This window comes from Arthrobacter sp. 260 (genome assembly GCF_013116745.1).
GTDB lineage: Bacteria > Actinomycetota > Actinomycetes > Actinomycetales > Micrococcaceae > Arthrobacter_D.
In genome coordinates, this window is sequence record NZ_JABFOE010000004.1 from 115,344 (window position 1) to 171,138 (window position 55,795).

At 65.2% G+C, this 55,795-nt stretch carries 54 protein-coding genes and 1 riboswitch; of the genes, 33 read left to right on the forward strand and 21 right to left on the reverse strand.

Annotation, left to right across the window (positions count from 1 at the left end; all coding sequences use genetic code 11):
- Positions 1 to 40: 40 nt before the first annotated feature.
- The 6 genes from HMI57_RS06500 to HMI57_RS06525 all read left to right on the forward strand — a co-directional run bounded on the left by HMI57_RS06500 (position 41) and on the right by HMI57_RS06525 (position 5,251).
- Entirely contained in the window at positions 41 to 892 is an 852-nt protein-coding gene (locus HMI57_RS06500; protein ID WP_171585130.1) for a helix-turn-helix domain-containing protein, read from the forward strand.
- Positions 892 to 2,367, forward strand: a complete 1,476-nt coding sequence (gene sufB / locus HMI57_RS06505) for a Fe-S cluster assembly protein SufB (protein WP_171585131.1) — start codon at positions 892 to 894, stop codon at positions 2,365 to 2,367. Before HMI57_RS06500 ends, sufB begins: the two co-directional genes overlap by 1 nt.
- Before the next feature lie 3 nt (positions 2,368 to 2,370).
- Positions 2,371 to 3,636 carry a Fe-S cluster assembly protein SufD gene (gene sufD / locus HMI57_RS06510; RefSeq protein ID WP_171585132.1) on the forward strand — a complete coding sequence of 422 codons (1,266 nt, stop codon included), beginning with the start codon at positions 2,371 to 2,373 and terminating at the stop codon, positions 3,634 to 3,636.
- Positions 3,636 to 3,995, forward strand: coding sequence for a non-heme iron oxygenase ferredoxin subunit (locus HMI57_RS06515; RefSeq protein WP_171585133.1), 360 nt, complete (start codon positions 3,636 to 3,638; stop codon positions 3,993 to 3,995). Before sufD ends, HMI57_RS06515 begins: the two co-directional genes overlap by 1 nt.
- A gap of 91 nt (positions 3,996 to 4,086) precedes the next feature.
- Positions 4,087 to 4,875, forward strand: coding sequence for a Fe-S cluster assembly ATPase SufC (sufC, locus tag HMI57_RS06520; RefSeq protein WP_171585134.1), 789 nt, complete (start codon positions 4,087 to 4,089; stop codon positions 4,873 to 4,875).
- 46 nt (positions 4,876 to 4,921) lie between these two features.
- Positions 4,922 to 5,251 (forward strand): metal-sulfur cluster assembly factor, encoded by a 330-nt coding sequence (locus tag HMI57_RS06525; protein WP_171585135.1) that lies wholly within the window; start codon positions 4,922 to 4,924, stop codon positions 5,249 to 5,251.
- Positions 5,252 to 5,313: 62 nt separating this feature from the next.
- Here HMI57_RS06525 and HMI57_RS06530 read toward each other — a convergent pair whose 3' ends face one another.
- Genes HMI57_RS06530 through HMI57_RS06540 form a run of 3 tightly spaced genes read right to left on the reverse strand, consistent with a single transcriptional unit; the run spans position 5,314 to position 7,309 of the window.
- On the reverse strand, positions 5,314 to 5,967 hold the full coding sequence (locus HMI57_RS06530; protein WP_171585136.1) for an energy-coupling factor transporter transmembrane protein EcfT: 654 nt from the start codon (positions 5,965 to 5,967) through the stop codon (positions 5,314 to 5,316).
- Entirely contained in the window at positions 5,964 to 6,680 is a 717-nt protein-coding gene (locus tag HMI57_RS06535) for an ABC transporter ATP-binding protein (protein ID WP_171585137.1), read from the reverse strand. Before HMI57_RS06535 ends, HMI57_RS06530 begins: the two co-directional genes overlap by 4 nt.
- Entirely contained in the window at positions 6,677 to 7,309 is a 633-nt protein-coding gene (locus HMI57_RS06540) for a biotin transporter BioY (protein WP_171585138.1), read from the reverse strand. Before HMI57_RS06540 ends, HMI57_RS06535 begins: the two co-directional genes overlap by 4 nt.
- A gap of 153 nt (positions 7,310 to 7,462) precedes the next feature.
- On the opposite strand from HMI57_RS06540, the gene HMI57_RS06545 reads away from it, so the two are divergent.
- On the forward strand, positions 7,463 to 9,061 hold the full coding sequence (locus tag HMI57_RS06545) for an ABC-F family ATP-binding cassette domain-containing protein (protein ID WP_171585139.1): 1,599 nt from the start codon (positions 7,463 to 7,465) through the stop codon (positions 9,059 to 9,061).
- A gap of 10 nt (positions 9,062 to 9,071) precedes the next feature.
- Here HMI57_RS06545 and HMI57_RS06550 read toward each other — a convergent pair whose 3' ends face one another.
- The 3 genes from HMI57_RS06550 to HMI57_RS06560 are packed head-to-tail and all read right to left on the reverse strand — an operon-like array spanning position 9,072 to position 10,597.
- Positions 9,072 to 9,908 carry an SURF1 family protein gene (locus tag HMI57_RS06550; protein WP_171585140.1) on the reverse strand — a complete coding sequence of 279 codons (837 nt, stop codon included), beginning with the start codon at positions 9,906 to 9,908 and terminating at the stop codon, positions 9,072 to 9,074.
- Entirely contained in the window at positions 9,909 to 10,175 is a 267-nt protein-coding gene (locus tag HMI57_RS06555) for a hypothetical protein (RefSeq protein ID WP_171585141.1), read from the reverse strand. It lies immediately after the preceding gene.
- Entirely contained in the window at positions 10,172 to 10,597 is a 426-nt protein-coding gene (locus HMI57_RS06560) for a DUF3099 domain-containing protein (RefSeq protein WP_171585142.1), read from the reverse strand. The genes HMI57_RS06555 and HMI57_RS06560 overlap by 4 nt, the downstream gene beginning before the upstream one ends.
- A gap of 137 nt (positions 10,598 to 10,734) precedes the next feature.
- Between HMI57_RS06560 and HMI57_RS06565 the strand changes: the two genes are divergently transcribed.
- Positions 10,735 to 11,472, forward strand: coding sequence for a beta-ketoacyl-ACP reductase (locus HMI57_RS06565; protein ID WP_171585143.1), 738 nt, complete (start codon positions 10,735 to 10,737; stop codon positions 11,470 to 11,472).
- A gap of 61 nt (positions 11,473 to 11,533) precedes the next feature.
- Entirely contained in the window at positions 11,534 to 12,277 is a 744-nt protein-coding gene (locus HMI57_RS06570; protein ID WP_171585144.1) for an SDR family oxidoreductase, read from the forward strand.
- A gap of 63 nt (positions 12,278 to 12,340) precedes the next feature.
- Here HMI57_RS06570 and serB read toward each other — a convergent pair whose 3' ends face one another.
- A complete protein-coding gene (gene serB, locus HMI57_RS06575; RefSeq protein WP_171585145.1) occupies positions 12,341 to 13,225 on the reverse strand; it encodes a phosphoserine phosphatase SerB in 885 nt (294 codons plus the stop codon).
- A gap of 183 nt (positions 13,226 to 13,408) precedes the next feature.
- On the opposite strand from serB, the gene HMI57_RS06580 reads away from it, so the two are divergent.
- The 5 genes from HMI57_RS06580 to HMI57_RS06600 all read left to right on the forward strand — a co-directional run bounded on the left by HMI57_RS06580 (position 13,409) and on the right by HMI57_RS06600 (position 17,371).
- Entirely contained in the window at positions 13,409 to 14,200 is a 792-nt protein-coding gene (locus HMI57_RS06580) for an ABC transporter ATP-binding protein (protein WP_171585146.1), read from the forward strand.
- A gap of 19 nt (positions 14,201 to 14,219) precedes the next feature.
- Positions 14,220 to 14,999: a sulfite exporter TauE/SafE family protein gene (locus HMI57_RS06585; protein ID WP_171585147.1), complete on the forward strand. Its 780-nt coding sequence runs from the start codon at positions 14,220 to 14,222 to the stop codon at positions 14,997 to 14,999.
- On the forward strand, positions 14,996 to 15,802 hold the full coding sequence (locus HMI57_RS06590; RefSeq protein ID WP_171585148.1) for an RNA methyltransferase: 807 nt from the start codon (positions 14,996 to 14,998) through the stop codon (positions 15,800 to 15,802). The genes HMI57_RS06585 and HMI57_RS06590 overlap by 4 nt, the downstream gene beginning before the upstream one ends.
- Before the next feature lie 138 nt (positions 15,803 to 15,940).
- On the forward strand, positions 15,941 to 16,195 hold the full coding sequence (locus HMI57_RS06595; protein WP_171585149.1) for a type B 50S ribosomal protein L31: 255 nt from the start codon (positions 15,941 to 15,943) through the stop codon (positions 16,193 to 16,195).
- 99 nt (positions 16,196 to 16,294) lie between these two features.
- Positions 16,295 to 17,371 (forward strand): biotin/lipoate A/B protein ligase family protein, encoded by a 1,077-nt coding sequence (locus HMI57_RS06600; protein WP_171585150.1) that lies wholly within the window; start codon positions 16,295 to 16,297, stop codon positions 17,369 to 17,371.
- A 15-nt stretch (positions 17,372 to 17,386) separates the two neighbouring features.
- On the opposite strand, the gene pepN is transcribed toward HMI57_RS06600, so the two are convergent.
- Complete coding sequence (gene pepN, locus HMI57_RS06605; protein WP_216607209.1) at positions 17,387 to 20,005, reverse strand: aminopeptidase N; 2,619 nt, start codon at positions 20,003 to 20,005, stop codon at positions 17,387 to 17,389.
- A 40-nt stretch (positions 20,006 to 20,045) separates the two neighbouring features.
- On the reverse strand, positions 20,046 to 20,444 hold the full coding sequence (locus HMI57_RS06610; RefSeq protein ID WP_171585152.1) for a hypothetical protein: 399 nt from the start codon (positions 20,442 to 20,444) through the stop codon (positions 20,046 to 20,048).
- Between the two features lie 102 nt (positions 20,445 to 20,546).
- Here HMI57_RS06610 and HMI57_RS06615 point away from each other — a divergent pair, with 102 nt between their 5' ends.
- From HMI57_RS06615 to HMI57_RS06635, 5 genes are all read left to right on the forward strand, one after another.
- Positions 20,547 to 21,329 (forward strand): DinB family protein, encoded by a 783-nt coding sequence (locus tag HMI57_RS06615; RefSeq protein ID WP_171585153.1) that lies wholly within the window; start codon positions 20,547 to 20,549, stop codon positions 21,327 to 21,329.
- Between the two features lie 62 nt (positions 21,330 to 21,391).
- Entirely contained in the window at positions 21,392 to 23,017 is a 1,626-nt protein-coding gene (locus HMI57_RS06620; protein ID WP_171585154.1) for a circularly permuted type 2 ATP-grasp protein, read from the forward strand.
- On the forward strand, positions 23,010 to 23,936 hold the full coding sequence (locus tag HMI57_RS06625; RefSeq protein ID WP_171585155.1) for an alpha-E domain-containing protein: 927 nt from the start codon (positions 23,010 to 23,012) through the stop codon (positions 23,934 to 23,936). Before HMI57_RS06620 ends, HMI57_RS06625 begins: the two co-directional genes overlap by 8 nt.
- Entirely contained in the window at positions 23,933 to 24,784 is an 852-nt protein-coding gene (locus tag HMI57_RS06630) for a transglutaminase family protein (protein ID WP_171585156.1), read from the forward strand. The genes HMI57_RS06625 and HMI57_RS06630 overlap by 4 nt, the downstream gene beginning before the upstream one ends.
- Positions 24,785 to 25,131: 347 nt before the next feature.
- Positions 25,132 to 26,838, forward strand: a complete 1,707-nt coding sequence (locus HMI57_RS06635) for an HNH endonuclease signature motif containing protein (RefSeq protein WP_171585157.1) — start codon at positions 25,132 to 25,134, stop codon at positions 26,836 to 26,838.
- A gap of 111 nt (positions 26,839 to 26,949) precedes the next feature.
- Here HMI57_RS06635 and glgC read toward each other — a convergent pair whose 3' ends face one another.
- Positions 26,950 to 28,131, reverse strand: a complete 1,182-nt coding sequence (glgC, locus tag HMI57_RS06640; RefSeq protein ID WP_267313537.1) for a glucose-1-phosphate adenylyltransferase — start codon at positions 28,129 to 28,131, stop codon at positions 26,950 to 26,952.
- A 153-nt stretch (positions 28,132 to 28,284) separates the two neighbouring features.
- Here glgC and glgA point away from each other — a divergent pair, with 153 nt between their 5' ends.
- Both glgA and HMI57_RS06650 read left to right on the forward strand, forming a co-directional pair.
- Positions 28,285 to 29,481 (forward strand): glycogen synthase, encoded by a 1,197-nt coding sequence (glgA, locus tag HMI57_RS06645; protein ID WP_346655146.1) that lies wholly within the window; start codon positions 28,285 to 28,287, stop codon positions 29,479 to 29,481.
- A gap of 117 nt (positions 29,482 to 29,598) precedes the next feature.
- Entirely contained in the window at positions 29,599 to 29,829 is a 231-nt protein-coding gene (locus HMI57_RS06650; RefSeq protein WP_171585160.1) for a hypothetical protein, read from the forward strand.
- Positions 29,830 to 29,924: 95 nt separating this feature from the next.
- On the opposite strand, the gene HMI57_RS06655 is transcribed toward HMI57_RS06650, so the two are convergent.
- Together HMI57_RS06655 and HMI57_RS06660 are read right to left on the reverse strand one after the other, a co-directional pair.
- Entirely contained in the window at positions 29,925 to 32,021 is a 2,097-nt protein-coding gene (locus HMI57_RS06655; RefSeq protein WP_171585161.1) for an acyl-CoA dehydrogenase, read from the reverse strand.
- Entirely contained in the window at positions 32,018 to 32,758 is a 741-nt protein-coding gene (locus HMI57_RS06660) for a TetR/AcrR family transcriptional regulator (protein ID WP_346655147.1), read from the reverse strand. The genes HMI57_RS06655 and HMI57_RS06660 overlap by 4 nt, the downstream gene beginning before the upstream one ends.
- Before the next feature lie 65 nt (positions 32,759 to 32,823).
- Here HMI57_RS06660 and HMI57_RS06665 point away from each other — a divergent pair, with 65 nt between their 5' ends.
- The 4 genes from HMI57_RS06665 to HMI57_RS06680 are packed head-to-tail and all read left to right on the forward strand — an operon-like array spanning position 32,824 to position 37,651.
- Positions 32,824 to 34,155 (forward strand): acetyl-CoA C-acetyltransferase, encoded by a 1,332-nt coding sequence (locus tag HMI57_RS06665; RefSeq protein ID WP_171585162.1) that lies wholly within the window; start codon positions 32,824 to 32,826, stop codon positions 34,153 to 34,155.
- A complete protein-coding gene (locus HMI57_RS06670; protein ID WP_171585163.1) occupies positions 34,152 to 35,486 on the forward strand; it encodes a 3-oxoacyl-ACP reductase in 1,335 nt (444 codons plus the stop codon). Before HMI57_RS06665 ends, HMI57_RS06670 begins: the two co-directional genes overlap by 4 nt.
- Positions 35,483 to 36,409, forward strand: coding sequence for a MaoC/PaaZ C-terminal domain-containing protein (locus tag HMI57_RS06675; protein WP_171585164.1), 927 nt, complete (start codon positions 35,483 to 35,485; stop codon positions 36,407 to 36,409). Before HMI57_RS06670 ends, HMI57_RS06675 begins: the two co-directional genes overlap by 4 nt.
- A 9-nt stretch (positions 36,410 to 36,418) precedes the next feature.
- Positions 36,419 to 37,651: an aminotransferase class V-fold PLP-dependent enzyme gene (locus HMI57_RS06680; RefSeq protein WP_171585165.1), complete on the forward strand. Its 1,233-nt coding sequence runs from the start codon at positions 36,419 to 36,421 to the stop codon at positions 37,649 to 37,651.
- Between the two features lie 46 nt (positions 37,652 to 37,697).
- Here HMI57_RS06680 and HMI57_RS06685 read toward each other — a convergent pair whose 3' ends face one another.
- The 7 genes from HMI57_RS06685 to HMI57_RS06710 all read right to left on the reverse strand — a co-directional run bounded on the left by HMI57_RS06685 (position 37,698) and on the right by HMI57_RS06710 (position 46,456).
- Positions 37,698 to 38,861, reverse strand: coding sequence for an acyl-CoA dehydrogenase family protein (locus HMI57_RS06685; RefSeq protein WP_171585166.1), 1,164 nt, complete (start codon positions 38,859 to 38,861; stop codon positions 37,698 to 37,700).
- Positions 38,858 to 40,294 carry an LLM class flavin-dependent oxidoreductase gene (locus tag HMI57_RS06690; RefSeq protein ID WP_171585167.1) on the reverse strand — a complete coding sequence of 479 codons (1,437 nt, stop codon included), beginning with the start codon at positions 40,292 to 40,294 and terminating at the stop codon, positions 38,858 to 38,860. The genes HMI57_RS06685 and HMI57_RS06690 overlap by 4 nt, the downstream gene beginning before the upstream one ends.
- A complete protein-coding gene (locus tag HMI57_RS06695; RefSeq protein ID WP_216607186.1) occupies positions 40,291 to 42,036 on the reverse strand; it encodes an ABC transporter ATP-binding protein in 1,746 nt (581 codons plus the stop codon). The genes HMI57_RS06690 and HMI57_RS06695 overlap by 4 nt, the downstream gene beginning before the upstream one ends.
- Positions 42,033 to 42,953 (reverse strand): ABC transporter permease, encoded by a 921-nt coding sequence (locus tag HMI57_RS18825; RefSeq protein ID WP_216607188.1) that lies wholly within the window; start codon positions 42,951 to 42,953, stop codon positions 42,033 to 42,035. Before HMI57_RS18825 ends, HMI57_RS06695 begins: the two co-directional genes overlap by 4 nt.
- A complete protein-coding gene (locus tag HMI57_RS06700) occupies positions 42,950 to 43,882 on the reverse strand; it encodes an ABC transporter permease (protein WP_171585169.1) in 933 nt (310 codons plus the stop codon). Before HMI57_RS06700 ends, HMI57_RS18825 begins: the two co-directional genes overlap by 4 nt.
- A complete protein-coding gene (locus HMI57_RS06705; protein ID WP_171585170.1) occupies positions 43,883 to 45,547 on the reverse strand; it encodes an ABC transporter substrate-binding protein in 1,665 nt (554 codons plus the stop codon).
- Between the two features lie 146 nt (positions 45,548 to 45,693).
- A riboswitch (SAM riboswitch) is annotated at positions 45,694 to 45,823 on the reverse strand.
- A 138-nt stretch (positions 45,824 to 45,961) separates the two neighbouring features.
- Positions 45,962 to 46,456, reverse strand: a complete 495-nt coding sequence (locus HMI57_RS06710) for a VOC family protein (RefSeq protein ID WP_228720966.1) — start codon at positions 46,454 to 46,456, stop codon at positions 45,962 to 45,964.
- A 98-nt stretch (positions 46,457 to 46,554) separates the two neighbouring features.
- Between HMI57_RS06710 and HMI57_RS06715 the strand changes: the two genes are divergently transcribed.
- The 3 genes from HMI57_RS06715 to HMI57_RS06725 all read left to right on the forward strand — a co-directional run bounded on the left by HMI57_RS06715 (position 46,555) and on the right by HMI57_RS06725 (position 51,102).
- The gene (locus tag HMI57_RS06715) at positions 46,555 to 47,382 is read left to right on the forward strand and encodes an alpha/beta hydrolase (protein ID WP_171585171.1); all 828 of its coding nucleotides are present in this window, start codon (positions 46,555 to 46,557) and stop codon (positions 47,380 to 47,382) included.
- Positions 47,383 to 47,409: 27 nt separating this feature from the next.
- A complete protein-coding gene (locus tag HMI57_RS06720) occupies positions 47,410 to 48,243 on the forward strand; it encodes an alpha/beta hydrolase (RefSeq protein ID WP_171585172.1) in 834 nt (277 codons plus the stop codon).
- Between the two features lie 93 nt (positions 48,244 to 48,336).
- Entirely contained in the window at positions 48,337 to 51,102 is a 2,766-nt protein-coding gene (locus tag HMI57_RS06725) for a LuxR family transcriptional regulator (protein ID WP_171585173.1), read from the forward strand.
- A gap of 120 nt (positions 51,103 to 51,222) precedes the next feature.
- On the opposite strand, the gene HMI57_RS06730 is transcribed toward HMI57_RS06725, so the two are convergent.
- On the reverse strand, positions 51,223 to 51,525 hold the full coding sequence (locus HMI57_RS06730; protein WP_019482691.1) for a DUF4193 domain-containing protein: 303 nt from the start codon (positions 51,523 to 51,525) through the stop codon (positions 51,223 to 51,225).
- Positions 51,526 to 51,859: 334 nt separating this feature from the next.
- Between HMI57_RS06730 and HMI57_RS06735 the strand changes: the two genes are divergently transcribed.
- The 4 genes from HMI57_RS06735 to arfB are packed head-to-tail and all read left to right on the forward strand — an operon-like array spanning position 51,860 to position 54,382.
- Entirely contained in the window at positions 51,860 to 52,567 is a 708-nt protein-coding gene (locus tag HMI57_RS06735; RefSeq protein WP_171585174.1) for a histidine phosphatase family protein, read from the forward strand.
- A 10-nt stretch (positions 52,568 to 52,577) separates the two neighbouring features.
- Positions 52,578 to 53,135: a DUF3090 domain-containing protein gene (locus HMI57_RS06740; RefSeq protein WP_171585175.1), complete on the forward strand. Its 558-nt coding sequence runs from the start codon at positions 52,578 to 52,580 to the stop codon at positions 53,133 to 53,135.
- Positions 53,135 to 53,902 carry an SCO1664 family protein gene (locus tag HMI57_RS06745; RefSeq protein WP_171585176.1) on the forward strand — a complete coding sequence of 256 codons (768 nt, stop codon included), beginning with the start codon at positions 53,135 to 53,137 and terminating at the stop codon, positions 53,900 to 53,902. The genes HMI57_RS06740 and HMI57_RS06745 overlap by 1 nt, the downstream gene beginning before the upstream one ends.
- Positions 53,903 to 53,959: 57 nt before the next feature.
- Entirely contained in the window at positions 53,960 to 54,382 is a 423-nt protein-coding gene (gene arfB, locus HMI57_RS06750; protein ID WP_171585177.1) for an alternative ribosome rescue aminoacyl-tRNA hydrolase ArfB, read from the forward strand.
- Positions 54,383 to 54,461: 79 nt separating this feature from the next.
- Here arfB and HMI57_RS06755 read toward each other — a convergent pair whose 3' ends face one another.
- Positions 54,462 to 55,004 carry a dihydrofolate reductase family protein gene (locus tag HMI57_RS06755; protein ID WP_171585178.1) on the reverse strand — a complete coding sequence of 181 codons (543 nt, stop codon included), beginning with the start codon at positions 55,002 to 55,004 and terminating at the stop codon, positions 54,462 to 54,464.
- Between the two features lie 80 nt (positions 55,005 to 55,084).
- Between HMI57_RS06755 and HMI57_RS06760 the strand changes: the two genes are divergently transcribed.
- Positions 55,085 to 55,747 carry a TetR/AcrR family transcriptional regulator gene (locus HMI57_RS06760; RefSeq protein ID WP_228720967.1) on the forward strand — a complete coding sequence of 221 codons (663 nt, stop codon included), beginning with the start codon at positions 55,085 to 55,087 and terminating at the stop codon, positions 55,745 to 55,747.
- Positions 55,748 to 55,795 lie beyond the last annotated feature (48 nt).

The following is a 55,795-nucleotide window of genomic DNA, read 5'->3' on the forward strand; positions in this document are numbered from 1 at the left end:
CTGTGACCGGCACCGGAGCGCAGATATCGGAGGAGGCGGAATGAGCCAGGCACGCCTGGGCAGCACCTTCCCAGCTACTCCACGCCCGGCCGACGACGTCGCGCACACCCCGTCCCTTCCCACCGCGCCGCGGGCCTCCCGGGCACCGGCTCGGTCCGACGCCGAGGACCGGACCCGCAGCAAGGTCCTGGCAGCGGTCCTGGAACACGGCCCCGTCAGCGCCGCCGAACTCGGCGAACGCCTCGGCTTCACCCCCGCAGCAGTTCGGCGCCATCTGGACGCGCTGTCCCGCAAGCAGCTCATCGAGGTGAAACTCGTCGGGAACCCGTCTTCCGGTGCTGGCCGACCCGCCCGGCGCTACGTCCTGAGCCAGCGCGGACAGACCGAACTCGGCACCGATTACCTCTCCATCGCCAAGGCGGCACTCGCCCAGTTGCAGGAGATGGCGGGCCCCGACGCCGTCGAGCAGTTCGCCCGCACCCGGTTCGCCGAAATGGAAACCCGCTACCGTCCCCTGGTGGAAGCCGCCGGCCCGGACCTCGAAGACCGCGCCCGCGCCCTGGCCGGCGCCTTGACCACCGACGGCTTTGTGGGATCCACCACAGTTGTTGGCCGGAATGCCCCCAACACTGCCATGCTGGCAGTCCAGCTCTGCCAGGGGCACTGTCCCGTCCAGGAGCTGGCCGCCGAGTTCCCCTCGTTCTGCGACCAGGAGACCGAAGTGTTCTCCCGGCTGCTTGGCGTCGACGTGCGGCGGCTGTCGACGCTCGCCCGCGGCGGCCACGTCTGCACCACCCATATTCCCGTGGGCCGGGTTACACCGGCCCCCGCCGGAGCTGACACCTCCGAGCTAGAACCGACCGTATCCACCCATCAGCAAGAAAGGCCGTGATGACGGATCAAGTAGACCAGAAGACAATGGCTGAGGCAGCCGTTCCGGAAGCAGTAATCAGCGACATCCTGGAGCGCAACCCCGAGCTCGAAGGCATCGGTAACTATGCCTTCGGTTGGTCCGACAAGAACGACGTCGGCGCCAACGCCAAGCGTGGACTCAGCGAAGAGGTGGTCCGCGACATCTCGGCCAAGAAGGACGAGCCCGAGTGGATGCTCGACCTGCGCCTGAAGGGCCTGAAGTACTTCGATCGGAAGCCCATGCCCGCATGGGGTGCCGACCTGTCGGGCATCGACTTCGACAACATCAAGTACTTCGTGCGTTCCACGGAGAAGCAGGCCGGCAGCTGGGAGGAACTCCCGGAGGACATCAAGAACACCTACGAGAAGCTCGGCATCCCCGAGGCCGAGCGTAACCGTCTGGTCTCCGGCGTGGCAGCCCAGTACGAGTCCGAGGTGGTCTACCACCAGATCAACGAGGAACTCGAACGCCAGGGTGTCATCTTCATGGACACCGACACCGCGCTGAAGGAACACCCCGAGTTCTTCGAGGAGTACTTCGGTTCCATCATCCCGGTGGGCGACAACAAGTTCGCCTCACTGAACACGGCGGTCTGGTCCGGCGGCTCGTTCGTCTACGTGCCTCCCGGCGTTCACGTCGAGATCCCGCTGCAGGCCTACTTCCGAATCAACACCGAGAACATGGGCCAGTTTGAGCGCACCCTCATCATCGCTGACGAGGGCTCCTACGTGCACTACATCGAGGGCTGCACCGCCCCGATCTACACGTCGGACTCCCTGCACTCGGCCGTCGTCGAGATCGTGGTGAAGAAGGACGCCCGCGTCCGTTACACCACCATCCAGAACTGGTCGAACAACGTGTACAACCTGGTCACCAAGCGGGCCATCGCCCACGAGGGCGCCACCATGGAGTGGGTCGACGGCAACATCGGCTCGAAGGTCACCATGAAGTACCCGGCCGTCTACCTGGTCGGCGAGCATGCCAAGGGTGAGACCCTGTCGATCGCGTTCGCCGGCGAGGGCCAGCACCAGGACACCGGGTCGAAGATGGTACACATCGCGCCAAACACCAAGTCATCGATCATTTCCAAGTCGGTGGCCCGGGGCGGTGGGCGAGCCGCCTACCGCGGCCTGGTCCAGGTTCGCGAGGGCGCCAAGCACTCGGCGAACACCGTGCGCTGTGACGCACTGCTGGTCGACACGATCTCGCGGTCCGACACGTACCCGTACGTGGATATCCGTGAGGACGACGTCACCATGGGCCACGAGGCAACCGTCTCGCGGGTCAGCGAAGAACAGCTGTTCTACCTGATGTCCCGCGGCATGCCCGAGGACGAAGCCATGGCAATGATCGTGCGCGGGTTCATCGAGCCGATCGCCCGTGAGCTCCCCATGGAGTACGCACTCGAACTGAACCGCCTGATCGAACTCCAGATGGAAGGGGCCGTGGGCTAACACATGGCTGAAGCTACCCAGCTGGACGCACCAGCGTCCGCAGAAAAAATTGCCATCGACGGTTTCACCGAGGAGGGGGAGAACCTTTCCCCCTTCAATGAGGGAACTGTCCAGCACGGCGCCAAGAAGCACAGCCACGGCGACGCTCCGGTCATCCCGGAAGCCTCCCGCGGGGAACGGCTGAAGTCCTACAAGCTCGCCGACTTCGCGCCGCTGAACGGCCGCGAAGAGGACTGGCGGTTCACACCGCTGAAGCGTCTGCGCGGTCTGCACAACCAGCCGCTGACCGGCACGGGTCCCACTGTCGAGGTGACCGGTGCGACGAACGTCCTGGTCGAGACGGTGGGCCGTGACGACTCACGGATCGGCTCCGCTTCAGTTCCCGATGACCGGGTCTCGGCTGCGGCCTGGGAAGCGTTCACCGAGGCGACAGTGGTGACCATTCCGGTGGAAACCGTCGCCGACGGTGACGTGCAGATCTCGATCAATGGTGTCGACGAGGCTCCTGCCGCGCAGCACCTGATCATCACCGCCGAACGTTTCTCGAAGGCGGTGGTGGTCCTGGACCACCATGGGAAGACCACTCTCGCGCAGAACGTCGAGATCGTCGTCGGCGACGGTGCCGAGCTCACTGTTGTCAGTGTGCAGGAATGGGACGACGACGCCGTCCACACCTCCACCCAGCAGGCCAAGATCGGGCGGAACGCGAAGTTCAAGCACGTGGTCGTCAGCCTCGGCGGCGACCTGGTGCGCATGACGCCGTCGTCGCTGTTCACCGGCCCCGGCTCAGAGGTGGAGATGTACGGACTGTACTTCGCCGACGCCGGCCAGCACCTGGAGCAGCGGTTGCTCGTTGACCACGCCGTCCCCAACTGCAAGTCCCGTGTCACGTACAAGGGTGCACTGCAGGGCCAGGATGCCCACACCGTCTGGGTCGGCGACGTGCTGATCCGTAAGGCGGCCGAGGGAACCGACACGTACGAGACGAACCGTAACCTCCTGCTGACCGACGGTACCCGTTCGGACTCGGTCCCCAACCTGGAGATCGAAACCGGACTGATCGAGGGTGCCGGCCACGCCAGCGCCACCGGCCGGTTCGACGACGAGCACCTGTTCTACCTGATGGCACGCGGCATCGACGAGAAGACCGCCCGCCGTCTGGTGGTCCGCGGTTTCCTCAACGAAGTCATCCAGCAGATCAAGGTGCCAGCGCTCGAGGAACGGCTCACCGACGCCGTCGAACGGGAACTTGCGGCAGGAAACATCTAATGACCGACGCACCGAAGGGCGAGCTGGTCTGCAATGTCAACGACATTGAAGTCCGGCAGGCCCTGCGCATCCTGATCGACGACTACCCGGTGGCAGTGGTGAAAGACTCCGAGGGCGCGATCCACGCCTTGGGAGACACCTGCTCCCACGCCGACATTTCTCTCTCCGAGGGCGACGTCGAGGGTTGTGTTATCGAGTGCTGGGGCCACGGGTCGCAGTTCGACCTGCGCAGCGGCGCCCCACTGCAGCTGCCAGCCTACGAACCCGTCCCGGTGTTTGCCCTGGAAATCCACGGCGACGAGGTCTACGTGGACATCACCACCGTCACCAACGGTGCCGCTGTCCCCGACCTCGGTTAGCCACCCCCACACTTTTCGATCGCCCCGGCGGTGATCGAACCCGAACCCACATTGCACTCCCTGCCACGCAGGGCGCGAAGGAGAACCACAGATGTCCACCCTTGAAATCAAGGACCTCCACGTCAGCATCGAGACGGAGCAGGGGGCCCGGAAGCAGATCCTCAAAGGCGTCAGCCTGACCATCAACACCGGTGAGTCACACGCCATCATGGGCCCCAACGGCTCCGGCAAGTCGACCCTCGCCTCCACGATCGCCGGCCACCCCCGGTACCTTGTGGACAGCGGATCCATCACCCTCGACGGTGAGGATGTCCTCGACATGAGCGTTGACGAGCGGGCCCGCGCCGGACTGTTCCTGGCCATGCAGTACCCCGTCGAGGTGCCCGGCGTGACCATGACCAACTTCCTGCGCACCGCGAAGACCGCGCTGGACGGCAAGGCCCCGAGCCTGCGCCACTGGACCAAGGACGTCAAGGAAGCGATGTCGCAGCTGCGCATCGATGCCGACTTCGCCCAGCGCAACGTCAACGAGGGCTTCTCCGGCGGCGAGAAGAAGCGCGTCGAGATCCTCCAGCTTGAGCTCTTCAAACCCCGCTTCGCCATCCTCGACGAGACCGACTCCGGCCTCGACGTCGACGCGCTCAAGGTAGTCTCCGAGGGCGTCAACCGCGAGCACTCCAAGGGCGGAATGGGTACCCTGTTGATTACCCACTACACACGGATCCTGCGCTACATCAAGCCTGACTTCGTGCACGTGTTCGTTGACGGCAGGATCGCCGAGCAGGGTGGCCCGGAGCTGGCTGACCGCCTCGAAGCGGAAGGCTACGACCGCTTTGGAACCCCTGCCGCGGCTTCCGTCGACGCACCGGCCGGCGCCTAAGTTCGTTGGTATTGAGCTCGGTAACGTTTCGAGAAGGTAGACAACAATGAGTGAAGTGAACGCGGGACAGACCGCGATAGACGACGTCGAGGAAGCCCTCAAGGACGTGATTGACCCCGAGCTGGGTGTCAACATCGTCGACCTGGGGCTTCTGTACGGCCTGAAATACGCCGACGACGGCGCCCTCCTGATCGACATGACGCTCACGACGGCGGCCTGCCCGCTGACGGACGTCATCGAGGAGCAGGTGGGACAGTCTCTCGACGGCATCGTCGATGACTGGCGCCTGAACTGGGTGTGGATGCCGCCATGGGGTCCCGAAAAGATCACCGAAGACGGTCGCGACCAGATGCGGGCCCTCGGGTTCAACATCTAGGCTCCGGACCGTACCGACAAGGGCGCTGCACCACTGGTGTAGCGCCCTTGTTGTATCCCGGCTCAGTCCTCGCTGGCGCCGGCTGCTGCCGATGGGCCCGCCTCGCCCAGCCCCCGCGCGGCCAGCGCCTCACCGGTCTGGTGCGCGTAGGCGACGGCGCCGATGACCACCGGGATGACCAGGGCCCGCGGATTTCGTTCCAGACCGCGCGCCCTCGCAGCATCGCGCACGTCGGCGACGGAACCCACCAGGTAGGGCACGCTGCGGGTCATGAGCGCGAGGGTCAGCCCGAACCGCTCCGGGTCCGCACCCAGCCGGCGGAACGGAACGGCGAGGGAGACCAGCCCGTCCAGCAGGCGCTGCCCCTCGGTGGTCAGGGTGAGCAGACGGGCGGCCAGGAGACAGGTACCAATGTTCCCGACGAGTAGCAGCGCCGCCGCAGGGCCGTTGACGATCAGCTGATACCCGGCAAGGATGACCAGCATCGGCCAGACCGGTGCCAACGGTCGCCACAGGTGTATCGGGGATAACCGTGCCCCCACCAGGTAGCCGACCGTGACCAGTGCCAGGGCCGCACCGGTGACGGCAGGACGGTTGGCGAACAGCACGCCCGTCGACAGCAGCAGGACGCCGAGCCCCTTCGACCACAGGGGTGCGCGGTGCAGCAGGGAGTCACCGTCCACATAGGTGCCCAGCAGGCTCCCGTGCCCCCTCACCGGTCGTCTCCCGGCAGCTTCCCGGCGTCCAGGTGCAGACCCCGGTAGTGGTCGATGGCGGTGCGGGGGTCGCCGTCGAACACGAGCCGACCGTCGTCGATCACCAGCACCCGGTCACTGTCGGCGGCGAATTCCAGGTCGTGGGTGGTGAAGACAAGCTGCTGATCCAGGCCGCTGAACAGCCGGCGGACCCTGCGCTCATTGCGCAGGTCCAGCAGGGTGGTGGGTTCGTCGGCCACCAGGATGCGGGGGTCGACGGCGAGGACGGCTGCCAGGGCCATCAGCTGCCGTTCACCACCCGAGAGGTCATAGATACTCTGCTCGGCCAGGGGTGCCAGCCCGAACCGTTCCAGGACGCCCAGGGCGGTGGTCCGACGTTCGGTGGGGTTGCGGAGACGGGCGCGCAGCGACAATTCAACGTCTTCGAGTCCCGTGGGCATCACAAGCTGCGACAGGGGATCCGTAAAGACGAACCCGACCCGCTGGCGGACCGCTCGGCCGGCCTTGACCGTGTCCAGTCCCTCAACCAGCACCCGTCCCGCCGTCGGGGTAACCAGCCCGTTGATCAGCTTCAGGAGGGTGGATTTGCCTGAGCCGTTGGCGCCGATCACGGCGATCCGCCGCTCGGCGAGGGTGACGCTTAGGGGCTCCAGGATCCGTCGGTCACCGTCCGGCCCCGGCACGCTGACCGTTGCCCCCTCGAAAACGATCATCGCTGGTGGGTGCCGCCAATCAGGCGGGGGAACGCGCGGTGCACGCTCAGGCCGATGGCAGCGGCGATCAGGTTCTTCAGCACGTCGCCGGGCAGATAGATGATGTCGGCGGCGACGGCTGCCACGAAGTCGAGCTTTCCGTTGATCATCAGGCCCGCAATACCGAGGGGGTGGATGACGAGCAGACTGGCGGTCAGGCAGGCCGCAAAGAGTGCTGCATAACGGAACCTACGGACCCTGGCCAGCACCAGTCGGGCCAGGAACCCCGCGACCAGCGCCGCGAGGGGGAAGGCCAGCAGGTAGCCGGCAGACGGACCGGCGAGAACCCCCACGCCTCCGCTGAAGCCGCTGAAAATGGGAAGACCGGCCAGTCCCACGACCAAATACAGTGCCACCGCAGCGAAACCGCGGCCCGGGCCGAGCACAATCCCTGTCACCATGACGGCGAGGGTCTGGAGGGTCACCGGCACACCGAGCGGGCCGGCGGGGATAGCGGGTAGGATTGCAAGAGCGGCCACCAAGGCCGCGAAGACCGCGATCAGCGAAAGATCCGTGGCATTCCAGCGGCGCCTGGCGTGAGTGGGACTATCCACAGCGGCGGCCGCCGGAACCTGATTCTTCAGACGCATGATGGCTCTTTCTGTTAGTTATCGACAACAGCGTGCCGTTACTTACTGAGATTAGTGCCCCCGGATTCAAATTCGCTTGTAGGTTTCCTACAAAAACTAGGCTTCCAGCAAACACCCGATGATGCGGACCCGATCCATTGAAAGGCCACGTAATTGATTACCGTCTCGAACTTAGAGCTGCGCGCGGGAGCACGCCTGCTTATGGATGCGGTGTCATTCCGTGTTGACCGCGGGGACAAGATTGGCCTGGTAGGGCGCAACGGCGCCGGCAAGACCACGCTCACGCGCGTCATGGCGGGGGAGGGGCTGCCCGCTGGCGGCACCGTGACCCGCAAGGGAGAGATCGGGTACCTGCCCCAGGATCCGCGCACCCCCGACATGACCCAGCTGGCACGCGACCGCATCCTGTCCGCCCGCAACCTCGACGTCGTCGTCACGAAGCTCCGCGCGGCCCAGGAAGACATGGCCAGCGAGAACAACGCGGTGCGCGACAAGGCAATGGCGCGCTATGACCGGATTGAGGCGGAGTTCCTCGCCCACGGCGGTTACGCGGCGGAGGCCGAAGCTGCTGCCATCTCCTCCAACCTCGCCCTCCCGGACCGCATCCTCAACCAGTCCTTGAGCACTCTTTCCGGTGGCCAGCGCCGTCGTGTCGAGCTCGCCCGCATCCTCTACTCGGGTGCCGAGACCATGCTCCTCGACGAGCCCACCAACCACCTCGACGCCGACTCCATCACCTGGCTGCGCGAGTTCCTGAAGAACCACCAGGGCGGACTGATCGTGATCAGCCATGACGTGGACCTCCTGGAGGCGACAGTGAACAAGGTGTTCCACCTGGACGCCAACCGCGCCACCATCGACATCTACAACATCGGCTGGAAGCGCTACCTGCAGCAGCGCGAAACCGATGAGCGCGCCCGCAAGCGTGAGCGGGCCAATACGGAGAAGAAGGCCCAGGTCCTCATGGACCAGGCCAACAAGATGCGAGCGAAGGCCACGAAGGCCGTCGCCGCGCAGAACATGGCCAAGCGTGCCGAACGTCTGCTGGGCGGGCTGGAAGCGGTCCGTGCGCAGGACCGCGTCGCCGCCCTGCGGTTCCCTGAACCCTCGCCGTGTGGCAAGACGCCGATGACCGCTGAGGGCCTCAGCAAGTCGTACGGGTCACTGGAGATCTTCACCGACGTCGACCTGGCCATCGACCGGGGCTCGAAGGTTGTCATCCTGGGACTCAACGGTGCCGGCAAGACGACCCTGCTCAGGATGCTGGCAGGGGTCGACAAGCCCGATACTGGCGAGGTCATCCCCGGCCACGGCCTGAAGGTGGGCTACTACGCCCAGGAGCACGAAACCCTCGACACCGAGCGGACCGTGCTGGAGAACATGCGCTCGTCCGCGCCGGACATGAAGGACGCGGAGGTCCGGGGCGTCCTCGGCTCGTTCCTGTTCACCGGTGACGACGTCGACAAGCCTGCCGGGGTGCTTTCCGGCGGTGAGAAGACGCGCCTGGCCCTGGCAACGATCGTCGCGTCGTCGGCGAATGTCCTGCTGCTCGACGAACCGACCAACAACCTCGACCCCGCGAGCCGCGCCGAAATCCTCGGTGCGCTCCGCAACTACAGCGGCGCCGTCGTTCTGGTCAGCCACGACGAGGGCGCGGTGGAGGCGCTGAACCCCGAGCGGGTAGTTTTGCTGCCCGACGGCGTCGAAGACCTCTGGAGCGATGACTACCTCGACCTGGTGACGATGGCCTAGCGGTAATCCGCTAGTAGCCGCGCGCGTCGAGGAAGGCGTCCTCTTCTTCCTCGGCCGTCGGCCGACGGTGTCGCCTGACCGGCGCAGCCTGGACTGTGCCATTGGCTTCTGCCAGGTCCTCCTCGTCGGAACGCTGTTGCTGCCGGGCGGCGTAGCCGAAGCCGACGAACAGGAGGGCCCCGAAGGCGAACCACTGCATCGAGTAGGACAGGTGCGGTCCCGAGTCCAGATACGGACGGGGAAAAATCTGGGGCGACGTTGCAGGACTGGGGCTTTCCGCCGACATCAGGCCGTAGGCACCGGTCTGAAGGTCGTAGCCGACCACCTCCTGGTACCGGGTGAGGTCAATCGAGGCGATTTGCCCGTCCGGCGCTCCGCGGTCCAGCTCCGGCTCACCAGGTTTGATCCTCGCGGTCACTGTGACCTCACCCTCGGGCGGCTGCGGGAAGGCGTCGGGACGCCCCGCCTCATCGTTGCCGATCGGAAGCCAGCCCCGGTTGATGATGACCGCTGACCCGTCGGCGAGCTGCAGGGGCACCAGCACCTCGTAGCCGGGGCGCCCACTGAAGGGTCGGTTCCGCACGATGAGCTGGTTGGCGGTGTCGTAGGTGCCGGTCAGCTCGATGGGCAGCCACTCCTCCGCCGGGTCGAAGGACCTGAAGTCGGTGGACCCCGCAGCGTAAGGCGCGGCCGGTTGATCGTAGTTCGCCTCGATCCGCTCGATCGTGTCAGCGAGCTGATCCCGGCGGTCCAGCTGCCACATCCCGAGGGCACCGCACGCCAGGGCCAGGACGCTCACGAGTGCCAGCCAGCCGAGCCAGCGGGGTGAGAAAAGGAAACGGTACATCTACTCGGTGTTCCCGCCCGCGGTGTCCCCGCCTAGGGGCAGGGTCTCCTTCCACAGGCCACGGGTCTGCAGGTAGTCCTCAAGCCAGTCCCGGTGGTCGGCACAGGCCACCCAGATCTTGCGGCGGTCCGGCGTGTGGATCTTGGGGTTGTTCCAGAGCAGCTGCCAGGCGGCAGGCAGCCGGCAGCCTTTACGTGAGCACACAGCTTCCGCTGGCCGTTCGTTTGGGGCAGGGTTCAGCTGCTGCAGCTGGTCGAGAAGGTTCATGCGGTGGGTCGGCCCTTGTCACGGTCGATGTGGTCGCGGTCAATGTCCTGGCTGGCAGTGGGATCGGCGTCGTCAATAATCTCGCCCTGCAGCACATCGTTGGCGGGCTCCGCCGCTGCGGGAGCCATGGGCTCGATCGCGGGAACCGGAACATTGTCGATCAGTGACTGACTGTGTGGCAGGTCGCTGGTGTCCGAGCCGCCGTTGGCGACAATGACGGCGAAGTACGGGAGGACCACCGCGCCGGCGATCATCACCCACTGCAGCCAGCCATCAACGAAGAACACCAGAATAATGCACACCAGGCGGATCCCCATCGAGATGGAGTACTTGATCATCCGCCCGCGTACTTCATCGCTGTGGGGGGTTCGTGCGTCAGTAATACTGTGTACGTCAGCGCCGTGCCGGATCTGCTTACTCATCACACTCCAAGGGACTTCTCAATTGTCTCACCCAGTGCCCCAGTTGTTAAAAGCCCCAGCGACACCAAAGGTTCCCCCCGGCCGCAAACTTGCGGTTGCGCGGGTGCCAGCTAGGATCGGCAGGGATAGTTGGAGCAATGATTCTGGAGGAATCCGTGGCAGACGCCGAGCAGGGACGCAGTGTTTTGGTAACCGGAGGCAACCGCGGCATTGGGCTCGCCATTGCGCAGGCCTTCGTCGAGAACGGCGACCGGGTGGCCATCACGTACCGCAGCGGTGACGTTCCCGAGGGCATGCTGGGCGTCAAGGCCGATGTCACCAGCGAGGAGCAGGTCGATGCCGCGTTCACCGCCGTTGAGGAAGCCCACGGCCCTGTGCAGGTGCTGGTCGCCAACGCCGGGATCACCCGCGACACCCTGCTGATGCGGATGACCGAATCCGACTTCACCGACGTGATCGACACCAACCTGACCGGAGCGTTCCGTGTCATCAAGCGTGCGTCGAAGGGCATGATCCGGCTGCGCCAGGGACGCGTGGTCCTCATCTCCTCCGTCACTGGCCTCTACGGTGCACCGGGCCAGATCAACTACTCGGCCTCCAAGGCGGGCCTGATCGGCATTGCCCGCTCCCTGACCCGCGAGCTCGGCTCCCGCGGGATCACCGCCAATGTGGTGGCCCCAGGCTTCATCAACACCGATATGACCGCCGAACTGCCCGAGGACACCCGCAAGAACTACCTCGCGACCATCCCGGCCCGCCGCTTCGCCGAGCCCACCGAGGTGGCCAACGTGGTGAAGTGGATTGCCAGCGACGAAGCCGCCTACATCTCCGGCGCTGTCATCCCGGTCGACGGCGGCCTGGGCATGGGCCACTAGCGTCGTCCGACGGCGCATCTGCAGCAATCACCACCACCTTCATCGAACCTAAGGAGTACCCATGGCTGCGCTGACCGGCACAACCGCAATCGTTACTGGATCATCACGGGGAATCGGGGCTGATGTCGCGAAACTACTCGCCGACCAGGGTGCCGCGGTCGTCGTCAACTACCGCCAGAAGGCACCCCGCGCGGCGAAGGTGGTGGCCGGTATCGAGGCGGCCGGCGGCAAGGCCGTCGCCGTGGGCGCCGACCTGACCACCGCTGAGGGATCGGCAGCGCTGATCCAGGCGGCCGTCGACAATTTCGGCGGGCTGGGACTGCTGGTCCTCAACGCGTCCGGCGGCATGGAGTCAGGGGTCGAGGAAGACTATGCCCTGAAGCTCAACCGCGACGCCCAGGTCAACATGCTGCGCGCCGCGATGGAGGTCATGCCTACCGGGTCGCGGGTGGTCTTCATCACCAGCCACCAGGCGCACTTCATCAACGAGGTCCCCACCATGGAGGCCTACGAGGCCGTGGCCCGCAGCAAGCGTGCCGGCGAGGATGCGCTCCGCGAGCTGCTCCCCGAGTTGGAAGCCAAGGGCATCACCCTCGTGGTGGTCTCCGGCGACATGATCGAGGGCACTGTCACCGCCACCCTGCTCGACCGGGCCACCCCGGGAGCCATTGAGGCGCGGCGCGAGCAGGCCGGGAAGCTCTACTCGGTCGCCGAGTTCGCTGCGGAGATCGCCAACATGGCCACTGCTGATGTGCCCAGCGGCCACACTGAGTACGTCGGTGGGCACGAATACTTCACCAAGTAGAGGCTTCGTTCGCTGCCCCCGGATGGGTCCGGGGGCGGTGAAGTCCATCCACGCGAGGATCGGTCAGTGCCGGCTGAAGTGCCTGACCAGATCCAGGTAGGGCAAATCGATCGAGGCGTCCGCGGCCGCACGGACCGCAGGTTTAGCATTGAACGCCACGCCCAGGGCTGCCGCGGTCAGCATGTCCAGGTCATTCGCCCCGTCGCCGACGGCAATGGTCCGCTCCAGCGGAACGCCCGCCTCAGCAGCCCAGCGCCGCAGGGCGCGTTCCTTTGCCACGCGGTCCACCACGGGGCCCACCACCTCACCGGTGAGGTGGCCGTCAGCACTGATACCCAGTAGATTCGCCTCGGCGAACGTCAGGCCGAGCTGCGCCGCGAGCGGGTCCAGCAGCTGGGTGAACCCACCGGAAACCGCGGCCACCGCGTGGCCGGCCATCAGATAGTGCCGCACCAGCTCCGCAGCGCCGTCGCTGAGTTCGATTCTCGCGCCCACCTCGGTGAGAACGCTGGCGGGCAGCCCCTTCAACACCGCCACCCGTGAACGCAGGCTCTCGGTGAAGTCAATCTCTCCCCGCATCGCCGCCTCCGTGACCGCAGCGACCTCGGCCTCCCGCCCGGCATGCGCAGCGAGGAGCTCGATCACCTCCTGCCGGATGAGGGTCGAGTCCACGTCCATGATCAGCAGTTTCCGGCCCTCCGCCAGCAGCTCCGGAGGGACGACGGCGACCCCCAGTTCGCGCGTCACATGCGGATCTACAACCTTCCGCAGGTCCGCTGCGTCGCCGTCAAACGAAACGATCAACGTGGATGCCCGGAAACGGGAATCGCCGCCATTTTCGAGCTCGACGATCTGGGCGCCCGTGCCCTGCACGGACCCCTGAACAGCGATCAGGAAGTCATCGGTGAGTTCCACACCGTAACTGACCACACCGAATTCCCTGGGCATATTCCTCCGCTTTCAGTCGTCGTCGTGCACCTGCGGCGCAGTCAGCGCCTCACCAGCCATTATTGCCGGGCCCGGAGTGTGCCCCGAAATCCCCGACCCGGAAAGTCACCTCCCGGAGGCGCAGCCCCGGCAGCGGCACGCCGTTTCGCGTTTGCCCCGGCAGTTGGCCTAATGTCTAGTGCTATGAGTGATGTTCTTGAGCTAGCTGGGGTAAGCCTTGTCCGGGGCGGCAAGAAGCTGTTGGACAGTGTGGACTGGCAGGTCAAGGAGGGCGAACGCTGGGTGATCATGGGCCCCAACGGTGCCGGCAAAACCACCCTGCTGCAGGTAGCCGGGGCGCGGATCCACCCCACCACCGGTGTGGCAGGCATTCTCGACGAGGTACTCGGTGCCGTCGACGTCTTCGAACTACGACCGCGCATCGGGCTCGCCTCCGCGGCCCTGGCCGCACAGATCCCCGAGCATGAAACGGTGCTGAACGTCGTCGTCACCGCCTCCTACGGCGTCACCGGCCGGTGGCGGGAGCAGTACGAGAAGCAGGATGCGCGTCGCGCTTTTGCCCTGCTCGACACGTGGGGCATGTCGACCTTCATGAACCGCAAGTTCTCCTCCCTCAGCGAGGGGGAACGCAAACGGGTCCAGATTGCGCGCGCGCTGATGACCGACCCCGAGCTGTTGCTGCTGGATGAGCCAGGCGCAGGACTCGACCTCGCCGGGCGGGAGGACCTGATCAGCCGGCTCACCACCCTGGCGCAGGACGAGGAAGCACCCGTCATGATCCTGGTCACCCACCACCTCGAAGAAGTGCCCCCGGGATTCACCCACGCCATGCTTATGCGCGACGGCGGAATTGTGGCGTCCGGCCCCATCGACACCGTCTTCACCGAGGAGAACCTCAGTGCGGCGTTCGACGTGCCGCTGGACGTCCGCCAGCAGGACGGCCGCTACACGGCTGTTGCCCGCACCAGCGCCTGATATCTAGGGGAACCTGCTCATGGAACTATTGCAGGGCGCCCTGATCTTTATCGCCGGGCTGTGGGCGGGAGCCATCAATTCGGTGGTCGGCTCCGGCACCCTCGTCACCTTCCCCGTACTGCTCGCCCTCGGGTTTGCCCCCGTAACGGCAACCATCAGCAACGCCATGGGCCTGATTGCCGGCGGCGTCTCGGGCACTTGGGGGTACCGCCGGGAACTTGCCGGCCTCCGCTCGACCATCCTCCGCCTCCTGCCCGCCTCAATCCTGGGCGGTATCACCGGGGCGGCACTGCTGCTGAATCTGCCCGAGCAGGTGTTCGAGTTCGCCGCGCCGGTGCTGATCATCATCGCCCTCGGATTCGTGATCTTCCAGCCCGCGTTGCAGCGCCGGGTGCTGCTCCGGGCAGAGCGGAAGGAATCCGCTGGCTCGCACCCGGTCGGGCTGACCATCCTGGTGTACCTGGCCGGTGTCTACGGAGGCTATTTCGTGGCAGCGCAGGGGATCCTGCTGGTCGGCATTCTCGGAATCTTCCTTCACGGAACCATCCAGAACGCCACGGCGGTAAAGAACCTCCTGGTACTTGCCGTGAACGTGGTGGCGGGTATCTCCTACATGCTCTTCGCCTTTGACCGGATCAACTGGTGGGTGGTGCTGGTCATCGCGGTCAGCTCGCTCATCGGCGGCTTCCTGGGTGCGCTGATCGGCCGCCGGCTGCGGCCGGTGGTGTTGCGCTCCATCATCGTCGCGCTCGGACTGGTGGCCCTGTACATCATGGTTGCGCGGTTGGTCACCGGATGAGCATCCACCGCCTCGTTGACCCGGCCGACCCCCGGGTATCGGATTACACCTCGCTCACCGACACCCAGTTGCGCCGCCGCCGGGAACCCGCCGAGGGCCTGTACATCGCTGAAAGCACCAAGGTGCTGCGCCGCGCCATCGACGCCGGCCACACCCCGCGGTCCTTCTTCCTCACCGACAAGTGGCTGCCCGACCTGCAGGACCTGGTGGACAGGTTCCCGGACGTCCCGGCCTATGTGGGGACCGAGCAGATCCTTGAGCAGATCACCGGGTTCCACTTGCACCGGGGCGCCCTGGCCGCGATGGACCGGCCGAAGCCGCTGGCGCTGGCCGACGTCGTGCACGGCGCCCGCCGGATCGCGGTCCTGGAGGACATCGTCGACCACACCAATCTCGGGGCCATTTTCCGTTCCGCTGCTGCGCTCGGCGTGGACGCCGTCCTGATCAGTCCCCGGTGTGCCGACCCGCTCTACCGGAGGGCGATCCGGGTCAGTATGGGAGCCGTCTTCCAGGTGCCCTGGGTGCGGCTGACCGACTGGCCAGCCCAGCTGGCGGATCTGCAGGCCGCAGGGTTTGTGGTGGCTTCTCTGGCGTTGGGGGAGCGGTCCGTTGACCTCGACGAGCTCAGCGCGGCACGCCACGAACGGCTGGCACTGGTGCTCGGCACCGAGGGCGACGGTCTCACCCAGGCCACCCTTGACCTCGCCGACCATAGCGTGAAGATCCCGATGCGGGCGGGTGTGGATTCGCTCAATGTGGCCGCCGCCAGTGCCGTCGCGTTCTGGGAATGCCGCATCAGCTAGGCGGGCCACGCGGGGCCTCTGGCCTTTTAGCCGCGGAGGCGCGGGGTGCGGTAGAGTAGGTAGCTGGTCCCCGGGCCAAGCAACTTTTCCAACCCCCTTGTGCCTGGCCAAATCCAGGCAACTAACGAAGGTAACACTGTGAAGTCTGATATCCACCCCAAGTACTCAACGGTTGTCTTCCGCGACCTCGCGTCCGAGAAGTCTTTCCTGACCCGGTCCACTGTGACCTCCAAGAAGACCATTGAATGGGAAGACGGGAACACCTACCCACTGGTCGAGGTCGAAATCTCCTCCGAATCGCACCCTTTCTACACCGGCAAGCAGCGGATCATGGACTCCGCCGGCCGCGTGGAGCGCTTCAACGCCCGTTTCAAGGGCTTCGGCAAGAAGTAATGCCGACTGCAGCCTAGTTCTGCCGGATGGGCCCGGACCACTTCGGTGGTCCGGGCCCATTTCTCGTTCACCACCCGATACGTCTCCAAGGAGCCCCAGATGACCAGCCAACTCCCCACGGGAGACCTGCACGGCGAGTACAAGGTGCCCGGCGGGAAGCTTGTCGCCGCTGACTTCACCGTCGACGGCGGTTCCCTGACCGGGGTGTCCATCAACGGTGACTTCTTCCTTGAGCCCGACGAGGCGCTCGACGACATCAACCGCTCCCTGGAGGGTCAACCCGTGACTGCCACGCACGGTGAGCTGAGTGCCGCCGTCGCGCAGGGCCTGGACCCGGCAGCGCAGCTGTTCGGCTTCTCCCCGGAGGCGGTGGCGACGGCGGTCCGCCGCGCGCTGGGGCTGGCCACCGGGTGGGCTGATCACCAGTGGGACGTCATCGGCCCCACACCCCTGTCCACCGAGATGCATGTGGCGATGGACGAGGTGCTGACCCGTGATGTGGGCGACGGCCGTCGCAACCCGACCCTGCGGTTCTGGGAGTGGGAATCGCCATCGGTGGTGATCGGCAGCTTCCAGTCCGTGCGCAACGAGGTGGATCCCGACGGCGTGGCGCGGCACGGGGTCAGCGTGGTCCGGCGGGTCAGCGGCGGGGGAGCGATGTTCATGGAACACGGCAACGCCATCACCTACTCCCTGTACCTACCGCAAACCCTCGTGGATTCGCTGAGCTTCGCCGAGTCCTACCCGTTCCTGGATGCCTGGGTGATGGAGGCCCTGCGGACGCTCGGCATTGAGGCCTGGTACCAGCCGCTGAACGACATTGCCACCGACGTCGGCAAGATCGGCGGGGCAGCGCAGAAGCGGCTGAGCAACGGTGGCATGCTCCACCACGTCACCATGTCCTACGACATCGACGCCGACAAGATGCTCGAGGTGCTGCGGATCGGCAAGGAGAAGCTTTCCGACAAGGGCGCGCGGAGCGCCAAGAAGCGGGTCGACCCCCTCCGCCGCCAGACTGGTCGCAGCCGCGAGGACATCATCAAGGTCATGATCGACACGTTCAAAGCGCGGTACGGCGCCCAGGATGCGACCTTCACCGACGATGAGCTGTCCCGGGCGAGCAAGCTCGTGGAGGAGAAGTTCGGCACCTTCGAGTGGCTCTACCGGGTGCCGTAGAGACCTGATCCTTCCCTACCGCGCCTGCAACTCCTGGGCCCGCAACGAGCGCAGCAAGTGGTCGCGTTCCTCCAACACGATCCGTCGCAGTGCAGCGGGGGCCCCGTGGTGCTCGGCGAGCCACCCGTCGGCCGCCTGCAACACCCGGTGCTCCTCGGCGGGCACCCCTGCGGCCAGGTCCTGGGAGCCGGGGAACAATCCACGCACAATCCGGCTGGCCATCTCGATCCCCCTGGTGTCCCACACCCGCCCGATCTCCGCGAAGTACTGCTCCAGGTAGGGGGCCCGCAGTTCGTCCGGGCCTTCAGCGAACCCGGCGATCGTTGCCGAGAGCAGCTCGTTGGACAGCCTGGTGCCGAACACCGCCTCCTGCCACGCCTTCTCTTTGATCGCCGGGTCGGGAATCGAGGTGGAGGCCCGGGTAAACCCGGCCTTCCCAGCCGCGGTGCGGTCGCGTTCCAGCTCGGCCTCCAGGTCCTCCGCCGAGGCGTGTGCCTGGGCGGCAAGGGCCTGCCAGAGGAGCCAGCGCAGTTCGGCGTCGACGGCGAGTCCGGGCACGCTGTCCTGACCATCCAGCAACGCCCGGAAAAGCCCCGATTGGGTGTCGCTGTGACGCCCGAGTGCGGCGGCCGCCCGTGCCCAGACCAGCTGCAGGTCCGAGGCTGGCTTGGCGGCGCGGAGCCCCTCCACCACAAACCCGAACAACCGCTCCCGCAGCTGGTCGCGCACGTCCACCGAGGCATAGTGTTCGACTGCATAGTGCGCGTTGCGCAGCATGACCTGCAAAGCGCCGATGCCTGTCTCACCCGGAGCAGCCAGCTGCACGGCGCCGACATAGTCCGCCGCGGAGAGCGCGGCGTCGCGGGTGTTCGACCACAGGGCGGCCTGGCAGACCGCGCGTGCCAGCGGCTCTTCCAGCTGCCCCACACTTGTCAGCAGGGTCGCCAGTGAGCGGTCGTCGAAGCGGATCTTCGCGTAGGTCAGGTCGTCGTCGTTGATCAGGAGGAGATCGGGCTGGAGCGTACCGCTCAGTTCCGGCACCTCGGTGAGAGCCCCCTCGATGCGTACGTCGACGGCGCCCGTGCGGATCAAAGACCCGGCGACCCGGCTGTAGAGTCCCAGCCGGATCTGGTGGGGGCGCAACGCTGACTCTCCGGTGACCGGGTCGATGGCGTCCTGGTGGATCACTACCGAATGGTAGGCGCCGTCGTCGTCGACGGTCACTGCGGCACCCAGCGAAGGCACACCGGAGGTCTGGAGCCACTGCCGGGCCCAGCCTGTCATGTCCTGGCCGGTGGCGTCGGCCAGGGCGGAGAGCAGGTCGGCCAGCCGGGTATTCCCGAAGGCGTGGGTCCTGAAGTAGGCCCGGGCCGCTTCGAAGAACGCGTCGCTGCCGGCGTACGCCACCAGCTGCTTCAGCACCGAAGCACCCTTGGCGTAGGTGATGCCGTCGAAGTTCTGCTTTGCAGCTTCCAGGTCAACAATGTCAGCGGTGATCGGGTGGGTGGAGGGTAGCTGGTCCTGGAGGTAGGCCCACGCCTTGCGGCGGTTGGCGAAACTCACCCACGAGGTGGCGGAGCCGGTCGCCTCAGCCACCGCGAGGGCACCCATGTAGTCGGCGAACGATTCCTTCAACCACAGGTCGTCCCACCAGAACATGGTCACCAGGTCGCCGAACCACATGTGGGCCATCTCGTGCAGGATGGTGTTGGCGCGGGCTTCGTACTCGTCGTGGGTGGCTTTGGACCGGAAGATGTAGCTCTCGGTGAACGTCACCAATCCGGGATTCTCCATGGCGCCAAGGTTGTACTCGGGTACGAACGCCTGCTCATATTTACCGAACGGATAGGGATATTCGAACCGCTCGTGGAAGTACCCAAGCCCCCGCTTGGTGACGTCGAAGATGGTGTCGGTGTCGAACGCGCTGGCCAGGGACGCCCTGCAGTAGAGGCCCAGCGGGATCTCCAGGGTGGACCCGTCGGACAGGGTGCCTGACCAGTGATCGGTGGCCGAGAAGTAGGGTCCGGCGAGGACAGTGGTGATGTAGGTGGAGATCCGTTCGGTCGGTGCGAACCGCCACACTGCGGTGCTTTCCCCGGCAGCAGGGGTCGTCTCGCCAGTGCGCGAAACCTCGGCCCCGTTGGATGCGACGATCCACCCGCTCGGTGCGGTTACGGAGAAGGTGAAGGACGCCTTCAGGTCCGGCTGCTCAAAGTTGGCGAAGACCCGGCGGGCATCGGCTGGCTCGTACTGGGTGTAGAGGTAGGTTTCGCCGTCGGCCGGGTCGGTGAAACGGTGCATTCCCTCGCCGCTTCGGCTGTAGAGGGCGGAACCCGTCACCGTCACGGTGTTCTCTGCCGCCAGTTCCGGCAGGTTGATCCGGGCGCCGTCGACGACGACGGCGGGGTCCAGTTCGCTGCCGTTCAGGGTGACCGAGTGGACCTCCCCGGAGATGAAGTCCATGAAGGTGTCACTACCCGGTTCGGTGCAGGTGAACCTGACGGTTGACTGGGACAGGAACCCGGCAGCCTCGGGGTCGGCAGCCGCACTGAGGTCGAGGTGGACCTCGTAGCTGTCGACGCTCAGGAGACTGGACCGGTGGGCTGCTTCATCGCGGCGGAGATTCTCGTTCATCACCCGGTCATTCAATCACGGCTGGCAGCCGGGATCTCAGTTATGCGAACAGGGCCTCCAGGGGAGCGAGCGGGACTACCCCGTCGGCCTTTGCCGGGAGGTCCTCATCAACCGTGACGAGCGCATCGGCCTGAAGCCGGGTGACCGCGAGGTACTCGGCGTCGTCGATGGTCGCCCAGCCCTGGTCCCGCGCGATCGTCCAGGCAGTCCGGCGGGACACCCGGTCTCCGAGGAGGCGCAGCTTCAGTTCGGTCATCCGGTCGTGGAGTTTCAGGGCCTCCGCTTCGGTGAGCTCCCCGCTGCGGACGGCCTCGTACAGAATGGCGAGGGCCTGCGAACGGATGCTGTTGGGAGCCACCAGTTGGTGCTCAGCGCTGGGTCGCCTGTCCTGGCCGACGAGGTGAAGGAGCGTCGGTGGGTCGATCACGAAGCGGGTCATGCGGGCACTCTACGCTCTCCCGGAACGTCGTGGACAGGCCGGCGCCATGACGGGAAAAGTGGTGCTGGCGCCGGTCTATGGCGCGTGCCACACTCTTCGGCTATGACCTCCTTTACCGGATCCGATGACCTGCAGGCTGCTACTTTCAGCGACGTCAATCTGGAGGCCGCCACGTTCAACGACGTCAATCTGCGGCGGGCGCGCTTCACGAATGCCGATCTCGGCGGTGTGGTGATGAGGGCAGTGGACCTCGCGGGTGCCGACCTGGATGCGCCCTGGCTGCTGGACGGTGAGCGGTCCTTCCTGGTCAACGGTGTGGACGTCGCCCCGCTGGTGGAGGCCGAGCTGGTCAAACACTTCCCCGGGAGGGCCGGGAGGCGCCCCACGGATCCAGAGGGTCTCCGGGAGAACTGGGCGGCTCTCGAACGTGCCTGGGCCGCAACCCTGGCGCGGGTTGCCATTATGCCCGAGGGCACCGCCGATGAGTCAGTGGACGGCGAGTGGTCGTTCGCGCAGACGCTCCGCCACCTGGTGCTGGCCACTGATGTCTGGTTGCGGAAGGCGGTGCTGGGAATCAGGCACCCGTTCCACCCGCTCGGCCAGCCCCACAGCGAGTACGAGACCGACGGGTATGACCTGTCGATTTTCACTGAGGGCACCCCTTCCTACGAGTCGGTCCTCGCGGCACGCGCCGACCGGGTGGCGATGGTGCGCACCTTCATCGCGTCCGCAACACCGGAGGACCTCCTCGTCCCGCGGGCCAATCCCTGGGCACCGGAGTACCCGGAAACCACGCTCTCCTGCCTCCGCACCATCCTGGAGGAAGAGTGGGAACACCTCCGGTACGCGACCCGGGACCTGGATGCCCTTCAGGCCTCCGCGTAACGCCACGCGAGTGACCCACCGCACAATATGTAATACAAGAAATCCGTGGCAATGTTGAGCCCATGTCCGATCTCTTCCAAGATTATGCCGCTGCCGCCAGCCGCACGCCCGCCTTCGACGAAATGTTCGCGTCCGGCCAGCAGGCCCGTGGTGAGTACAGCCAGGTAGCCGCCGCCCTCAGCGAACTGAACCTCGCCGATGTCACAGCGCGTGCCGATTCCATGGCCAGGACCTTCCTGGATCGTGGAGTTACTTTTGACTACGCGGGGGAGGAGAGGCCCTTCCCGCTGGACATTGTTCCCCGGGTCATCTCCGGTACCGACTGGCAGGTCCTTGAGCAGGGCGTCACCCAGCGGGTCCGGGCTCTGGAAGCGTTCCTGAACGATGTCTACGACAAGATGTCAGTGGTCGCCGACGGCGTGATTCCCCGCCGATTGATCACCTCCAGCGCCCACTTCCACCGCCAGGTGTCCGGGTTCGACCCGGCCGGTGGCGTGCGCGTGCACATTTCCGGGATCGACGTCGTCCGGGATCAGGAGGGTACCTTCCGGGTTCTCGAGGACAACGTCCGGGTCCCCAGCGGGGTGAGCTACGTGCTGGAGAACCGCCGCGCAATGGCCAAGGGCCTGCCGGAGGCTTTCGGGCAGCAGCACATTCGCCCGGTGGAGGAATACCCACGGCGGCTTCTCGCGGCGCTTCGCAAGACCGCGCCGTCGTCGGCGGAAGACCCCACCGTCGTCGTGCTCACCCCTGGCGTGTTCAACTCCGCGTACTTCGAACACACCCTGCTCGCTGGCCTGATGGGCGTCGAACTGGTGGAGGGCCGAGACCTGATCTGCCGCGGAAACCGGGTGTACATGCGGACCACCGCCGGTGAACAGCGCGTGGACGTCATCTACAAGCGGATCGACGACGAATTCCTCGACCCCTTGCAGTTCCGCTCCGATTCGATGCTCGGCTGCCCGGGCCTGGTCAATGCGGCACGTGCCGGCACCGTGACCATCGCCAACGCGGTGGGCAACGGAGTGGCCGACGACAAGCTGGTGTACACCTATGTTCCCGACCTGATCCGCTACTACCTCAGTGAGGAGCCGATCATCGCCAACGTCGATACCTATCGGCTGGAGGATCCCGAGGCCCGTGAGGAAGTGCTCGACCGGCTGGACGAACTGGTCGTCAAACCGGTGGACGGTTCGGGAGGCAAGGGCCTGGTCATTGGGCCGGACGCGTCGAAGGAAGAACTCGATGCTCTGCGGGAGCGGGTGACCGCTGACCCCCGCGGCTGGATTGCGCAGCCGGTGCTGCAGCTGTCCACGGTGCCGACCATGTCCGGCGGCCAGTTCAGCCCCCGCCACGTGGACCTGCGGCCGTTCGCTGTGAACGACGGCGACGACGTCTGGGTGCTGCCCGGCGGCCTGACCCGGGTGGCTATGAAGGAAGGCTCACTGATCGTGAACTCCAGCCAGGGTGGCGGCTCGAAGGACACCTGGGTGGTTGACGAGCAGAACCAGACCCCGGTGCGACCGGTGGTCGAGACGGTCCGGCGCCCGGTGCAGGAGAGGGTCTGGCCGATCGAATCGGGCTGGCAGGATCGCCAGCCGGAGCAGCAACAGCAACAGCTGGGGTGTGCCGATGCCCTGGCCGGGGACGACCGTGGGAACCATGGAGAGGACACCGTCAATGCTTAGCCGGATCGCTGAGGCCCTGTTCTGGATCGGCCGCTATGTCGAACGTGCCGACGGCACCGCCCGTATTCTGGACGTCCACCTGGAGCGACTGAACCAGATGCCCCGCGGCGAGCAGCGCGATGTGTCCCGCCAGCTGCTGGGTGTGATGGGCAGCCGGGTGGACGGTGACGAGCTCGAGCTTTCGGACCTCCTGCAGGCGCTGGCCTACGACCGGACCAGCACCACCTCGATTGCTGGCGCGCTCGGCGCCGCCAGGGAGAATGCCCGCCGGGCCCGCGAAACCGTGTCCGGCAGTGTCTGGGAGAGCCTCAACACCACCTGGTACGGCCTCACCCAGCATCGCAAGGATGTGGTCGGTACGTACCGGTTCTGCCACTGGGTGGTGGAGCGGACCGCGATGATTCGGGGGCTCTCGGACACCACGATGAGCCATGACGAGAGTTGGCAGTTCCTTGTGCTGGGCCGCAGCCTGGAACGGGCCGACATGACCGCACGGATGCTGTCCACTCACGACGTCCACGCGGCGGGACTGTCCTGGGTGAACATGTTGCGGTGTGCCGGAGCGTACGAGTCGTTCCTGCGGACGCGTCGGGCATCGTTCGGCGACCAGCAGGCCGCCGAGTTCCTGCTGCTCGACCGGTTGTTCCCCCGGTCGATCGTCTACGCGCTCAGCGACGCCGAGAAGTGCCTGACGAACCTCAACCCTGCCTATCGCCGGGTCGGGTTCATCAACGACGCCAGCCGCATTGTGGGGCAGGCCCGCACGTTCCTTGAGTTCCACCAGACCGACGACCTGATGTCGGAGCTGCCAGAACATATGGAACGGGTTCAGAAGGCCTGCGCAAAGGCTTCGGACGCGATTTCACGCACCTACTTTTCCCAGGCAGACGAACTGGCCTGGGTGGGAGAACTTTCATGACCCGCTTGCTCATCACGCACCGCACCGGCTACAACTACGTGCGCAAGGTGACCCTGTCCTACAACGAGGCACGGATGACTCCGCTCACCGACCCCCAGCAGGTGGTCCTCGAGTCCACACTGAAGGTGTCGCCGTCGAGCGCTGCCGTGTCCACCTATAAGGACTACTGGGGGACCCGGGTGACCGCGTTCGATATGCAGAGCGCCCACGAGTCCCTTGAGGTGACGGCGGTGACCACCGTCGAGGTGAGCCGGATGGAACGGATCCCGACCGACGACGAGGTGGTCACCTGGGAACAGCTCAGGTCCGACGACGTCGCGAACGAGTACGGTGACTGGCTCCCGCAGACAGCCCTGACCGAACCTGACCCGGAGGTGAGCGGTAAGGCCCTCGAGCTCATTGAGGGCCGCAACCCGCACCAGACAGTTCACGCGATTTTTGCGTGGATCAAGGAGGAAATGTCCTACGTACAGGGCGTGACCGGGGTGCAGACCAACGCGAAGGATGCCTGGGAATCCAGGAAGGGCGTCTGCCAGGACCTGGCGCACCTTGCGATTGGTGCGTTCAGAAGTGTCGGTATTCCTGCGCGCTACATCTCCGGTTACCTGCATCCGCGCAGTAGTGCGGCGGTCGGGGAGAAGGTCGCCGGTCAGTCGCACGCCTGGGTTGAATGGTGGGACGGCGAATGGCGCGGCTGGGATCCGACAAACAAGGGCCCGGTCAGTGACTTCCACGTCTCGGTGGCCCGTGGACGCGACTACAAGGACGTGTCCCCGCTGAAGGGGATCCTGTCCGGTGGCGGTGGGTCGACCCTGAACGTGACTGTGGAAATCACCCGCGTCGCCTAGCGCTGGGGTTTTTGGTCTGTTGATTCGGGCCCTTTTCTGGTTCGGTTCCTGAGGCTGTGCCCAGTCCAGGCGTCGCCCTCAGCCTGGCTAAATCAGGCGATAAATGCGGCAGTGTCAGTGGGGTCTCGGGCAGGTTCCGGGCCGGTTCGCCAGGTCAGGCTGTGCTCGATGGATCCAGTTCGGTCAGCTCGATTAAACCTCCACAACGCCGGGAACAAAGCTGCCTATGAGCCACGTGGACTGTGGCCGGCCTCGCGGATTGTGTTCGCTGTGGGCTTAATTTGTATCTGTGATTATTCCTCTGTTCGGCGCCTAAAAATGTCAGTGGCGGGTGATGTGATGGAGGTATGAAGCGGCAGGAGAACGCAGATCAGATCACCGGTTTCCCGGTGCCTGATCCTGCTGTTCCGGGCTCTGTTCCCGTAGATGTTCCTGCCAGCAAGGGACCGGGAGCTGGTCGTCCAACAACATCACATTCCTCGGCAGTACTGGACCCGGCCGAACCGCATTCAGGAGCCCTGGATTCATCAGGTGACCCCGCGTCGCTGTTCAACCTCGGAAAAGCGATCGGTCTGGAGCCGTCCCTTGGTAAAGTCGGTCACCGTCCGGTCGCTGGCGACACTCCACCTACTGAGGTCGAGGTCGCCGGCCCGGAAACACTGGTGGCCATGCTGCGTCGTGGTGATGGCCCGGATCCCGAGGCTGACGCACTTGAGACTGCGCCGGACACCGCTGGGCCCGGTACGGCTGGGCCTGGGACGGCTGAGTTGTTGGTGGCTGCTGATCGGTTGATGTCGTGGGTGGTGGCCCGGCAGGCGGAATTGGTCGCCGCGTTACACACTGAGGTTCAGGACGAGGCAGCGGCCCTCGCCGCGTCCCGCCCCGGTGGGACGGTGGGGGCGGGGTTGGGGTTCACGTTGACCGCCGAGGAACTGGTGCCGCTGCTGAACCTCTCTGGACGTGCCGCTCACCGGCTGCTGGGTCAGAGCCTGACACTGGTGGAGGATCTGCCGAAGACCCTGCAATGCCTGGGGGCGGGGATGCTCACCCCCCGGCAAGCCCAGATCATCCTCGACGAGGCACTGACCATCCCCGCCGAGGCATTACCAGCGTTCGAAGATGAAGTCCTCAAAACGGGGGCACACCTGATGGCGCCGCGGCTGAAAGCCAAGTGCACGCGGGTCAGGGAAAAGCTCCACCCCGAATCGGCGGTCACCCGCAGGCGTGCAGCAACCGCAGACCGGCGCATCGAGGTGACCCCCGATCAGGACGGGATGGCGTGGCTTTCGGCGTATCTGCCCGCGGAGCGGGCCTGCGGCATCGAGAACCGGGTCACGTTCATGGCCCGGGCCTTGCAGAACCCGCAGGAAACCCGGACCCTCACCCAACTCAAAGCCGACGTCTTCGGCGATCTCCTCACCCACCACTGCGACCCAAACGCATACGGGGCGGCGGCAAATAAAAGCGGGGCTGCGGCGACTACGGGTACGGGTGCCAGCGAGGTGCCTGCTGAGACCGCGGATGCCAGTGAAGTCCCTGCTGAGAGTGCTGGCCTGGTTGATTTGGCGTCGGTGATGGGTGTTCAGCCAGTGGTGTTCGTGACCGTACCCGTGCTGACCCTGCTCGGCGGGGACGAACCAGCCGACCTTGAGGGTTTCGGACCGATCGACCCGGACACCGCCCGGAACCTCGCCGCCCACGCCAAAGGATTCACCAGGATCCTCACCCACCCGGAAACCGGGACAGTACTCAGCGTCGGCCGGGACCGCTACAAAGTCCCCAAAGACCTCCGCAAAACCGTCCTAGTCAGAGACAAAACCTGCCGACACCCCGGCTGCAACCGGCCCGGCCCGGTATGCGACCTCGACCACACCATCCCCTGGCATCAGGGTGGTAATACCAGCTACGACAACCTCGCGGCCGTCTGCCGGAAGCACCACATGCTCAAATCCGCTGGCTACTGGCACTACCACCAACCCGAACCCGGCACCCTCACCGCCACCTCACTGAGCGGCAAAACCTACACCACCCTGCCCCAACCACCCCCGTTCTAACAGGGATTGCGGGGAAGCAGGGCCAAGCGGTGGTTAGGTAGCAATTCCCAGCCAGCGTTCCTCAGTCAGGTAAGACTTTCTGACCCTTGACTAGGTAGCGCTATCTGTTTCTCAACCAGGTAGGACGATCTGACCCTTGCTGAGGATAGTAAGTCCCGAGTCGGTCACCGTGTAGCCGCGGCTGAGGTCCTGGGCCCGGTCCACGCCAATAGACGCTCCGGCAGGCACCCGAACGTTCTTGTCGATAATCGCTCTCCGGATCACCGCACCAGGGCCCACAGACACCTTGTCCATCAGCACCGAACCGGACACCGAGGCACCTTCATCGACAAACACGTCAGTCGCGAGGATCGAGCCCTGCACCTCGCCACCGGAGACCACAGCACCGTTGGAGACGATCGAGTCGTTGGCAAAGCCGGAACCACCCGACGCGCTGCGCACGAACTTCGCCGGGGGAGAGACACTCTGCCGGGTGTAGATCGGCCACTTCAGGTTGTACAGGTTGAACAGGGGCAATGGCGAGATGAGGTCCATGTTGGCGTCGTAGTACGAGTCGAGCGTTCCGACGTCGCGCCAATACTGACGGTCCCGGTCGGTGGACCCGGGAATGTCGTTGGAGGTGAAGTCGTAGACGGCTGCGTCACCACGCTCGACGAAGTAGGGGATGATGTCCCCGCCCATGTCGTGCTTGGTGTTCAGTCGGGCGGCGTCCTCCTCAAGGGCCTTGACCAGCGCGTCCGCCGTGAAGACGTAGTTGCCCATCGAGGCAAGGAAACTGTTGGGATCATCTGGCAGCCCCGGTGTCGTCTTCGGCTTCTCGACGAAACCCGAGATCCTGCCGGACCCGTCGGTCTGGATCACGCCGAACTGGTCGACCAGGTTCATCGGCTGACGCACCGCTGCGACACTGGCCGACGCGCCACTGGCGATGTGAGCCGTGACCATCTGCTCGAAGTCCATCCGGTAGACGTGGTCGGCACCGATAACCACGACGATGTCCGGGTCAGCGTCATGGATCAGGTTCAGGGACTGGTAGATCGCATTCGCGCTGCCCAGGAACCAGCTCTTGCCGCGTCGCTGCTGTGCAGGGACGGAGGCCACGTACTGCTGCAGCTGCGTGGACATGCGCCAGGTTTCGGAGATGTGGCGGTCAAGGCTGTGCGACTTGTACTGGGTGAGCACCACGATTTCCAGGTACCCGGAGTTCACCAGGTTCGACAACGCGAAGTCGATCAAACGGTATATCCCACCGAAGGGTACCGCTGGCTTAGCACGGTCGGCCGTCAGCGGCATCAGCCGCTTCCCTTCGCCGCCGGCGAGGACGATCGCCAATACCTTTTTCACTGCCACGTGTGGCCCCCTGTACTGCTATAGCTCTTCATTGAGTTTGTACCCTTGATTGACTCACACTAGATGAGATGGACGCGCTGCACTACGTTTGGAAACGTGCGTATAGACATTGTGACAAAAGAATTCCCACCCGAGATCTACGGCGGCGCCGGAGTGCACGTCGCCGAGCTGAGCCGGGTGCTGGCCAGCCAAGTGGATTTGCGGGTCCACTGCTTCGGCGCGGAGCGTGACCCCAACTATCACGGCGCCACCGTGAGCACCTACCGGACACCCGCAGAACTCGCGTCCTCAAACGCCGCCGTACAGACCTTCGGGACCGACCTGGCGATGTTGGACGGGCTGGCGGGCACCGATCTGGTCCACTCGCACACCTGGTACGCCAACATGGCCGGACACCTCGCGTCCCTGTTGCACGGGGTCCCTCATGTGCTGAGCGCGCACAGCCTCGAACCGCTGCGCCCCTGGAAGGCCGAGCAGCTGGGTGGGGGCTACGCGCTGTCCTCGTGGGCCGAGCGGACCTCCTATGAGGCCGCTGCTGCCGTGATTGCGGTCTCCCACGGGATGCGAGCGGACATCCTGCGAAGCTACCCCGGGGTCGACCCTGCCAAGGTGAAAGTGGTCCACAACGGCATCGACGTCGCCACGTGGGAACGCAATGCTGATCACGATGCGGTACGGGCGCTCGGCATCGACCCTGACCGACCGAGCGTGGTGTTCGTGGGGCGCAATACCCGGCAGAAGGGTGTCCCCTATCTGCTGCGTGCCGCAGCGCTACTGGAGCCGGGAGTGCAGCTGGTGCTCTGCCTGGGCGCCGCCGACACCCCCGAGCTGGCCGCTGAAACCGCTGAACTCATCGCCGAACTTGAGGAAAAGCGCGGATCGGTGATCCTGATCGAACGGATGCTGCCCCGCAATGAGGTCATCAGCGTGCTCAGCACCGCCACCGTATTCGCGTGCCCGTCAATCTATGAACCGCTGGGCATCGTCAATCTGGAGGCGATGGCGTGTGGCGCAGCGGTGGTCGCCAGCGCCACCGGCGGTATCCCCGAGGTGGTCGACGACGGCGTGACCGGCACCCTGGTGCCACTGGAGCAGGTCACCGACGGGACCGGAATCCCGCTCGACCCCGAACGGTTCGTCAATGACTTCGCCGCAGCCGTCAACGCCCTTGTAGCCGACCCCTCACGGGCCCGCCAGATGGGTGAGGCAGGTCGCCGGCGTGCCGAGGAACACTTCTCCTGGGACTCGATCGCCGAGTCGACCCTTGAGGTTTACCGCGCGGCAATCGGATGACCAGTCTTGGACTGCAGTTGCCGGGATCCCATGGCTTCAGGGATCCCGGGCCGGTCGACAGCCCGCTGGCCGCCAGCGTAAGGTTTCGTACCACCATCGACCCGGGAGGACCCACCAGTGACCGACACCCCTAGCCCCATCAGTTCCGACTCACCGGACTCACCGGATTCACCTGACTCAGCTGCGTCAGCTGGCTCGCCCGATGAGGTGCAGCTCCCCGAGCCCAATGAGACCGAGGTGGACGAAGCGGTGATGGACGAGTCGGCTGAAAATCCGGCGCTCGACGTCGGTCAGGTCACCACCCCCGTGGACAAAGAGAACGAGGATACCGACCCGCGCCAGGCGTAGACCGGGACCGACACCTCGGCGGCGGCTCTCCGCCTGAACCAAGTCCAGGAAAAGACAACGGTTCAGGCGAAGAGCGCAGCTCCAGACGTCCGGCTTCAGCGCTTGGCTTTGGCCTTCTTCTCGCGTGCCAGTACCGTCTTCTCATCGATCGGGAAGCTCCCGCTCGCCCGTTGCTGCCGGGCATAGGCCATCGCCTCGTCCTGGCGTTCCTTCTCCGCGCCGGTAGCGATCGCTGCGCGAAGGTGCTCCGGTCCGTAACCGAAAGCATCCACCAGGTCGACGGCGTGTGGCCGGATCTTCACCAGCAGACGGTTGATGTACGGGGACAGGGTCCGGGCGCGCTGGGTGGAAAGCCTGCCGTGCATGAGGTACCAGGCCAGGTTGCGTTCGATCAGACACAGCCCAAACAGGTCCCGCAGCCAGGTGAGCACCTGCTTGGTGCCCGCGTCCTCCACCCGGTGGACGGCAGCGGTGAATGCTTCCCACTGCAACAGCTCCGCGTGGGCCTTGGCCGTCTCGATGAGCTCGTTCTGGTGCTCGTTGAACTTCTTCGCTGCCGCCTCCTGGGACAGCTTCCGGACGCCGCGGAGTTCGCCGGCCAGGTCAGCAACCATCGCCTCCACCCGGTCCGACAACAGCTCGTGCTGGGTGTGCTCGTCCCGCAGCGCGATAGCCGATTTGCGCTCGGACCCGCCGTCGACCACTGTCTGCACAACCCGCCGCAGTCCCGTCCGGTGCAGCGTCTTCTCCGCACGCTGCGTAACGACGTAGCGCGCGAGCACGCCGAAGTCGACGCCGCTGAATTCCTTGGCGTAGTCGGCCAGCAGGCGCTTGGCGACGAGCTGCAGCAGCACATTGTTGTCGCCCTCGAAGGTTGCGTACACGTCCATGTCGGCGCGCAGTGAGGTAAACCGGTTCTCCGTGAGGAATCCGGCGCCGCCGCAGGCCTCGCGGCACTCCTGCAGGGTGTCGAGCGCATGCCAGGTCGACAGCGGCTTCAGCGCGGCTGCCAGCGTCTCAAGGTCCTGCCGGTCCTCGTCCGTGTCGTGCGCACCCGAGAAGACGTCGTCGAACTTGGCCAGCAGCTCCTCGTGGGCGAACGACGCGGCGTAGGTCGCCGCAATGCGGGGGAGGAGGCGGCGCTGGTGCTGCTGGTAGTCCAGGAGGACCTCTTCGGTGAGGTCCGAACCGGCGTTGAACTGCCTGCGCTCCACTGAGTACTGGACGGCGGTTTTCAGGGCCAGCTTGGTGACGGCCACAGCCGCCCCGTCGAGGGACACCCGGCCCTGCACCAGGGTGCCAAGCATGGTGAAGAACCGCCGGCCGGGGGAGGCGATGGGCGAGGTGTAGACGCCGTCCTCATCCACGTTGCCGTACCGGTTCAGCAGGTTGGTGCGGGGAATCCGCACGCGGGTGAAGTGGAGGCGGCCGTTGTCGATCCCGTTCAGCCCACCCTTGAGCCCGTCGTCCTCGCCTCCGATGCCCGGCATGAAGTTGCCGTCGGCGTCCCTGAGCTGCACATAGAACGCGTGAACGCCGTGGTTGACACCGTTCGTGATGAGCTGCGCAAAGAGCACCGCCGCCCGGCCGTCGATGGCGGCATTGCCGATGTAATCCTTCCACGCGGCCCGGAACGGCGTGTGGATTTCAAACTCGTCGGTGTCCGGCTGGTAGACGGCGGTAGTGGCGATGCTCGCGACGTCGGAGCCGTGACCCGTCTCGGTCATGGCGAAGCAGCCGGGAATGTCCATGTTCATGATGCCCGGGATCCACGCGCGGTGATGCTCCTCGGTCCCCAGGTGCAGCACCGCGCTGCCGAAGAGGCCCCACTGCACTCCCGCCTTGATCTGCAGGGACGGGTCGGCAACCACCAGCTCCTCGAAGCCTGCGATGTTGGCGCCGTGATCGTCCTCCCCGCCGAGGCTCGCCGGGAAGGCACGGTGTACCGCCTTGTTCTGCACCAGGTAGTGCAGTTGGTCGAAGCAGCGGCTCCGCTGCTCGGCGTGGGACTCGCCCTCCACCCGGTGGACTTCCGGCCGGCCGGCCAGCTCCCGCGCGATCCGGCGGGTCGCTGCCCACCGGCCCAGCAGGAGCTCGCCCAGGGCTGCGACGTCGACGACGGCGCGGTCGTCGTCAGCGATGGTGGCGGTGGCCGGAACCTTGAGTTCGGGCCGTGTGGCTGTCTGTGTCATGGGGTGTCCTCCAGAACGGATGTGATCGTGTCAGGTGATGGAACGTGGTTGGCGATGCCCTCGAAGAGCCAGGTGGTGAGCTGTTCGCTGAGTTGGGCTTCGGTTGGTTTGGTGGGGCCTTCGGGGGTGGCGAGCCAGAGCTCACCGGCGGCCCGGACCATGCCGATGGCCGCCTGTGGCCAGAGGGTGAGTGCGGGACCACCAAGCTGCCGTGCCCGCGGGTCAGACGCCAGAAAAGACTTCATCGGGCTGGCCAGCATGTCGGTGACCGCTTCGAAGAAGTGGCTGAGCAACTCGGAGCTGTGAGGGTCTGCCGGATTGGTGAGCGCATCGGCGGCGCCGAGCCGGGTCACGAAGGCGTAGACATTCGGCGAGGTCTGCGCCATCTGCAGGTAGGCGGAGACCATCGCGTGGAGCCCTTCGCGCGCAGACGCGGCCTGCCGCGCTGCCGCGAGCACCTTGTCCTGCATCTGCGCGATCACTACCTCGCCCATGGCCTGCTGCAACCCCGCTTTGTCACCGAAGTACCTGTAGTACACGGACTTGGAGGTGCCGGCGGCCGTGGCAATGTCCTCCATCGACGCGGCATAGCCGAGTGAGTGCACGGCTCGCCGCGCTGTTTTGACTAGCGCACGACGTCGTTTGTCCCGATGGGCTTGCCACCGGCTGGAGCGACCATCGCCGGCCGCAGCATCCGGCGGGACGGGAGGTCTGGGCTTGAGCGCCTGCTTGTTCACGATACTCAGCGTATCAGGTACGCTGGGTATCGGTAACTGATTGGAACCAGAAGGAGAAGCACAGCATGGTCGACCAGGCAGCAGGGCAGCGCAGCGCGCAGTCCTCCCCATCCGTCCGCAACGCGGTTGTCATCGGCGGGAACCGGATTCCCTTCGCCCGCTCCGGTGGCCCCTACGCCTACTCGTCCAACAAGGACATGCTGACCGCGGCACTGGACGGTCTCGTGGCCCGGTTCGGGTTGCAGGGTGAGCGGATCGGCGAGGTTGCGGCCGGCGCCGTGCTGAAGCACTCACGCGACTTCAACCTGACCCGCGAGGCGGTACTGGGATCGGCCCTCGCCGCTGATACCCCCGCCTATGACGTGCAGCAGGCCTGCGCGACCGGACTCGAAACCGTGATCGGGTTGGCGAACAAGATCAAGCTCGGCCAGATCGAATCGGGCATCGCCGGTGGTGTCGACTCCGCGTCCGATGCACCCATCGCCGTCAGTGAAGGGCTGCGCCGTGTCCTCCTGGACCTGTCCCGGGCCAAAACCACGCCGCAGAAGCTGTCTATCCTGCGCCGGCTCCGTCCCCGGGACCTTGCCCCCAACGCACCGACCACCGGGGAGCCGCGCACCGGCCTGTCGATGGGCGAGCACCAGGCCATCACCACCGCCCGGTGGGAGATCTCCCGCGAAGCGCAGGACGAACTGGCCCTGAACAGCCACCACAACCTGGCCGCCGCCTACGAGCGGGGATTCTTCAGCGACCTGGTCACTCCCTACCGCGGGGTTACCCGTGACGCCAACGTCCGGGCCGACACGTCGATGGAAAAGCTGGGCAAGCTCAAGCCAGTGTTCGGCAAGGACCTGGACGCACCACCCACAATGACCGCCGGCAACTCGACGCCGCTCACTGACGGCGCCGCCACCGTCCTCCTCGGATCCGAGGACTATGCCCGCAGGAACAACCTGCCGATGCTCGCGAACGTGGTGGACGCCGAAGCTGCAGCAGTGGACTTTGTCCACGGCGCCGAAGGCCTGCTGATGGCCCCGGTGTACGCGATGCCTCGCATGCTCCAGCGCAACGGACTCACCTTCGACGACTTCGACTTCTTCGAGATCCACGAGGCATTTGCTGGCACTGTCCTCAGCTCGCTCGCCGCCTGGGAGAACGAGGACTTCTGCCGGAACACCCTCGGGCTGGACGGCGCGCTTGGCAAGGTCGACCGGAGCAAGCTCAACGTCAACGGCTCGTCACTGGCAGCCGGCCACCCGTTCGCCGCCACCGGCGGACGGATTGTGGCCTCGCTGGCCAAGGCTCTTGCCGAAAAGGGGTCCGGCCGCGGTCTGATCTCCGTCTGCGCCGCTGGCGGCATGGGCGTCGTCGCTATCCTGGAGGCACGCGAGAAGTGACCGACAAGTATCTGACCCTCGTCAACTCCGGTCCAGCCGGGAAAGTCGCCCGCAAGCTCGGGCTCCCCAAGCCTGCAGTGCTGCGCCGGTACCGTCACGGTGCACCGTTGGTCCCCGGCCCCCTCCTTGTGCTCGGCTCGACAGCGGCAGCGGATAGCCTCGCCACCGAGTTGCTCGGCTGGGACCAGGATGTCCGCCGTCACGCGCGACCGGGCGAGAAGCTCGGCGCCATCGTCGTCGTGCTCGAACACCTCGCCGACCCGGGCGAGCTAGCCGCCCCCGTCCTCGAGCTCGGTCAGGCGCTGCGTCAGCTCGAACGGGGCGGCCGGATTGTCACGGTGTCCCGCCCCGCGCGTGAGACGGCAAATCCCGCTGAGGCGGCCGCCCGCCAGGGCGTGGACGGCATCGTCCGGTCAATCGGTCGTGAACTGCGCGCTGGGGCCACCGCCAACGGGATCGTGCTGCGCGACGGCGCACCCATTACCGCTGCCGCCGGAACGCTTCGCTTCCTGCTCTCGGGCAAGAGCGCCTTCGTGAACGGGCAGTTCATCACGGTGGGCGACGCCGGTCAGGATGCTACCCAGGATGAGGACCGCCCCCTACAGGGACAGACCGCCGTCGTCACGGGCGCAGCCCGGGGCATCGGGGCGGAAATCGCGGCGGTGCTCAGCCGCGACGGCGCCTCGGTGGTGGTGGTTGACGTCCCCGCAGCGGGTGAACAGCTCGCCGCCGTCGCCAACCGGATCGGAGGCACAGCCCTGCAGCTGGACATCACCGCCGACGACGCCGCGGCCAGGATCCTCGACCATGTGCAGCAGCGGTACGGATCACTGGACCTGCTGGTGCACAACGCGGGAATCACCCGGGACAAGCTGCTGGCCAACATGGACTCGGCCCGGTGGAACTCAGTGCTGGCGGTGAACCTGGCCTCGCAGCTGCGAGTCAACGAGTCGCTGCTTGCTTCAGACGTGTTTGCCGCGTCCGGACGGATCGTCTGCCTCGCCTCCACCAGCGGCATCGCCGGCAACCGGGGCCAGTCCAACTACGCAGCCTCGAAGGCGGGCGTGATCGGCATGGTCCGGAGCACCGGCAGTTCCCTTGAGGGCACCGGGCGCACCATCAACGCCGTCGCACCCGGCTTCATCGAAACCGAAATGACTGCCCGGATGCCGTTCGCTACCCGCGAGGTCGCGCGGCGCCTCAGCAGCCTCCAGCAGGGCGGGCAGCCGATCGACGTTGCCGAAGCCATTGCGTTCCTCGCCTCGCCGGCAGCCGCCGGGGTCAACGGTGAGGTGGTCCGCGTCTGCGGACAGTCGCTGGTGGGCGCGTGAGGGACGTTGCCCTGGACTCGGTTCCGGGGCTGCCATCGCTATACCGCAGCGCCCTGCTCAGCAGCATCCCGCTGCCGTGGGGCGACGGATCAGCGCAACGCACCTCCGACGCGTCAGCTGCTGCCCTGCCGGACGTCCGCCATCGCGTGTCTGGTGTCCAGGCCATGGTCGGGGACCTGACCCGGTTCCAGCAGTTGATCGGCGCCCCGGCACAGGATGTGTTGCCCTCGGGCTACCTCCACACCATTGCCTTCCCCGTGGCCATGAGCGTGATGGCCCGCAAGGACTTCCCGTTGCCGCTGCTCGGCATGATCCATCTGCGGAACGCGGTGGAGCACCGGCGTGTTATCGGCTTCGGCGAGCAGCTCGACATCGCTGCCTGGGCCGAGGACCTGAGGCCACATCACGCCGGCACGCAGGTGGACCTGGTCACCGAGGTGAGCAGCTCCGGGGCGGTGGTGTGGACGGGACGCTCCACCTATCTGGCGAAGGGTACCCGGCTCGCCGGGCCTGCCCCCGAAGCAAAAGAAGAGCGTCAGCCGTTCACGGCGCCCCCGCTCACGGCAGTCTGGAATCTCCCGGGCAGCATCGGCCGCAGCTATGCGGCAGTGTCGGGGGACTACAACCCGATTCACCTCACCGCGCTGACCGCTAAGGCACTCGGAATGCAGCGGGCCATCGCGCACGGCATGTACCTTGCCTCCCGGATGGTGCAGGAAACCAAGCCGGCAGGGGTCGATTCGTTCTCGTGGAGCATCGACTTCCGCTCACCCGTCCTGCTACCCGCCCGGGTGGCAATCGCCGTCGCACAGCAGAGCGACGCGCGGGGATGGCAGGGTGCTGCCATCACCGGCTGGAACCAGCGCCGTGGGCGTGAGCACTTCGTTGGCAGGCTCGCAAGGCTGGCCGACCTTCACGCCTAAACTGGGAGCATGAGCGAGAACACATCCCTGCTGAACCGCGCCCGCACCCTCGACGCCGAGGATCCCCTCGCCGGATACCGGGCGCGGTTCGAGGGGCACGACGATCCGGACATTGTTGCCTACCTGGACGGCAACTCACTCGGCCGGCCCCTCACTGATACGCTGCAGCGGCTTGAATCGTTCGTGCGAGAGCAGTGGGCCGGCAGGCTTATTCGCGGCTGGGACGAGGGCTGGCTGGGATTGCCTGAACAGGTGGGAGACCTGATCGGGCGGGTAGCGATCGGCGCGGCGGCCGGACAGTGCACGGTGGCCGATTCGACGAGCGTCCTGCTCTACAAGCTGGCCCGCGCGGCGGTCGCTGCCCGCCCGGACCGCACCGAGATCGTCATTGACCGGGACAATTTCCCCACCGACCGCTTCATTATGGAGGGCATCGCCGCGGAGCGAGGGCTGCAACTGCGCTGGGTGGACCTGCAGTACGACGGCGGTGCCACCGCAGCCGAGGTCGCAGCGGTCGTCGGGCCGCAGACCGCCCTCGTTGTCCTTAGCCATGTGGCCTACCGGTCGGGCCACTTGGCCGACATCCCGGCCATCACCGCGGTGGTGCACGACGCCGGCGCGCTCGTGCTGTGGGACCTGAGCCATTCCGTGGGTTCAGTGCCCGCTGAACTCGACCAGTGGAACGTCGACTACGCCACGGGGTGCAGCTACAAATACCTCAACGGCGGACCGGGTGCTCCCGCCTGGGCGTACGTGGCGCAACGGCACCTCGCGGACTTCCAGCAACCGATCCAGGGCTGGCTCGGCAGCGCCGATCCGTTCGGGATGGGCTCCGACTACGAACCGGCACCCGGCATCCGCCGGCTGGTTTCGGGCACCCCGCCGATCATCGGCATGCTGGCGATGCAGGACATGCTGGCCCTGATCGGCGAAGTCGGCATGCCAGCCGTCCGGGCAAAGTCGATCGCCCTCACCTCGTTTGCCATCGAGGCCGTCGAGGAACTGATGTCCGGCACCGGCGTCGTCGTCTCCTCGCCCCGGGACCCACAGGAGCGCGGCAGCCACATCACGATCGACCACCCGGCGTTCCGGGACCTGGTGCCGGAACTGTGGGCGAAGGGCGTTATCCCCGACTACCGCAACCCGGCCGGGATCCGGCTGGGGCTCTCGCCCCTGTCAACGTCGTTTGAGGAAACCTACCTCGGCATCCTGCAGATCGCCGAGAGCCTGCCCCGGTCCTGAACGGGCGACGTCGGCTGACGGGTCATCAGCCGACGTCGCCCGCTACTCAGTCGGGGAGCGGCTCCCGGGTGCCCGTCACGGCCCAGTATCCTACCGCCCTGGCTTTGTAGATGGCCGGGTTGTGGGAGGAGACGGTTCTGGCGTTCCGCCAGTGCCGGTCCAGGGACCGCCCGGCAGAGGTCGCCGACGCTCCGCCCACCTCGAACAGGCGACTGGTGGCGTGGAGCACCTGGCTGACCGAGACAACCTGTGCCTGGCTCACGGCGATCTCGGCGGCATCCACCGCGGCCCTCGCGTCCTCAGGCCGGCCCAGGGCGAGGGACCAGCGGGCGGCCTCCAGCTTCCGCGCTGCCGCTGCGACAGTCGCCGCGGCAGCGAAGGAGGTGCTCGACAACTCGCCGAGGACCGCCAGCACCTGCGGGTCCTCACGGGGCAGGGCAGCCGTCGCGTTCACGTACGACCGGGTGCGTGGTCTCACGAAGGAGGCGGCGTCGTCGGCCGCGGCCCGGGCAATACCCGCGAGTGCCGCCACAAGCACCAGCTGGAAGAACGCGGGCACGTGGTTCGGCGCCCCTGGGGTGTACTGGCGGACGTTCTCCGACGCCACCGCCACCTCCGAGAAGTGCGTGGTGCCGCTGCCGGTGAGCCGCTGCCCGATCCCGTCCCAGTCGTCGAGGCGATCCACTCCTGGCGCGGTGGCAGGCACCGCGTATCCCACGCGTTTCCCGTCGTGCACAGCGCTGCCTGCGATCCAGTCGGCGAACAGCGCTCCGGTGCTGTAGTACTTCGAGCCGTTCAGGACGAGCCCGGCGTCAGTTGAGGTAAGGGTGGTGCTGATGTCCCGCAGGGAGGTACCGGTCAGCTCGCTGGACGCGTTGCCCACCATCGCTCCGCCCGCAATGTCACGGAGCCAGCTATCCCGGGACGCCGAGGCATCACGCAGGAGCACCCCCTCGACATAGGCGAAGTGCCCGCGCCACAGCTGGGTCAGGTTGGAGTCTGCGGCGGCCAGCTCCGTGAGGAGCTCAAACAGCTGTGGCAGGGTCGCTCCCAGGCCGCCATGGGTCGCCGGGACCCGCAGTGCCCCGAATCCCGCATTCTTGAGCAGCTCCACCTCCGCGAAAGGAAGCTCGCGCCGGAGTTCCCGGTCCACCGCACCGGCGCCGATCTCGTCGAAAATCGGGCGGAAGCGCTCCAGCAGGTCGGTCATGACCGGCTCCCTGCATAGGAAGGGGAAGCTGCTGGCTCGAGGGCAGATCCGTGGTCAAGATTCGCTCCTCCGCGGTACCGGGCGCCGGGGTGCTCGTCGAACAGACGTGTGTTCCCGCTGCCAAACAGGCGTTCCCGGAGGGTGGATTCCTCGTAGGAGGTCCGGTAGCGGCCGCGCCGCTGCAGTTCCGGAATCACCTGGGTGATGAAGTCCTCGGCGGTCCCGGGAGTGAGGAACTGCCGCAGGTTAAAGCCATCGAGGTCAGTGGCGTCGATCCACCGTTCGATCTCGTCAGCGACCTCCACCGCCGTGCCGATGGCCACAAAGGGACCCCGGTCAAACCGGGTGATCCTCTCCAGTGCTTCCCCCACGGTGGTCCCCGGTGGGTGCCGCCTGCTGCTGGGCTGGCTGTCTCTTCCCGGTCGATTCTCCCGGGCGAGGATGTCGTCGATGACTTCATCCGCGCGGTAGGCTGCGAGGTCGATTCCACCCCCACCGGCGTGGGCCAGGTACCCCTCCGCGCTCGAGAGCTTCCGGTACTCCTCGGCTTTGCGCTGGGCCTCCTTGTGGGTGCGACCAACGATCACGACCGCGCTGGCGAAGGCCTTGATGTGGTCAGCCTTTCTCCCCTTGTCGACGGCGAGACGACGGAGGTCCTGGACATTCTCCCGGTAGGCCGCGGCATCACGGCCGCCCACGAAGACGCCCTCCGCATGTTTCGCGGCGAACTCCTTGCCAGCCGTCGAGCTGCCGGCCTGGAACAGCACTGGGGTGCGCTGGACCGACGGCGAGCTGAGGTGTGGACCCGCCACCGTGTAGTTGGGCCCCCGGTGGTTGATGTACCTCACCTTGGCGGGGTCGGTGTAGATACGACGTTCCCTGTCTTCGATCACGGCGTCGTCGTCCCACGACCCTTCCCACAGTTTGTACAGCACGTCCAGGTACTCGTCGGCAATCGCATAGCGCTGGTCGTGTTCCACCTCGTCGGCCAGCCCGAAGTTGCGGGCCGCGTTCGGCAGGTAGGAGGTGACGATGTTCCAGCCGAACCTGCCCTTCGTCAGGTGGTCCAGCGTCGAGGCCCGCCGGGCGAAGGCGAACGGGGGTTCGTAGGTAGTGGAGAAGGTTGCCGCGAAGCCGAGGTGCTTGGTGACGGCGGCCATCGCCGGGATGATCAGCAGCGGATCGTTGCTGGGGATCTGCACCGCTTCCCGCAGCGCCGTGTCGGGGCCGTTGCGGTAACCGTCGTAAGTTCCGATCACATCGGCGAGGAAGACGCTGTCGAACAGTCCGGCTTCCAGGATCTGGGCGGTCTCCACCCAGAAGTCGAGGTCATTGAACCGGTGGCGGTTGTTCTCCGGATGCACCCACAGGCCGTGGGAAATGTGGCCGACGCAGTTCATTTCGAAGAGGTTGAAGGAGATCTGGCGGGTCATGAGCGGGTTCCGTCCTGTTTGGTAGCTGGGAAGTGCCGGGTGGTGGGGAGTTGTGGGATGGCGTTGATGAGCTGCCGGGTGTAATCGTGCTGGGGTGCGTCGAAGACGGTGGCGACCGGTCCCCGTTCGAGGATCGCTCCGTCCTTCATGACCAGGACGTCCTTACTCATGTGTTGGATCACCCCAAGGTCATGAGAGATGAACAGGTAACTCAGGCCCAGGCGGTGCTGTAGGTCGGCGAGGAGGTCAAGGATCCTTGCCTGGACCGACACATCAAGTGCCGAGACGGGCTCATCGCAGATGATGACTTCCGGTTCGGCTGCGAGGGCGCGGGCAATGGCTACCCGTTGCCGCTGTCCGCCCGACAGCTCGATCGGACGGCTGCTGATCTTGTCTTCATCGAGACCCACCAGGTCCAACAATTCAACGATTCGCGCGTAACGCCCGGCCCGCGGCACTCCGGCCGCAGTGACAGCCTGGCCGATCACCTGCCGCACAGTCTTTCGGGGGTCGAAGGAGTGGAGCGGGTCCTGGTAGATCATCTGGACCGATCGACGTGCACGGCGATCTTTTTGTTTACGGTGTTCCGCCCAGGGGCGACCGCCGATCAGCGTCGCTCCGGTGTCAGGGATTTCGACACCGAGCACGATGCGGGCGACGGTACTCTTCCCGGAACCTGACTCACCGACAATGCCGAGGGTGTCGCCCTTCTTGAGTTCGAACGACACCCCGGCCACTGCGGTGCGTACCGCGCCAACACCGTTGGGATAGGTTTTGGAGATCTCGTCGACGCTGATCAGCACCTGACGTTCGGCTGGTGTTTCAAGGCTGGCTGATTCCGGTGCGGTTGTCTCGACGGGTTCGACGGCGATCCCGTGATCGCCCGTTAAACGGGAGCCCCTGGAGGAGGCGGAGGGCACCGCCGCGAGCAGAGCCTTGGTATAGGGGTGCTGAGGGTCTTGAAGGACGGCTTCCATGGTCCCTTCCTCAACAATTTCTCCCTGGCGCATCACCGCGACCCGGTCCGCGAGGTGCGCGACGACGGCCAGATCATGGCTGACGACGAGCATCCCCGTGCTGGAATCCTTGAGGTCCCCCAGCAAACGGAGTACCTGGGCGGCGATGGTGGCGTCGAGCGCCGTCGTCGGCTCATCGGCTATCAGCAGCCCAGGGCCGGCCGCAATCGCTGATGCGATAAGGGCCCGTTGGCGCAACCCGCCCGATAGTTGGTGAGGGTATTGGCTGGCGCGCACTTCGGGGTCCGGAACTCCCACCGATCGGAGAAGCTCGATCACCCTGACGTAGCGTTCGGCTGGCGGGAAAAGATCGTGAAGCCGCAACACCTCTCCCACCTCTTTGCCAATCGTTCGTAAGGAATCCAGTGAGGACAGGGCGTCCTGAAGGATAAACCCAGCGTCCTTTCCCCGAACTTTGCTCCACTGCCGTTCGCCCCAGCCGCCAGAGTCGGCCCCATTGAAGGTCTGCCGATCGGCGGTCACCTGCGCACCATGGCCGGTGAGGCCGACCAGGGTGCGGGCAGTCACTGATTTCCCGGACCCTGACTCGCCGACCAGGGCGAGGCATTCGCCGGGGCTGATGGAAAGGCTCACGTTCCGGACTACGCGTCGTTGGTGGACGCCGCGGCCGAAGTCGACGGTAAGGTTTTGGATATCCACGACGGGGCCGGTTCTGTTTGAGGCTGCCGGCGCCTTACTTTGCTTCTGGAGGGTGGTGGAGGTCATTGGACTCGTCCTTCTGCTCGGCGGCGCAGTTCGCGTCCGATCACGGTGATTGAGAGAACAGTCGCGACCAGGAAAGCCGCGGGGATGGTGATCATCCATGGCGCGTTGGAGATGAAGTTTCGGCCGACGGAGAGCATCGCGCCCCATTCGGGGGCTGGGGGAGGAGTTCCGAGCCCGAGGAAACTCAATGAGGCGCCGGCTCCGATCGCTGATCCGACGCCGATGGTCGCCAACACCAGCACAGGTTTCATCACGTTCGGGATCACGTGGGTGAAAAGGACCTTCCCCGCGGGCAACCCGAGGGTTCTGGCCGCCTCGACATAGCCTGACCGTCGGACCAGGTGAGTTTGCGCCCGGGTGATGCGGGCGTAGTACGCGATGCTTCCGGCCCCAATGGCGAGAATGGCGTTTTCCGTACCACCGCCGATAATGCCAATGACCACCAGTGCGAGGAGGATTTCAGGAATGGCGAGGGTCACGTCCAGGACCCGCATCACCGACGCCTCGACGAGACGCCCGTTCAATCCGGCGAGCAAACCGATAGCAGTGCCGCCGACAACGCCGATCGCCGTGGCGCCCAGCCCGATGTAGAGCGAGGTTGCTGCACCATGAACGATGCGCGAATAGATGTCGGCACCCGAGTCGTCAGTTCCGAAGATGGCTGCAGCACCGGGGGCCTCAAAGCTTCTGGACGGGTTGACAGTGTACGGGTCGGCGCTGGCAAGGACCCCGGGTGCTACCACTGCCGCTGCCAACCACAGCAGGAAAAGTGATGCCAACAGAAGGCCCGGTCTTAGCCTCCACCGCCGTCGCTGGCGGGCATGCGGTGAAGTATCGCGGGGCGCTGCGGGCAGCCCGGTTACCGTCTGGGTATGAGCGGATCCCGCGGACGTGGTGGCGCCTGGAATGACGGTCATGCTGTCACCACTTTCGGGTCAATGAGGGTATAGAGAAGGTCGATTATCAGGTTGACCACCACATACACAGCGGCGCAGAGCAGAACGATGCCGATGATCACCGGCAGATCCTTGTTGTAGACGGAGGCAAGGGTCAGTGCTCCAATTCCCTGTCGGCTGAAGAGAGTCTCGACGATGACTGACCCGCCGAGGAGGGATGCGACCACGAAACCGGACAATGTCATCACCGGGATCGCGGCATGCCGGACAGCGTGCAGGACCCGCACCGGCAGATCACGCATTCCTCGGGCGCGGGCCGTCAGGATGAACGGCTGCTCCAGGACATCCTCAAGCTCGTTCCGGAACACCTGCGACAGCGTCCCAAAGACCGCCAGCGCCAGAGTGAGCGCAGGAAGGACAAGTGCGGAGAAGCCGTTGTCTCCTCCGATCGGAAACCACTGCAGGGTGAAGGAAAAGACGATGAGCAGAGCGAAGCCGATAATGAAGGTCGGCGTTGCCGCCAAGACCACCTCCACCCCGGAGACAAGCGACCGGACCCAGTTCGACCGCTGCGCTGAGAGCACCGCCACCGCGAAAGTGAGGGGCAAAGCGAGAACCGTAGCGGCAGCGGCGAGCATCCCGGTGGCCCCTATCTGCTGGCCGATCGCCTCGCTGACGGGTATGCGGAGCCGATAGGACTGGCCCAGGTCTCCCTGGAAGAGATTCCCGAGGTAGCCGGCGTACTGAACGATAAAGGGCTCATCCAGCAAATAGTCGCTGCGAACCTGCGCTATGGTCTCTGCGGTCGGCCTGGCGTCCGGGCCGCCCAGGATCAGCAACGCCGTGTCGCCCGGAATAAGATACACCGCCAGGAAGGTCATCGTCGCAGCCCCCCAGAGAACACCGACCCCAACGAGTAGCCGGAGCAGAATACGCCGCACGGTGTGCATCTACTCTGCCTTCCACGCGTAGGTCAGGACGGGCACGGGATGGGAGGTGTCGACTGCGACATCCTGCACAGCTGTGGAGTAGGCGAACTGGCTGTGGTTCTCATAAAGAGGGAGCCCCGGCACAATGTCCAACAGCCGGTGCTGGACCTCGGAGTAGGCGTCCTCAGCGATAGGACCGTCGTCGGCCTCGCGAGCTGTCCGCAACAAATCATCCAACGCCGGATCATCAACGTAGGAAGAGTTCTGACCGATTCTCTCACCGGTGATCTCCGAGGAGTGATACCTGATGAACAGCACATCGGTGGTGTTGGTGTGCCACACTCCGGCCAGCGCATCGTAGTCCCCGGCGTACCGCAGCTCGCTCAACTGTGCCTGCGGCAACTGGATGATCTGGAGGTCGAAGCCAGCCTTCCTCGCCTCGCCCTGCAGCTGAACCAGCAGGGGGCTAGGAGTGGTGCTCTCGACGGTGGGCACCTCAATGACGAGCCGCTCCCCGTCCTTGATACGGAATCCGTCGCTGTCGCGTTCGGTCCATCCCGCCTCGTCCAGGAGCTCGTTGGCGCGATCAAGGTCGTACTCTAAAGTTCCCTCAACCGTGGGGTCATAATATTTGCTGGCCGTGGAGAGGAAGCTGTCGGTGGGGGAGTAGGTCCCAAAACCGAGGCTCTCGGCCACGGCCTGCGTGTCTACCGCCGCTACGAAGGCCTGACGTACAGCGAGGTCATCAAACGGTGCCCTGTTCAGGTTGAAGCTCAGAACGTTCGGGCTGCCGCCACGAATCAGGTTCTGGTACTCGAAGGCCGGGTTCTCCTGCACTGCTGCGGCGTTCTGGGGTGCGAGGTTCTCCGTCAGGTCGTACTGGCCCGAGACCAGAGACTGGTGGCGGATGACTGGCTCGCTGACCAGGGTGACCTCGACGCCGTCGAGGTAGGCCTCACCGTCGCCTTCCAGCCACTCGGGTGCCCAGTCGTAGCCTTCCCGCTTGGTGTAGCTGATGCCCTGACCCGGCCGGTAATCAGCAACCGTGAACGGGCCTGTTCCAATCGGTTCCTGGCACAGCGTCTCAGGGGATTCTTCGATTGCCTTTCCGGAGTTCATGCCCAGCCACGACTGGGCCAGCGTGTAGAGGAAGGGAGTGTAGGCGTACTCCAGGTGAGCCTCGAACGTGTACTCATCAATCACCGTGCCATCCACGTAGGGCGCAATGTAGGCGGCCGCAAGGGGGGATTTGGTCGCAGGATCCCTCATATGCTCGAAGTTCTGACCGAGCACCTCGGCGTTCCAGGGGGAGCCGTCACTGAAAGTGACACCCTCCTTGAGGTGAAAGGTGTACGTCTTGCCGTCGTCTGAAATCTCCCACGACTCGGCGAGATAGGGAGCTATTTCGCCGTCGTCGTCAAGGGTGACCACATTGTCGTAGATCAGCCGCCCCAGGAACTGCTGCTGGGTTGCTGAAATGCCGTGCCCGTCGAGGCAGCCCGGCTCCGCCGAAATGGATACGTCGAGGATGCCACCCGACACAGGGACCGCGGCCGGATCAGCAGCCGGGTTGGCGGACGCTGAGCAACCGCTCATCAGGGTGGCTACGAGCAGCGATGTGAGAACGGCAATCCTGCGCGGTGGTCGCGGGGAATTTTGGGCAGGATGAAGCGCTGAATTGATCATGTGCTATTCCTTGATGCGGTCCGGGGCACACTAAAGGCACTGCCCGGAGAAAGAATGAATGGGGTGTCGAATTAGCGCTGAATAGTTAGCGCGAAGTTACTAGGAAATAGAACGGCTGGCCGGACAACTCACGAGGTACGCCTTTCGAAGTGCTCTTGCCTGCGCCGGCTCGGTCGGGGAATCACCGAGGCGAAGGCCGCTTCGTCATCCGAACCACCCACGAACATGGGGTTGGTGCGCGATCCAGTCGGAGCTTTACGACCGCGTCTCTTGAAGCTGCCCCCAGTATATGCACAATGTGCAGACCGGCAATTAATAGGAAGTAACTTTCATCAATTGCGGGTCATAACTGTGCGAACACCAGGGCCGTTTGTTTGGGCGAGGAATTTGCTCTCACTTGTGGGCACCATTCGCTCAGACATGCTGGTCAACAATGACCGGATTCCCGTCCGGGTCGACCACCACGAAACTTGCGGGACCGGTCGTCTCCTCATCCGCTTCCGCCAGGAAATCAGCGCCGGAGGCCCTCAATTGTCGCTGCAGATCCCGGACATCAGTGAAGGTTTCAAGGGGCCCCGCGTTTTGATCCCACCCCGGGTTGAAAGTCAACGAGTTTCTCTCGAACATCCCCTGGAACAGTCCGAGGACAGTCTCACCGTTCTTGAGGATCAACCGGTTCTGGGCGATGTCCCCGCCATGTTTGGTGAACCCGAGAGATTCGTAGAAGGTGGCCGAAGCCTGGATGTCCTTGACGGCAAGGCTGACGGAAAATGCTCCGAGTTCCACGCTGTACTCCGCTCTGCTGGGTTGCTGGATGCCTTTGATAGTAGCCGGGGCAGCCGCCGCCCGAAGGCGGCGGACAGCGCCCAGGGTGCGTCCGTCGACTACGAGAATTGCATCCTGGGGCACCCAACGGGCGTGAGAGACTACGCGTTCCTCGTGGTGCTAAACAGCACCGGTTCTCGCGACTCTGGTGAGTATCAGCCCCGCAAGCCACGGAGGAACCCATGAGCTATGTCACCACCCAAGATGGCAGCCAAATCTTCTATAAGGATTGGGGGCCAGCTGGCGGCGCGCCCGTCCTCCTCAGTCACGGATGGCCACTCAACAGCGACGCGTGGGAAGCCACAGCATCCTTCCTCGCTGGGCACGGCTACCGGGCCATCGCCCATGACCGGCGGGGACACGGAAAGTCCACCCAGACCTGGACTGGCAACGAGATGGATACCTACGCTGACGACCTTAATGCCGTTCTGACCACTCTGGACGTCACCGGGGTCACGCTGGTGGGTCACTCCACCGGCGGCGGAGAGATTGTGCGCTACGTTGCCCGACACGGCAGTGCCCGGGTCGCGAAAATGATCCTCGTGTCAGCGGTACCGCCCTTCATGCTTCGCACCGAGGACAACCCAGCGGGGCTTCCGATCGACGTCTTCGACGGGATCCGCGCTGGCGAGGCAGCAAACCGGTCACAGTTGTACCGGGACTTTGCCGATGGTCCGTTCTTCGGTCACAACCGGACCGGCACCGTTCCGCAGGGGACCCGTGACGCCTTCTGGTTGCAGGGGCTCGCCGCGGGGACCCACAACACGTACGAGTGCATTGCCGCGTTCAGCGCCACCGATTTCAGGGAGGACCTGACCCGGGTTGATGTGCCGACCCTGATCATTCAGGGCGACGACGACCAGATCGTGCCGTTCGACCTGAGCGGGAAGCTCTCGGTCCAGTTGATCCCGGACGCCGAACTCATCGTGTACGAAGGCGGCGCGCACGGCCTCCCCGACACTGAACGCGAACGGCTTCACTCCGACATCCTGTCCTTCATCTCCACCTAAACGTTCCATCGTAAGGAACCAATCGTCATGAGCAGCTTCAAGACACCAAACACCATTGTCCTGGTCCACGGACTGTGGGTCACACCCCGCAGCTGGGAAGACTGGAAAGCCCGCTTCGAGGCCAAAGGCTTCACAGTTCACACACCGGCCTATCCCGGTTTCGACATTGAGGTCGAGGCACTGCGCGAGAACCCTGACGTGATAGCCAAGCTCACAGTGCCAGAAACTGTCGAACATCTGGCTGGCGTGATCGAGGCCCTCCCCGAGCCCCCCATCATCATGGGGCACTCCTTCGGCGGGGCACTTACCCAGTTGCTGCTCGCCCGGGGACTCGGTGCCGCCGGGGCAGCAATCAATTCAGCCCCCACCGAAGGCGTACGGGTCACACCGCTATCCCAGGCGCGGTCCCTGTTTCCAGCCCTGAAGAACCCGGCGAACTACCGCAAGGCTGTCGGGTTCACGGCCGACGAGTGGCACTACGCCTTCGCCAACACCATCAGCCGTGAAGAGTCCGACGCAGCCTACGAGCGCTACGCCATTGCCGCCCCGGGGAACTGGGTCTGGGCCTATGGTCTGCTGGCGAACTTCAAACCCGGACACCAGGAGACGTGGGTGGACTACTCGATCGACAGGGCGCCGCTGCTGTTCATCGGTGGGGGAGACGACCACATCATGCCCCCATCGGTGAACAAATCGAACGCCAAGCACTGGGGAAAGTCGCCCGCCCTCACCGAGTACCACGAGTTTCCGGGCCGCTCCCACTGGACCTGTGCTGAGCCCGGATGGGAGGCAGTCGCCGACTACGCACTGGACTGGACACTCGCACATGCCCAGGAAATGCCGTCCTCGGCTACCGCGTGACCAATTGGGGAGACATCCAGTTCCCTTTCCAGAGAATCGGCCCGTTGCTATCATCATCCCGATAACCCAGATTGGTCTCAGGATCGGGACTCAATGGTCAGGCACACGCCGCCAGGTAGTTTCGTTGGACGATTCGACGACAGAGCCTGGCTTGCTGCACTCATTGCGTCGGCCGCTGATGGCTCGGGAGCGGCCGGGGTGCTCCGAGGCGAGGCCGGGATCGGTAAGACCTCGCTGGTCCTGTCAGTGCTCGCCGGGTTTCCCGGGCTACGGGTGCAGCCGCTCACCGGCGTCGAAACCGAGTCCGACCTTCCCTACGGCGCGTTGCAGCGCTTCGTGCTGGCCCACCGGGGATGGCTGGAGATTCTCCCTCCTGACCAGCGGGCGGCGTTGCTCGCTGCCTGCGGGCTGACCCCGGGGGCTCCTGCACCCCGTCCGCTGGTCGGTCTGGGCGTCCTGGGGCTCCTGTCCGGATTATCTGCCGGACAACCCCTCGTATGGTTCTGCGACGACGCCCAGTGGCTGGATTCCGAGTCGCTTGCCGCCTTTGCCTTCGCCGGGCGGCGTCTGACCACCGAACGGGTGGCCTTGCTGTTTGTTGCCCGGAGCGACGACGACGAAGCCACCGTTCTCGATGACTTTCCGACCCACACCCTCGGCGGCCTCACCGAGGGCGAGGCGACCACGCTGCTCACTTCCTCCTCACCCCACCCGGTGGACCCGCGCGTGGCCCAACGCCTGGTCCGATCATCGGGCGGGAACCCTCTCGTGCTGGTGCAGCTTCCGGGCGCACTGACCCACCATCAGCTCAGTGGGGAAGAAGCGCTTCCCGATCCGATCCCGGCCGGACGGTGGTTGCAAGGCCACTATCTCCGGGAAATCGAGGCGGCGGACACCGGGACACGGCTCTGGCTGTTGACCGCGGCCGCCGAACCCGACGGAAATCTGGAGGTCATCACCGCGGCCAGCGAGGCGCTGGGACTGGGAAGGGACGCCTCGTGCGCGGCAGAAACCGCCGGCCTGGTGCGTGTCGACAGAACCGTCGAGTTCCGCCATCCGCTGGTCCGGTCCGCGATCTACCACGGCGCGCCCCGCCACGACGTCCGTGCGGTGCACGCCCAGTTGGCAACGGTGGCCCAGCAGCGGGGCGAGACCTACCGGCAGATCCTGCACCGCTGTGCCGCGACCATAGGTCCCGACGATGAGGTTGCTGCCGCGCTCGAAGGCCAGGCCCAACCACGCGGCGGGCACGACTATACGACCCGCGCCACGCTCCTGCTCCGGGCGGCTGCCCTCACCTCATCCGCACCGACGAGGACCTCGCGCCTGCTTGCCGCCAGTGAATACGCGATTGCCGCAGGATCAGGAGTGCAGGCCAGCGCGCTCCTCAAAAGTATCGACCCGAACCTTCTGGACGACGTCGGACGGGGACGGCTGATCATCGCCCACTGTGAAATGGACATCGCCGCTCCCAGCCAGGGCCCCCAGTTCCCCCTCCGCGCCCGCCGGCTGCTTTCGGCGGCCCGACTTTTCCGCGCTACCGAACCCGATCGAGCCCGGCAGGCGATCATTTCAGCCTTCTGGGCGCTGGTGCTGGCCGATGAGTTGGTGCAGGGGACATCGTCGCGCGAAATCGCTGAAGAGGCGCGGCTGATCTGCGGTACCCGCCCGAGCGGGCACCTGCCAACCCAGGCGCTCGTCGCATTGAGTACCCTGGTGCTCGACGGACGGGCAGCGGCAGCGCCCCTCGTGGGTGAGGCCAGTCGAATGGCGACCACGGCGCTGGTGTCCGAGGAGGACGTTCTGCAGTCCTGCGTGTGTATCGCCTATGCAGCGGACCTCCTGCATGACCCGGCGTCGAGTTCAGCAGTCATTCTGCGGGCAGAGCAGATCGCCCGGGGCTGCGGGGCGACTCTGGCACTGTGCCGCATTCTGCTGTTGGGGGCTTACGAGAGTGTGCTGCTGGGCGAGGTCAGCGCGGGGAGGGAAAAGTTGCGGAACGCGGCGTCCCTCGTCACCTTTATGGGTTTGCCGCCCCGATGCGCGAACATAGTGACGTCGCTGCCCGCCCTGCGGGGCTGGAGCGGTACCGAGTCTGCGCCTGTCGAGGAGAACCTGACCGCGGAGGCGAAAGCGGTGGGGTACGGCATCAGTGTGTCGTCGCATCTCATCGGTACCATGCTCCTGCGTGCGTCCCAGGGCCGATATGTGGAGGCATGGGATGCTGGACGCCTGGTCAAATATGACGACCCGTTCTACGTCGGGGCGCACTATCTCCCCGACCTGATCGAATGTGCGTCACGGGCCGGGGACTACCCCGCGGCCGCTCACCTCCTGCAAAAACTCAAGAGCGAGGAATGCACGGCCGAAAGCCGCATGGCGGCCGGTCTCAGGGAGCGAAGCCTCGCGCTTCTGGCGGCAGATGAGTCAACCATCCACTTTGACCGGGCGTTAGACCTGCTCGCTCAGCCCGGTCTCGAGATGGACTCCGCCCGCACCCACCTGTTGTACGGGGAGTGGCTACGCCGACGACGGAGACGCTCGGCGGCAGCCCGCCATCTGTCCACCGCGCTCGACCTTTTTCGCGAACTCGACGCACCCTGCTGGGCGAACCGCGCGAGCAGGGAACTCGCCGCGCTGGGAGAGTTCCACCCTCAGACCCTTCGTGTGGCGACCACCCTGCTGACATCCCAGGAACTGGCAGTTGCCTCCCTCGCCAGAGACGGCTTCACCAACTCTGACATTGCGGTGCGGCTGTTCGTGAGTCCCAACACAGTCGACTACCACCTCCGCAAGGTGTTCCGGAAGGTCGGCGTGAGGTCCCGCCGGCAATTGCAGGGCATCGACCTCAGCGCCTGACCCTATTCTTCAACTGTCTGCGGATCGGCACCAACCCGGTATCAGTTGACTGGATGGTCAGGACCGACAGATAGCCACCAGCAGCACATCCGGGTCGAGTACCTCAGCCAAGGACTGAGACTATCCTTCGCATTCGGCGCAGTACTTGTCGCCGTTCTTCTCGCGTGCAAGCTGGGTGCGGTGCTTCACCAGGAAGCAGGACATGCAGGTGAACTCGTCTTCACGCTCGGGGATGACCGAGATGAGGAGTTCTTCCTCCAGGACAGCGCCGGGGAGATCGAAGCCTTCAGCAGTGTCGCTCTCGTCGGTGTCAATCGTTGACGACTGGGTGGTGGCGCTGCGTTGAGCCTGAATCGCTTCGAGCGATTCGTTGACAGGCTGGTCCTCGGGCCTGACGCGTGGTTCGTCGTAGTCTGTTGCCATGCGGGCGTTGCTTCTCCTTCAGTTGTGTGATCAACCAGAGTACAGGGATCACCAGCCGGAATTGGCCGGCTTACGCTATAAGCGTCTAGGGGGGCCATTAAGTTCCTTCGGGGTCTAAATTCCTTCGGCGTCGCCGAGGTTCCTTCAGGATCGACCCGTGATGAGTGTACGGGGCTACCGCGAGCGAACCTCGCCGTCCAGGCTCGTGACTTTCGCCACACATCCAGCAATGAGTCTCAGGATGCTCACGATGTAGACGGAAATCAGTAGCTCCAACCCCGTCGCTAAGGCCATTTGCTCATCCGCCTAGTAAGCGGATGACTAGGCTGGGTGGATGGCAACAGTGATTCTCGTGCGGCACGGACGTACGACAGCGAATGCGTCAGGACTCCTGGCCGGGCGGACGGCCGGCGTCAGCCTTGACCAGGTGGGACGCGACCAGGCGGCCCTCACCGGCGAACGACTCGCCGTCGTCCCGGTCGTCGCAGTGGTGTCCAGCCCCCTGGAACGCTGCCAGCAGACCGCGGAGCTCATCCTCGCCCGCCAGAGCGGCACCCCGGCGACGCCGACCGACGTCGACCTCACCGAGTGCGACTACGGCCAGTGGCAGGGCCGCACCCTCACTGAGCTCGCGACGGAGGAGCTGTGGTCGGTGGTGCAGTCCCAACCGTCAGCAGTCACCTTTCCCGGAGGCGAATCCATGGCGGCGATGCAGGCCCGCTCCGTGGCGGCGATTCGCCGCCTTGACGCAGCCTTCGAAGCCGAGCATGGCCCCGACGCCGTGTGGGTGGCGGTCAGCCACGGAGACATCATCAAGTCGATCCTCGCCGACGCGCTCGGCGTCCATCTGGACCTGTTTCAGCGCATCAACGTGAACCCCGCTTCCGTGTCGATCGTGCGGTACGGCGCGAGCCGACCGAGCGTCATCGCCACCAATACTGACGGAGGGGACCTGTCGTGGTTGTCGAAGAGCTCACCTGCCGGAGATGCGCCGGTGGGCGGCGGAGCAGGACATCAGACACCACCGGCCCCCATCGCATAAAATAATCACTATGCCCACAAAAGTTCACGAGTTTACTTGGCCCGATCGCGTCGTCGTTGGCACCATTGGCCTTCCGGGGGAGCGAACCTTCTATCTACAGGTACGCGCGGGCTCGCAGATCGTGAGTATCGCGATGGAGAAACAGCAGTCGGCCCAGCTGGCGGAGAAGATCGACGAGATCCTGGATCAGCTCGGCACGCTTGAGGGAAATCCCTTCAGCATTCCCGCGAGCACCCCCATTGAACTGGTTGACAACGACCAGTTGGAGCCCGTCGAGGAACAGTTCCGTACTGGCGCCATGAGCCTGGGGTGGGACCCCTCGACCGTGCAGGTGGTCATTGAGGCGTACCCGATCACCGAACTGGACACCGACGACGACGAATCCCTCGCCGATGTTGAGGCAGAGGTTGAAGTGACCGAGATGCTCCTCGTCCGGATGCCGGTGGGGACAGCCCGCGCGTTCGCCAAGCGCACGCGTGAGGTAGTGGGCGCCGGGCGACCAACCTGTCCACTGTGCGGCCAGCCGATCGACCCCGGTGGACACACCTGCGCCACTCCTGAGGGCTGATGCCAGCGCCCGACCTCGCGACCGCGGAGCTCACGCTCACCGGTCGCATCACGACTGCGTCCAACGCCACCTTCCTCGGGAGTATCGGTGAGGCCGCAGTGGTCTACAAGCCGATTGCCGGAGAGCACCCGCTCTGGGACTTTCCCAGCGGGACACTGGCCCACCGGGAGGTTGCCGCCTACCTCGTCTCCCAGGTCATGGGATGGGACGTGGTGCCGCATACCTGGCTGCGCGACGGCCCGATGGGTGAGGGGATGGTGCAGCTGTGGCAGGAACAGGACCCCGCCCAGGCCGCCGTGGACCTGGTGGCCGCTGACGAGGTGCCTGAGGCTGGTTGGAAAAGTGTCCTGAGCGGACGGGACGAGAACGATCGGATTGTCAGCCTCATCCACGAAGACTCGCCAGCCCTCCGGCGGATGGCAGTGTTCGACGTCGTCGTCAATAACGCTGACCGGAAGGGCGACCACATTCTCGCAATGCCCGATGGGCACCGCCACGGTGTGGACCACGGGCTCACCTTCCACAGCGAGAACAAACTTCGAACGGTGTTGTGGGGTTGGCTGGGCGACGAGCTGACCGACGACGAACTCGACGGCATTGACCGAGTCAGTGAAGGCCTCTCAGGCGAGCTGGGGGCCGCTCTGGCCGGGCTGCTCACCGGCGAAGAGCTTGAGGCGCTGAGCGCGCGCTGCAGCCGGCTGCGCAGCGTCGGTCGATTCCCTGCGCCGAGCGGAGAAATGTCGGCGGTGCCCTGGCCACTGTTCTAGCGGGTGTGCTCCCGGCGTGGCTTCCCGCTGATTAGCACCCTGTGTCAGGCTGGTGGAATGGATCTAGAAGTCTCGCCCGGGATCACCATTCCCGAGCGCGAGCTCAGCTGGCGTTTCTCCCGGTCGTCAGGGCCAGGCGGGCAACACGTTAACACCACGGATACCCGGGCGGAACTGTCCTGGAATGTCGCCGAGTCGACCGCCATCTCGGACGGGCAACGGGACTTGCTGCTCACCCGACTCGGTGACCGGGTTGTCGCGGGATCGGTCACCGTCGCCGCCTCCGAGCAGCGTTCCCAGCTCCGCAACCGTGAAACAGCCCTGCGTAAGCTTGCCGAGCTGGTAAACCGGGGACTGTCTGCTGGCCCGCGCCAGCGTCGCGCCACCCGGCCCACTCGAGGTTCCGTCCGACGGCACCTCGCCGCCAAGCAGCAGCGCTCGACGACGAAACAGAACCGGCAGCGCCCCTCGTCCGAGTAGCCCATTCTCGATTGGTTACTCGTTCTTCTCGTTCGCTCAAAATGTCCTTCGCATCAGCCGGTCCAGCATCAGACCCCGATCAGTGTTCCACCCGGTAGCGGAGGTGAGCTTCACTGGCGTATCCCGAGGTCTCGAGCCGTTCCAGATTGACCCGCTGCCCCAGTCCAGCGAAGAGTGAGATCCCATCTCCGAGCAGGACTGGCACGACGTCCAGGTGGATCTCATCGACGAGGCCCATCTGCAGGCAGGCCCGCGAGACTTGTCCTCCCAGCAAGCTGACCCATTTGTCTCCCGCCGCTGCCTTCGCTGACGCAACGGCACGAGCTAGGTCGTCCACGACGAAGGTGTAGATGGTGCCGTCCTTTTCGATCGGGCTATGTTCCCGTCGGGTCATCAGATACACGGGCACTTTCAACATCCCGCCGTACGGCTGCTCGCCCTCCTCGATCGTCTGGGTTTTGTTCGCTCCACCAACGATCGCACCAATCTGATCCATCACTCTTTGAACGACTATCTCGTCCTCGGGCGCGGAAGGAAGTCCAAACATCCAGTCGACTCCTCCGTCGACATCGGCCATTAATCCATCGAGGGTTACCGTTGCATGAATGATCACTGTTGCCATCGTGATGCTCCTCAGGGGCTCTGAAAGGTGAGTCGGCAAACTCACCATAAGAATAATCGCATTCATGAAGAGGTGAGTCAATGGGCTCACCATATGGGATAGTGGGTGTCATGGCCCGCAACGTTTCCCCGTATCACCAGCAAATTGCGTCGCAGAATCGTGAAGACATCCTCAATGCGGCCACCACATTGTTTCTCGACGCCGGGTACGACAGGACGTCCCTCGCGAAGGTAGCTGAGAGCGCCGGAGTGTCGAAGGCTACGCTGTTCAAACAGTTCCCGGTGAAGGGCGAATTGTTCGAGGCGACAGTGATCGCTGCTTGTTCAACGCCCGAAATTGAGTTGGGCAGCCCACCAGTCAATGATTTCTTCGCAGGGCTCATCCAGATCGGCTGTGCCTACGGTGAAATACTTGACCGCCCGCAGATCGCCTGCCTGATGCGAACCATCATCGCGGAAGGCCCCCGATTCCCGGAGCTCAGGGAGCGAGCCTTCGATTTCGGGACTCTTCCCGTGCTGCGCGCGCTCCGTCAGTACCTGGCAGAAGTCCATGCCGCAGGAACAGCGGAGATCGATGACCTGGAAGTAGCAGCGACGCAGTTCCTTGGCATGATTGCATCCGCCGTGTTCTGGCCCCGGCTCGTGCATGGAACCTGGTCGATCTCGAGTGAAGAACGCCTCCGCGCAATACGTGAAGCCGCGCGGACAACATCCGCCCGCTACACGGGCACGGTGCCTCTCTGATGCTGACCGTGGACTCATGGACTCCGTGAAGCATCAGCATTTTGCAGC

What these genes read in the sequence shown, in the direction of transcription:
- HMI57_RS06745 (WP_171585176.1), top strand. Translation starts at nt 53,135, where the DNA reads ATGCCAGCGCCCGACCTCGCGACCGCGGAGCTCACGCTCACCGGTCGC.
- HMI57_RS06525 (WP_171585135.1), top strand. Translation starts at nt 4,922, where the DNA reads ATGAGTGAAGTGAACGCGGGACAGACCGCGATAGACGACGTCGAGGAA.
- HMI57_RS06590 (WP_171585148.1), top strand. Translation starts at nt 14,996, where the DNA reads ATGAGCATCCACCGCCTCGTTGACCCGGCCGACCCCCGGGTATCGGAT.
- HMI57_RS06635 (WP_171585157.1), top strand. Translation starts at nt 25,132, where the DNA reads ATGAAGCGGCAGGAGAACGCAGATCAGATCACCGGTTTCCCGGTGCCT.
- HMI57_RS06620 (WP_171585154.1), top strand. Translation starts at nt 21,392, where the DNA reads ATGTCCGATCTCTTCCAAGATTATGCCGCTGCCGCCAGCCGCACGCCC.
- HMI57_RS06570 (WP_171585144.1), top strand. Translation starts at nt 11,534, where the DNA reads ATGGCTGCGCTGACCGGCACAACCGCAATCGTTACTGGATCATCACGG.
- HMI57_RS06755 (WP_171585178.1), bottom strand. Translation starts at nt 55,004, where the DNA reads ATGGCAACAGTGATCATTCATGCAACGGTAACCCTCGATGGATTAATG.
- HMI57_RS06730 (WP_019482691.1), bottom strand. Translation starts at nt 51,525, where the DNA reads ATGGCAACAGACTACGACGAACCACGCGTCAGGCCCGAGGACCAGCCT.
- HMI57_RS06580 (WP_171585146.1), top strand. Translation starts at nt 13,409, where the DNA reads ATGAGTGATGTTCTTGAGCTAGCTGGGGTAAGCCTTGTCCGGGGCGGC.
- HMI57_RS06665 (WP_171585162.1), top strand. Translation starts at nt 32,824, where the DNA reads ATGGTCGACCAGGCAGCAGGGCAGCGCAGCGCGCAGTCCTCCCCATCC.
- serB (WP_171585145.1), bottom strand. Translation starts at nt 13,225, where the DNA reads ATGCCCAGGGAATTCGGTGTGGTCAGTTACGGTGTGGAACTCACCGAT.
- HMI57_RS06655 (WP_171585161.1), bottom strand. Translation starts at nt 32,021, where the DNA reads ATGACACAGACAGCCACACGGCCCGAACTCAAGGTTCCGGCCACCGCC.
- HMI57_RS06715 (WP_171585171.1), top strand. Translation starts at nt 46,555, where the DNA reads ATGAGCTATGTCACCACCCAAGATGGCAGCCAAATCTTCTATAAGGAT.
- HMI57_RS06625 (WP_171585155.1), top strand. Translation starts at nt 23,010, where the DNA reads ATGCTTAGCCGGATCGCTGAGGCCCTGTTCTGGATCGGCCGCTATGTC.
- arfB (WP_171585177.1), top strand. Translation starts at nt 53,960, where the DNA reads ATGGATCTAGAAGTCTCGCCCGGGATCACCATTCCCGAGCGCGAGCTC.
- HMI57_RS06690 (WP_171585167.1), bottom strand. Translation starts at nt 40,294, where the DNA reads ATGACCCGCCAGATCTCCTTCAACCTCTTCGAAATGAACTGCGTCGGC.
- glgC (WP_267313537.1), bottom strand. Translation starts at nt 28,131, where the DNA reads ATGCCGCTGACGGCCGACCGTGCTAAGCCAGCGGTACCCTTCGGTGGG.
- HMI57_RS06705 (WP_171585170.1), bottom strand. Translation starts at nt 45,547, where the DNA reads ATGATCAATTCAGCGCTTCATCCTGCCCAAAATTCCCCGCGACCACCG.
- HMI57_RS06630 (WP_171585156.1), top strand. Translation starts at nt 23,933, where the DNA reads ATGACCCGCTTGCTCATCACGCACCGCACCGGCTACAACTACGTGCGC.
- HMI57_RS06760 (WP_228720967.1), top strand. Translation starts at nt 55,085, where the DNA reads ATGGGCTCACCATATGGGATAGTGGGTGTCATGGCCCGCAACGTTTCC.
- HMI57_RS06615 (WP_171585153.1), top strand. Translation starts at nt 20,547, where the DNA reads ATGACCTCCTTTACCGGATCCGATGACCTGCAGGCTGCTACTTTCAGC.
- HMI57_RS06585 (WP_171585147.1), top strand. Translation starts at nt 14,220, where the DNA reads ATGGAACTATTGCAGGGCGCCCTGATCTTTATCGCCGGGCTGTGGGCG.
- HMI57_RS06725 (WP_171585173.1), top strand. Translation starts at nt 48,337, where the DNA reads ATGGTCAGGCACACGCCGCCAGGTAGTTTCGTTGGACGATTCGACGAC.
- HMI57_RS06680 (WP_171585165.1), top strand. Translation starts at nt 36,419, where the DNA reads ATGAGCGAGAACACATCCCTGCTGAACCGCGCCCGCACCCTCGACGCC.
- HMI57_RS06555 (WP_171585141.1), bottom strand. Translation starts at nt 10,175, where the DNA reads ATGAACCTTCTCGACCAGCTGCAGCAGCTGAACCCTGCCCCAAACGAA.
- HMI57_RS06685 (WP_171585166.1), bottom strand. Translation starts at nt 38,861, where the DNA reads ATGACCGACCTGCTGGAGCGCTTCCGCCCGATTTTCGACGAGATCGGC.
- HMI57_RS18825 (WP_216607188.1), bottom strand. Translation starts at nt 42,953, where the DNA reads ATGACCGTCATTCCAGGCGCCACCACGTCCGCGGGATCCGCTCATACC.
- HMI57_RS06540 (WP_171585138.1), bottom strand. Translation starts at nt 7,309, where the DNA reads ATGCGTCTGAAGAATCAGGTTCCGGCGGCCGCCGCTGTGGATAGTCCC.
- HMI57_RS06560 (WP_171585142.1), bottom strand. Translation starts at nt 10,597, where the DNA reads ATGAGTAAGCAGATCCGGCACGGCGCTGACGTACACAGTATTACTGAC.
- HMI57_RS06735 (WP_171585174.1), top strand. Translation starts at nt 51,860, where the DNA reads ATGGCAACAGTGATTCTCGTGCGGCACGGACGTACGACAGCGAATGCG.
- sufB (WP_171585131.1), top strand. Translation starts at nt 892, where the DNA reads ATGACGGATCAAGTAGACCAGAAGACAATGGCTGAGGCAGCCGTTCCG.
- sufD (WP_171585132.1), top strand. Translation starts at nt 2,371, where the DNA reads ATGGCTGAAGCTACCCAGCTGGACGCACCAGCGTCCGCAGAAAAAATT.
- HMI57_RS06550 (WP_171585140.1), bottom strand. Translation starts at nt 9,908, where the DNA reads ATGTACCGTTTCCTTTTCTCACCCCGCTGGCTCGGCTGGCTGGCACTC.
- HMI57_RS06600 (WP_171585150.1), top strand. Translation starts at nt 16,295, where the DNA reads ATGACCAGCCAACTCCCCACGGGAGACCTGCACGGCGAGTACAAGGTG.
- HMI57_RS06535 (WP_171585137.1), bottom strand. Translation starts at nt 6,680, where the DNA reads ATGATCGTTTTCGAGGGGGCAACGGTCAGCGTGCCGGGGCCGGACGGT.
- HMI57_RS06695 (WP_216607186.1), bottom strand. Translation starts at nt 42,036, where the DNA reads ATGACCTCCACCACCCTCCAGAAGCAAAGTAAGGCGCCGGCAGCCTCA.
- sufC (WP_171585134.1), top strand. Translation starts at nt 4,087, where the DNA reads ATGTCCACCCTTGAAATCAAGGACCTCCACGTCAGCATCGAGACGGAG.
- HMI57_RS06515 (WP_171585133.1), top strand. Translation starts at nt 3,636, where the DNA reads ATGACCGACGCACCGAAGGGCGAGCTGGTCTGCAATGTCAACGACATT.
- HMI57_RS06610 (WP_171585152.1), bottom strand. Translation starts at nt 20,444, where the DNA reads ATGACCCGCTTCGTGATCGACCCACCGACGCTCCTTCACCTCGTCGGC.
- HMI57_RS06700 (WP_171585169.1), bottom strand. Translation starts at nt 43,882, where the DNA reads ATGCACACCGTGCGGCGTATTCTGCTCCGGCTACTCGTTGGGGTCGGT.
- HMI57_RS06500 (WP_171585130.1), top strand. Translation starts at nt 41, where the DNA reads ATGAGCCAGGCACGCCTGGGCAGCACCTTCCCAGCTACTCCACGCCCG.
- HMI57_RS06720 (WP_171585172.1), top strand. Translation starts at nt 47,410, where the DNA reads ATGAGCAGCTTCAAGACACCAAACACCATTGTCCTGGTCCACGGACTG.
- pepN (WP_216607209.1), bottom strand. Translation starts at nt 20,005, where the DNA reads ATGAACGAGAATCTCCGCCGCGATGAAGCAGCCCACCGGTCCAGTCTC.
- HMI57_RS06565 (WP_171585143.1), top strand. Translation starts at nt 10,735, where the DNA reads ATGATTCTGGAGGAATCCGTGGCAGACGCCGAGCAGGGACGCAGTGTT.
- HMI57_RS06740 (WP_171585175.1), top strand. Translation starts at nt 52,578, where the DNA reads ATGCCCACAAAAGTTCACGAGTTTACTTGGCCCGATCGCGTCGTCGTT.